Annotated in this window: 41 protein-coding genes; 4 read left to right on the top strand and 37 right to left on the bottom strand. The window is 73.0% G+C overall.

The genetic code is table 11. The features are described from left to right. Window positions 1–128: 128 nt before the first annotated feature. Genes whiA through uvrC form a run of 4 tightly spaced genes read right to left on the bottom strand, consistent with a single transcriptional unit; the run spans window position 129 to window position 4938 of the window. Window positions 129–1118: a DNA-binding protein WhiA gene (gene whiA, locus ABZ193_RS27090; RefSeq protein ID WP_354711948.1), complete on the bottom strand. Its 990-nt coding sequence runs from the start codon at window positions 1116–1118 to the stop codon at window positions 129–131. 9 nt (window positions 1119–1127) lie between these two features. Further along, window positions 1128–2093, bottom strand: a complete 966-nt coding sequence (gene yvcK / locus ABZ193_RS27085; RefSeq protein ID WP_027936501.1) for a uridine diphosphate-N-acetylglucosamine-binding protein YvcK — start codon at window positions 2091–2093, stop codon at window positions 1128–1130. Window positions 2094–2101: 8 nt separating this feature from the next. Next, on the bottom strand, window positions 2102–2983 hold the full coding sequence (rapZ, locus tag ABZ193_RS27080) for an RNase adapter RapZ (RefSeq protein WP_017983053.1): 882 nt from the start codon (window positions 2981–2983) through the stop codon (window positions 2102–2104). Window positions 2984–2994: 11 nt separating this feature from the next. After that, window positions 2995–4938 carry an excinuclease ABC subunit UvrC gene (gene uvrC / locus ABZ193_RS27075; RefSeq protein ID WP_354711947.1) on the bottom strand — a complete coding sequence of 648 codons (1944 nt, stop codon included), beginning with the start codon at window positions 4936–4938 and terminating at the stop codon, window positions 2995–2997. Window positions 4939–5028: 90 nt separating this feature from the next. Between uvrC and ABZ193_RS27070 the strand changes: the two genes are divergently transcribed. Further along, window positions 5029–5805 (top strand): exodeoxyribonuclease III, encoded by a 777-nt coding sequence (locus ABZ193_RS27070; protein WP_237339445.1) that lies wholly within the window; start codon window positions 5029–5031, stop codon window positions 5803–5805. Window positions 5806–5955: 150 nt separating this feature from the next. On the opposite strand, the gene ABZ193_RS27065 is transcribed toward ABZ193_RS27070, so the two are convergent. The 9 genes from ABZ193_RS27065 to ggt all read right to left on the bottom strand — a co-directional run bounded on the left by ABZ193_RS27065 (window position 5956) and on the right by ggt (window position 14358). Next, the gene (locus ABZ193_RS27065) at window positions 5956–6420 is read right to left on the bottom strand and encodes a PH domain-containing protein (RefSeq protein ID WP_354711946.1); all 465 of its coding nucleotides are present in this window, start codon (window positions 6418–6420) and stop codon (window positions 5956–5958) included. Then, window positions 6417–6923, bottom strand: a complete 507-nt coding sequence (gene ribH / locus ABZ193_RS27060; protein ID WP_020422338.1) for a 6,7-dimethyl-8-ribityllumazine synthase — start codon at window positions 6921–6923, stop codon at window positions 6417–6419. The genes ABZ193_RS27065 and ribH overlap by 4 nt, the downstream gene beginning before the upstream one ends. Continuing rightward, the gene (locus ABZ193_RS27055; protein WP_039791936.1) at window positions 6920–8230 is read right to left on the bottom strand and encodes a bifunctional 3,4-dihydroxy-2-butanone-4-phosphate synthase/GTP cyclohydrolase II; all 1311 of its coding nucleotides are present in this window, start codon (window positions 8228–8230) and stop codon (window positions 6920–6922) included. Before ABZ193_RS27055 ends, ribH begins: the two co-directional genes overlap by 4 nt. Next, window positions 8227–8862: a riboflavin synthase gene (locus tag ABZ193_RS27050; RefSeq protein WP_020422340.1), complete on the bottom strand. Its 636-nt coding sequence runs from the start codon at window positions 8860–8862 to the stop codon at window positions 8227–8229. The genes ABZ193_RS27055 and ABZ193_RS27050 overlap by 4 nt, the downstream gene beginning before the upstream one ends. A gap of 23 nt (window positions 8863–8885) precedes the next feature. Next, window positions 8886–9575, bottom strand: coding sequence for a ribulose-phosphate 3-epimerase (gene rpe, locus ABZ193_RS27045; RefSeq protein WP_020422341.1), 690 nt, complete (start codon window positions 9573–9575; stop codon window positions 8886–8888). A 44-nt stretch (window positions 9576–9619) separates the two neighbouring features. Continuing rightward, window positions 9620–10129 carry a flavoprotein gene (locus ABZ193_RS27040; protein ID WP_020422342.1) on the bottom strand — a complete coding sequence of 170 codons (510 nt, stop codon included), beginning with the start codon at window positions 10127–10129 and terminating at the stop codon, window positions 9620–9622. Then, entirely contained in the window at window positions 10126–11541 is a 1416-nt protein-coding gene (locus ABZ193_RS27035; protein WP_354711944.1) for a transcription antitermination factor NusB, read from the bottom strand. Before ABZ193_RS27035 ends, ABZ193_RS27040 begins: the two co-directional genes overlap by 4 nt. Next, the gene (gene fmt / locus ABZ193_RS27030) at window positions 11538–12464 is read right to left on the bottom strand and encodes a methionyl-tRNA formyltransferase (protein WP_354711942.1); all 927 of its coding nucleotides are present in this window, start codon (window positions 12462–12464) and stop codon (window positions 11538–11540) included. The genes ABZ193_RS27035 and fmt overlap by 4 nt, the downstream gene beginning before the upstream one ends. Before the next feature lie 118 nt (window positions 12465–12582). Continuing rightward, the gene (ggt, locus tag ABZ193_RS27025; RefSeq protein WP_354711940.1) at window positions 12583–14358 is read right to left on the bottom strand and encodes a gamma-glutamyltransferase; all 1776 of its coding nucleotides are present in this window, start codon (window positions 14356–14358) and stop codon (window positions 12583–12585) included. 51 nt (window positions 14359–14409) lie between these two features. Here ggt and ABZ193_RS27020 point away from each other — a divergent pair, with 51 nt between their 5' ends. Then, on the top strand, window positions 14410–14946 hold the full coding sequence (locus tag ABZ193_RS27020) for a hypothetical protein (RefSeq protein ID WP_354711939.1): 537 nt from the start codon (window positions 14410–14412) through the stop codon (window positions 14944–14946). On the opposite strand, the gene ABZ193_RS27015 is transcribed toward ABZ193_RS27020, so the two are convergent. From ABZ193_RS27015 to pyrR, 14 genes are all read right to left on the bottom strand, one after another. After that, window positions 14925–15317: a hypothetical protein gene (locus ABZ193_RS27015; RefSeq protein WP_354711938.1), complete on the bottom strand. Its 393-nt coding sequence runs from the start codon at window positions 15315–15317 to the stop codon at window positions 14925–14927. The genes ABZ193_RS27020 and ABZ193_RS27015 overlap by 22 nt on opposite strands. A 172-nt stretch (window positions 15318–15489) precedes the next feature. After that, window positions 15490–17553: a primosomal protein N' gene (locus ABZ193_RS27010; RefSeq protein ID WP_354711936.1), complete on the bottom strand. Its 2064-nt coding sequence runs from the start codon at window positions 17551–17553 to the stop codon at window positions 15490–15492. Window positions 17554–17583: 30 nt separating this feature from the next. Continuing rightward, the gene (metK, locus tag ABZ193_RS27005; RefSeq protein WP_027936504.1) at window positions 17584–18786 is read right to left on the bottom strand and encodes a methionine adenosyltransferase; all 1203 of its coding nucleotides are present in this window, start codon (window positions 18784–18786) and stop codon (window positions 17584–17586) included. Window positions 18787–18843: 57 nt separating this feature from the next. Beyond that, window positions 18844–20064: a bifunctional phosphopantothenoylcysteine decarboxylase/phosphopantothenate--cysteine ligase CoaBC gene (coaBC, locus tag ABZ193_RS27000; protein WP_354711935.1), complete on the bottom strand. Its 1221-nt coding sequence runs from the start codon at window positions 20062–20064 to the stop codon at window positions 18844–18846. Then, window positions 20057–20329 (bottom strand): DNA-directed RNA polymerase subunit omega, encoded by a 273-nt coding sequence (gene rpoZ / locus ABZ193_RS26995; RefSeq protein WP_017983069.1) that lies wholly within the window; start codon window positions 20327–20329, stop codon window positions 20057–20059. Before rpoZ ends, coaBC begins: the two co-directional genes overlap by 8 nt. Before the next feature lie 4 nt (window positions 20330–20333). Next, window positions 20334–21011, bottom strand: a complete 678-nt coding sequence (gene gmk, locus ABZ193_RS26990) for a guanylate kinase (RefSeq protein WP_237339439.1) — start codon at window positions 21009–21011, stop codon at window positions 20334–20336. After that, complete coding sequence (gene mihF, locus ABZ193_RS26985) at window positions 21008–21325, bottom strand: integration host factor, actinobacterial type (protein ID WP_017983071.1); 318 nt, start codon at window positions 21323–21325, stop codon at window positions 21008–21010. The genes gmk and mihF overlap by 4 nt, the downstream gene beginning before the upstream one ends. Before the next feature lie 118 nt (window positions 21326–21443). Continuing rightward, entirely contained in the window at window positions 21444–22253 is an 810-nt protein-coding gene (pyrF, locus tag ABZ193_RS26980) for an orotidine-5'-phosphate decarboxylase (protein WP_027936506.1), read from the bottom strand. A gap of 2 nt (window positions 22254–22255) precedes the next feature. Next, complete coding sequence (gene carB, locus ABZ193_RS26975; protein WP_020422353.1) at window positions 22256–25570, bottom strand: carbamoyl-phosphate synthase large subunit; 3315 nt, start codon at window positions 25568–25570, stop codon at window positions 22256–22258. Further along, window positions 25570–26700: a glutamine-hydrolyzing carbamoyl-phosphate synthase small subunit gene (gene carA / locus ABZ193_RS26970; RefSeq protein WP_354711934.1), complete on the bottom strand. Its 1131-nt coding sequence runs from the start codon at window positions 26698–26700 to the stop codon at window positions 25570–25572. Before carA ends, carB begins: the two co-directional genes overlap by 1 nt. Next, window positions 26697–27203, bottom strand: a complete 507-nt coding sequence (locus ABZ193_RS26965) for a hypothetical protein (RefSeq protein ID WP_020422355.1) — start codon at window positions 27201–27203, stop codon at window positions 26697–26699. Before ABZ193_RS26965 ends, carA begins: the two co-directional genes overlap by 4 nt. Further along, window positions 27203–28492, bottom strand: coding sequence for a dihydroorotase (locus tag ABZ193_RS26960; protein WP_354711933.1), 1290 nt, complete (start codon window positions 28490–28492; stop codon window positions 27203–27205). Before ABZ193_RS26960 ends, ABZ193_RS26965 begins: the two co-directional genes overlap by 1 nt. Beyond that, entirely contained in the window at window positions 28489–29421 is a 933-nt protein-coding gene (locus ABZ193_RS26955; protein ID WP_017983077.1) for an aspartate carbamoyltransferase catalytic subunit, read from the bottom strand. Before ABZ193_RS26955 ends, ABZ193_RS26960 begins: the two co-directional genes overlap by 4 nt. Beyond that, on the bottom strand, window positions 29418–30008 hold the full coding sequence (pyrR, locus tag ABZ193_RS26950) for a bifunctional pyr operon transcriptional regulator/uracil phosphoribosyltransferase PyrR (protein WP_020422357.1): 591 nt from the start codon (window positions 30006–30008) through the stop codon (window positions 29418–29420). Before pyrR ends, ABZ193_RS26955 begins: the two co-directional genes overlap by 4 nt. Window positions 30009–30242: 234 nt before the next feature. Between pyrR and ABZ193_RS26945 the strand changes: the two genes are divergently transcribed. Then, window positions 30243–30731, top strand: a complete 489-nt coding sequence (locus ABZ193_RS26945) for a transcriptional regulator (protein WP_020422358.1) — start codon at window positions 30243–30245, stop codon at window positions 30729–30731. A gap of 213 nt (window positions 30732–30944) precedes the next feature. Here the strand turns inward: ABZ193_RS26945 and nusB are convergent, their stop codons facing one another. The 3 genes from nusB to ABZ193_RS26930 are packed head-to-tail and all read right to left on the bottom strand — an operon-like array spanning window position 30945 to window position 33093. Continuing rightward, the gene (gene nusB / locus ABZ193_RS26940) at window positions 30945–31400 is read right to left on the bottom strand and encodes a transcription antitermination factor NusB (protein WP_020422359.1); all 456 of its coding nucleotides are present in this window, start codon (window positions 31398–31400) and stop codon (window positions 30945–30947) included. 1 nt (window position 31401) lies between these two features. Then, window positions 31402–31959 carry an elongation factor P gene (efp, locus tag ABZ193_RS26935; RefSeq protein ID WP_020422360.1) on the bottom strand — a complete coding sequence of 186 codons (558 nt, stop codon included), beginning with the start codon at window positions 31957–31959 and terminating at the stop codon, window positions 31402–31404. 36 nt (window positions 31960–31995) lie between these two features. Further along, complete coding sequence (locus ABZ193_RS26930; RefSeq protein WP_020422361.1) at window positions 31996–33093, bottom strand: Xaa-Pro peptidase family protein; 1098 nt, start codon at window positions 33091–33093, stop codon at window positions 31996–31998. 39 nt (window positions 33094–33132) lie between these two features. Between ABZ193_RS26930 and ABZ193_RS26925 the strand changes: the two genes are divergently transcribed. After that, complete coding sequence (locus tag ABZ193_RS26925) at window positions 33133–33582, top strand: B-4DMT family transporter (RefSeq protein ID WP_354711952.1); 450 nt, start codon at window positions 33133–33135, stop codon at window positions 33580–33582. A gap of 136 nt (window positions 33583–33718) precedes the next feature. Here ABZ193_RS26925 and ABZ193_RS26920 read toward each other — a convergent pair whose 3' ends face one another. From ABZ193_RS26920 to ABZ193_RS26890, 7 genes are all read right to left on the bottom strand, one after another. Then, window positions 33719–35212, bottom strand: a complete 1494-nt coding sequence (locus tag ABZ193_RS26920; protein WP_354711951.1) for a beta-xylosidase — start codon at window positions 35210–35212, stop codon at window positions 33719–33721. Window positions 35213–35272: 60 nt separating this feature from the next. After that, window positions 35273–36190 (bottom strand): GNAT family N-acetyltransferase, encoded by a 918-nt coding sequence (locus tag ABZ193_RS26915; protein WP_354711931.1) that lies wholly within the window; start codon window positions 36188–36190, stop codon window positions 35273–35275. Next, on the bottom strand, window positions 36187–36618 hold the full coding sequence (gene aroQ / locus ABZ193_RS26910; protein WP_020422365.1) for a type II 3-dehydroquinate dehydratase: 432 nt from the start codon (window positions 36616–36618) through the stop codon (window positions 36187–36189). Before aroQ ends, ABZ193_RS26915 begins: the two co-directional genes overlap by 4 nt. Continuing rightward, the gene (gene aroB, locus ABZ193_RS26905; protein WP_354711930.1) at window positions 36615–37724 is read right to left on the bottom strand and encodes a 3-dehydroquinate synthase; all 1110 of its coding nucleotides are present in this window, start codon (window positions 37722–37724) and stop codon (window positions 36615–36617) included. Before aroB ends, aroQ begins: the two co-directional genes overlap by 4 nt. Next, on the bottom strand, window positions 37721–38224 hold the full coding sequence (locus ABZ193_RS26900; RefSeq protein WP_354711950.1) for a shikimate kinase: 504 nt from the start codon (window positions 38222–38224) through the stop codon (window positions 37721–37723). The genes aroB and ABZ193_RS26900 overlap by 4 nt, the downstream gene beginning before the upstream one ends. Further along, complete coding sequence (gene aroC / locus ABZ193_RS26895) at window positions 38221–39432, bottom strand: chorismate synthase (RefSeq protein WP_269462685.1); 1212 nt, start codon at window positions 39430–39432, stop codon at window positions 38221–38223. The genes ABZ193_RS26900 and aroC overlap by 4 nt, the downstream gene beginning before the upstream one ends. 778 nt (window positions 39433–40210) lie before the next feature. After that, window positions 40211–40771 carry an A24 family peptidase gene (locus ABZ193_RS26890; protein WP_235716333.1) on the bottom strand — a complete coding sequence of 187 codons (561 nt, stop codon included), beginning with the start codon at window positions 40769–40771 and terminating at the stop codon, window positions 40211–40213. Between the last annotated feature and the right edge of the window lie 487 nt (window positions 40772–41258).

The raw sequence follows: 41258 nt of genomic DNA, 5'->3' as shown, positions 1-41258 counted from the left end.
AAGGTTGGCATGTTCGGCCGCCGGTTGGCGGCCTGGGTTGCGGCCCTGGCTCAAGGTGATCGTTGCGTGTCAGGCGACGGGATGACCACCCAGCTCGGGTTGTGTTCAAAGATTGGCGCTGTGCGCCGTTAAACGCTTTCCTCTTCGAGCATTTCCGGGGTCACGGCGCTTTCGGTGTCGGGGATGTTCAGTTCCTTCGCCCGCTTGTCGGCCATGGCGAGCAGGCGCCTGATGCGGCCGGCCACCGCGTCCTTCGTCATCGGGGGGTCGGCCAGCTGGCCCAGCTCCTCCAGCGACGCCTGCCGGTTCTCCAGCCGCAACCGTCCGGCGGCGAGCAGGTGTTCGGGTGCGGTGTCGGCCAGGATGTCCAGCGCTCGCTCCACCCTGGCGGCCGCCGCGACCGCTGCTCGTGCGCTGCGCCGCAGGTTGGCGTCGTCGAAGTTGGCCAGGCGGTTGGCCGTCGCCCGGACCTCGCGGCGCATCCGGCGCTCTTCCCACTGCAGGACGCTCGTGTGGGCGCCCAAGCGGGTCAGCAGGGCGCCGATGGCGTCGCCGTCGCGGACCACCACCCGGTCGGCTCCCCGCACCTCCCTCGACTTCGCCTGGATGCCCATCCGCCGGGCCGCGCCCACGAGCGCCAGCGCCGCCTCCGGGCCGGGGCAGGTGACCTCCAGCGAAGACGACCGGCCGGGCTCGGTCAGCGAACCGTGCGCCAGGAACGCGCCCCGCCACGCGGCCTCGGCGTCGGCGATCCCGCCGGACACCACCGCGGCGGGCAGGCCCCGCACCGGGCGGCCCCGCTGGTCGATCAGGCCCGTCTGCCGGGCCAGGCTTTCGCCGTCCTGAACCACCCGGACGATGTACCTCGTCGTCTTCCGCAGCCCGCCCGCGGACAGCACGTGCACGTCCGAGTGGTGGCCGTACAGCTCGTGGATCTCCTTGCGCAGTCGCCGCGCGACCGAACCCGTGTCGAGCTCGGCCTCCACCACCACCCGTCCCCCCACGATGTGCAAGCCCCCGGCGAAGCGCAGCATCGACGCGACTTCGGACCGGCGCGGCCCGATCTTCGTGATCTGCAGCCTGCTGAGCTCGTCCTTCACGGCGGCGGTCATCGCCATGGCCCCTCCCTACCCTTTCCGGCCCTCGGTCCCGCTGAGACCGAGAGCTTCCCGCACACAGCTCGCCAGCGCATCCGGATCGTGCACACCCTCGCGACCAGGGTCCGCCACGTCCGCCAGAAGCGCCTTGGCCCCCAGTCCCGCCGCCGCGTCCCGCAGGCGGGCCGGTGCCGGCACCGAATCCCGGTCGGCGATCACCGCGTCCACCCGCAGCCCGGGCGCGTGCTGGAAGAGTACGTCCAAGTGCCGTTCGGGTGAGAACCCCGCCGTCTCACCCGGCTGAGGGACGAGGTTCAGGACCACGATCTTCGTCGCCTCGGTGCGCAGCAGCGCGTCGTGCAGGCCGGGCACCATCAGGTGCGGGATGACGCTCGAAAACCACGACCCCGGCCCCAGGAACACCGCCTCGGCGTCCAGCACGGCCTGCACCGCTTCGTCGCACGCGGCGGGCACCCCGCCGGGCCGCCGCGGCGTGCGCAGCGTGATCCGCTCGACCCGGCCCGGCGTGCTCGCCACCGCGACCTGGCCGCGGATGCGGCGCAGCGTCCCGTCGTCGTCGAGGCCGGACACCTCCGCCTCGATCTCCAGCGGCTCCGGCGACATCGGCAGCACCCGGCCGGACACCCCCAGCAGCCGCCGCGCCTCGTCCAGCGCGGCCACCGGATCGCCCAGCACCTCGAACAACCCGGCCAGCACCAGGTTGCCGACCGCGTGCCCGGTGAGGGCGCCGCTGCCGCCGAAGCGGTGCTGGAACACCTCCGCCCACAACGACTCGCCCTTCTCGGCGACCGCCAGCGCGGCCAAGGCCTGCCGCAGGTCCCCCGGCGGCAGCAGACCCAGCTCACGCCGCAGCCTGCCCGACGAACCACCGTCGTCGGCGACCGTGACCACCGCGGTCACGTCCGGGGTCAGCCGCCGCAACGCGGTCAGCGTCGCGTGCAGCCCGTGACCACCACCCAGCGCGACGGCGCGCAACGTCGGAGTCACTCGCGTCCCAGGTCCCGGTGGATGACCTTCACCGCCATACCGTCCTCATTGGACAGCAGCCGGGACAGCTCCTCGGAGATCGCGACACTCCGGTGCTTCCCGCCGGTGCAGCCCACCGCCAGCGTCAGGTACCGCTTGCCCTCGCGCCGGTAGCCGGCGCCGATCAGGCGCAGCAGCTGGTGGTAGCGGTCGAGGAACTCCTCGGCGCCCTCCTGCGACAGCACGTAGTTGCGCACCTCCGCGTCCAGCCCGGTGTGGTCGCGCAGCTCCGGAATCCAGAACGGGTTCGGCAGGAACCGCACGTCCATCACCAGGTCGGCGTCCATCGGCAGGCCGTACTTGTAGCCGAAGGACAGCACGGTGACCCGCGTCTGCGTCGCCGACTCGGTGCCGAACGCGTCCTCGATCTTGGCCCGCAGGTCGTGCACCGACAGCGCGGAGGTCTCCAGCACCAGGTCGGCCTCCTCGCGCAGCGGCGCGAGCATCTGCCGTTCGGCGGTGATGCCGTCGATCAGGCGGCCGTCGCCCTGCAGCGGGTGGCCGCGGCGCACCTGCTCGAACCGGCGCACCAGCACCGCGTCCGTGGCCTCCAGGAACAGCACCCGCGGCTTGTAGCCGCGCGCGTCGAGGTCCTTGATGATGGAGGACAGGTCGTCGGTGAACGCGCGCGAGCGCACGTCCATCACGACGGCCACCTTCGTGATCGCGCCGCGGGCCTGCGCCCCCAGCTCGACCATGGTCGCGATCAGCTCGGGCGGCAGGTTGTCCACCACGAACCAGCCCAGATCCTCCAGGCACTTCGCGGCCGTGCTGCGGCCGGCGCCGGACAGGCCGGTCACCACCGCGACCTCCATGCCGGTGCCCCGGTCCTCGGCCATCGTCTCTCCCGTCACTGCTTCTCCGACTCCCCTTGCGAGGCCAACGCCGCGAAGATCGCCTCGGCCGTGCGCTTCCCCACGCCAGGCACCTGCGCGATCTCGTCCACCCCTGCTTCCTTCAGCCGCTTCACCGAGCCGAAGTGCTTGATCAGCGCGGCCCGCCGCGCCTGCCCCAGCCCCGGCACACCGTCCAAAGCGGACACCTGAACGCGCTTGGCGCGCTTCTGCCGGTGGTAGGCGATCGCGAACCGGTGCGCCTCGTCCCGCACCCGCTGCAGCAGGTACAGGGCCTCCGAGGTGCGCGGCAGGATCACCGGATCGGGGTCGCCGGGCAGCCACACCTCCTCCAGCCGCTTCGCCAGGCCGACCACGGCGACGTCGGTGATGCCCATCTCCGCCAGCACGTCCGCCGCCGCCGTCGCCTGCGGGCCCGCGCCGTCGACCACGAGCAGGTTCGGCGGGTACGCGAACTTGCGCGGCCGCCCGGTCTCCGGGTCGATGCCCGGCTTCTCGCCCGCCAGGCCCTCCTGGGTTTCGGTCTGGTAGCGAGCGAACCGCCGCCGCACGACCTCGGCAATGGAGGCGACATCCCCCTCGGTGGCGGCCTCCCGCAGCGCGAACCGCCGGTACTCCGACTTGCGCGCCACGCCGTCCTCGAACACCACCAGCGACGCCACCACGTCGGTGCCCTGCGTGTGGCTGATGTCGACGCACTCGATGCGCAGCGGCGCGCTGTCCAGGCCGAGGTGCTCCTGCAGCTCGGCCAGCGCGGCCGACCGCGCGGTCAGGTCGCCCGCGCGGCGCAGCTTGTGCTGCTGGAACGCCTCCTGCGCGTTGCGCTCCACCGTCTCGGCGAGCGCGCGCTTGTCGCCGCGCTGCGGCACCCGCAGCTGCACCCGCGAGCCGCGCAGCCCGGACAGCCACTCGGTCATCGCCTCGGCGTCCTCGGGCAGCTCCGGCACCAGCACCTCGCGCGGCACCGGCGTGCCCAGGTCGGTGCCCTGCTCGGCCAGCTCGACCTGCTCGCCGTAGAACTGGGTGAGGAACTGCTCCACGAGCTCGGGCACGCCCATCTCGTCGGCCTTGTCGATCACCCAGCCGCGCTGGCCGCGCACCCGGCCGCCGCGCACGTGGAAGACCTGGACCGCGGCCTCCAGCTCGTCGTGGGCGAAGGCGACCAGGTCGGCGTCCGTGCCGTCGCCGAGCACCACGGCCTGCTTCTCCATCGCCCGCCGCAGCGCGCCGATGTCGTCGCGCAGGCGGGCGGCCTTCTCGAACTCCAGGTTCTCGGCCGCCTCGGCCATGTCCCGCTCCAGCTTGCGCACCATCGCGTCGGTGCGGCCGGAGAGGAAGTCGCAGAAGTCTTCCACGATGTCCCGGTGCTCCTCGGCGCTGACGCGGCCCACGCACGGGGCGGAGCACTTGTCGATGTAGCCGAGCAGGCACGGGCGGCCGATCTGGCCGTGGCGGCGGAACACGCCGTTGGAGCAGGTGCGGGCCGGGAACACGCGCAGCAGCAGGTCGAGCGTCTCGCGGATCGCCCACGCGTGGGCGTACGGGCCGAAGTACCGGACGCCCTTCTTGCGCGGGCCGCGGTAGACGTGCAGCCGCGGGAACTCCTCGTGCAGGGTCACCGCCAGCACCGGGTAGGACTTGTCGTCGCGGTAGCGGACGTTGAACCGCGGGTCGAACTCCTTGATCCAGTTGTACTCGAGCTGGAGGGCCTCGACCTCGGTGGAGACCACGGTCCACTCGACGCTGGCCGCGGTGGTCACCATCTGCCGGGTGCGCGGGTGCAGCCCGGACAGGTCGGCGAAGTAGGAGTTCAGCCGGCTGCGCAGGCTCTTGGCCTTGCCGACGTAGATGACCCGCTTGGTCGCGTCGCGGAACTTGTAGACGCCGGGCTCTTCCGGGATGCTCCCCGGCGAGGGACGGTAGGTGGACGGGTCAGCCACGCCCTCCAGCCTATGGCTCGGGTGTGACAGTCCGACGCACCCCTCCCGCCGCGTGCGGCCGGGCCGGGCGGGTATGCGATTCTCGGGATCATGCGCATCGCCACCTGGAACGTCAACTCCGTCACCGCGCGGCTGCCGAAGCTGCTGTCCTGGCTCGAGACCGCCCAGCCGGACGTGGTGTGCCTGCAGGAGCTGAAGTGCGCCACGGAGGCGTTCCCCGCCGAGGTGGCCGCGGCGGGCTACGAGGTGGCGGCGTACGGGACCGGCCGGTGGAACGGCGTGGCGATCCTGTCCCGGGTGGGCCTGGCGGACGTGCGGCGCGGGCTGGACGGCGAGCCGACGTTCGACGACGTCTCCGAGCCGCGCGCGATCGGCGCGACGTGCGGCGGGGTGCGGGTCTGGTCCGTGTACGTGCCCAACGGGCGGGAGGTGGCGCACCCGCACTACGCGTACAAGCTGCAGTGGCTGTCGGCGCTGCGGGCGACGGTCGCGGCTGAGGCGGCGGAGGACCGGCCGTTCGCAGTGCTGGGCGACTTCAACATCGCGCCGACCGATGCCGACGTCTGGGACATCACGTTGTTCGACGGCATGACCCACGTGACCGAGGCGGAGCGAGCGGCGCTGGCGGCGCTGCGCGAGGCGGGCCTGGAGGAGGTCCTGCCGCGCGCCCTGAAGTACGACACGCCCTACACGTACTGGGACTACCGGCAGCTGGCGTTCCCGAAGAACAACGGGATGCGGATCGACCTCGTCTTCGGATCGGCGAAGTTCACGGGCGCGGTGAGCGACGCGTACGTGGACCGGGAGGCGCGCAAGGGCAAGGGCACGTCGGACCACGCGCCGGTGGTGGTGGACCTGACGGTCTGACCCGCCGCGCGGGGCGCGAACGTGGAGTTCACGCTCCTGAACGCAGAACTCGCTGTCCCGAACGTGGGACTCGCCGGCGCCACGCGAGTCCCACGCTCACGCGCGCGAGTTCTGCGCTCGGGCGGTCCGGGCAGGGGTGGACGGGCGAGCTCAGTCCTGCGCGGCCCAGGCTTCCTTGTGCAGCCGGCGCAGCGTGCGCACCGCCTCGACCGCGCGGTCCCGGTCGACCGCCTGGATCGCCAGCATCGCGTAGTACTCGTCCTCCGGCAGCTCCAGCCGGGCGAACGAGGCGCCGTCGGGGAAGCTTACCGACAGCACCTCCAGCCAGCTGAACCGGCGCCCCACCAGCACGTTGCGCACCTGCACGCCCGAGGCGTCCGCCCGCACCCTGGGCGTCGCGAACAGCATCGTCGCCCCGGCGAGCAGCAGTCCGATGAACACCATGGCGACCTGGTCGGACCGCTGGAAGATCACGCCGGTGTCCGAGCCGCGCAGCAGGATCGCCACGACCACGAACACCGCCAGCAGCACGACCGCCAGCACCGCCGACATCCACGTCGCCCGGTGCGGCCGGAACACCACGGCCTCCGACTTCTCCGCCACGGCTGCGCTCACACGAACTTCCGATCGGTCCACGGCTGCCGCAGCGACCGCAGCACGTGCGCCGCGTCCAGCGCCGCCTGCGTGGCCTCGCGGCCCTTGTCCTCCTTCGACCCGGGCAGCCCGGACCGGTCCAGCGCCTGCTGCTCGGTGTCGCAGGTCAGCACCCCGTTGCCGACGGGCGTGCCCTCGTCCAGCGCGACCCGCGTCAGGCCGGCCGTCACCGCGTCGCACACGTACTCGAAGTGCGGCGTGCCGCCGCGGATGACCACGCCGAGCGCGACCACCGCGTCGTGCGTGCGGGCCAGCGCCTGCGCCACCACCGGCAGCTCCACCGCGCCGGCGACGCGCACCACCGTCGGCTCCTCCGACAGCTTCGCCTCGCGCACGGCCTTCAGCGCGTTCTCCAGCAGGGCGTCGGTGATCTTCGCGTGCCACCGCGTGGCCACGATGCCCAGCCGCAGGTTCTCGCACTCGCTCAGGTCGAGCTCGACGTCCGGCCTGCCCTCACCACTCACTGGGATGCACCGTTCCCGTTCCGTGCCTCCAGGTCGGCGCCGACCTGGTCGAACTCCTCCAGGTTGGACAGGTCGTGGCCCATCCGGTCCCGCTTCGTGCGCAGGTAACGCAGGTTCTCCGGGTTCGGCGAGATCGGCAGCGGCACCCGGCCGGTGACCTTCAGGCCGTAGCCCTCCAGGCCGATGCGCTTCGCCGGGTTGTTCGTCAGCAGCCGCATCGACCGCACACCCAGGTCGCACAGGATCTGCGCGCCCGTGCCGTAGTCGCGGGCGTCCGCGGGCACCCCGAGCGCCAGGTTCGCGTCCACCGTGTCCGCGCCGAGGTCCTGCAGCTGGTAGGCCTGCAGCTTGTGCAGCAGCCCGATGCCACGGCCTTCGTGGCCGCGGATGTAGAGCACGACACCCCGGCCCTCGTCGGCGACGATCCGCAGCGCCGCGTCCAGCTGCGGGCCGCAGTCGCAGCGCAGCGAGCCGAACACGTCGCCGGTGAGGCACTCCGAGTGCACCCGCACCAGGATGTCCTCGCCGTCGCCGATCTCGCCGTACACGAACGCGACGTGCTCGATGCCGTCCAGCAGGCTGTCGTAACCGACGGCGCGGAACACGCCGGCCTCGAGCGGGATGCGCGCCTCGGCGACCCGCTCGACCTGCTTCTCGTGGCGGCGCCGGTAGGCGATCAGGTCGGCGATCGTGATGATCTGCAGGTCGTGGTCGGAGGCGAACACCTCCAGCTCGTCCCGGCGCGCCATGTCCCCCTCGTCCTTCTGGGAGACGATCTCGCACAGCACGCCCGACGGGTGCAGCCCGGCCATGCGGGCCAGGTCGACGGAGGCCTCGGTGTGCCCGGGGCGGCGCAGCACGCCGCCCTCCTTGGCGCGCAGCGGGACCACGTGCCCCGGCCTGCGGAAGTCGCTCGCCTGCGACTTCGGGTCCGCGAGCAGCCGGATCGTGTGCGCCCGGTCGGAGGCGGAGATGCCGGTGGTGATGCCCTCGGCCGCGTCCACCGTGACCGTGTACGCGGTGCCGCGCTGGTCCTGGTTCGTGTGGTACATCGGCGGGAGGTCCAGCCGGTTGCAGTCCTCCTCGGTGAGCGCCACGCAGACGTAGCCCGAGGTGTAGCGCACCATGAAGGCGAGCAGCTCCGGCGTCGCCTTCTCGGCGGCGAAGATCAGGTCGCCCTCGTTCTCGCGGTCCTCGTCGTCGACGACGACCACCGGCCGCCCGGCGGCGATGTCCGCGATCGCCTTCTCGATGCCGGCGACGTCGACCGGCACCCCCGCCCCGCACGGTGTTGCTGCGCTGCTCACGCGTCCTCCTTCGAGCCTGCCCCGGCTCCAGTGTGCTCCGTGCGGCCGGGCAGATGGGGCGTCGCGAGCTTCTCCACGTACTTGGCGAGCACGTCGACCTCGAGGTTCACCGGATCACCCGGCTCGGCACGGCCGAGGGTGGTCAGTTCCAGTGTCGTCGGAATCAGCGCCACGGAGAACTCGTCGTTCGTCACACTCGCCACGGTGAGCGAGATGCCGTCGACCGCGATCGAGCCCTTCTCCACGACGTAGCGGGACAGCCCCTCCGGCAGCGCGAACCGGGTCAGCCCGTCCGGATCGCGGGACAGGAACACCCCGGTGCCGTCGACGTGGCCCTGCATGATGTGCCCGCCGAGCCGGTCCCCGACCGCGGTCGCGCGCTCCAGGTTCACCCGGTCACCGACGGCAATCCGGGCCAGCCGGGACCGCTGCAACGTTTCGTGCACCACGTCGACGGTGAACTCGGCGCCGAACACGTCGACGACGGTCAGGCACACCCCGCTGACGGCGATCGAGTCGCCGTGCTTGGCGTCGGAGGTCACCACGGGCCCGCGCACGGTGAGCCGCGCGGCGTTGGGAACCTGCTCGACGGCGGTGATCTCGCCGAGCTCCTCCACAATCCCGGTGAACACTGGCGCGCCCCTCCTTGTCGGTGTCAGTGTGCCGCGCCTGCGCGGGCGGCACGTTCGCGCAGGGCCGCGACGGCCTTGCCGGGGTCTTCCGCGCCGTAGACGGCGGAGCCGGCGACGAAGCAGTCCACGCCGGCCTCGGCGGCCTGCTCGATCGTGTCGGCATTGATGCCGCCGTCGATCTCCACGACCAGCTTGAGGTGGCCGGTGTCGACGAGGCGGCGCGCGGTGCGGACCTTCTCCAGCACGTCCGGGATGAACGACTGGCCGCCGAAGCCCGGCTCGACCGACATCACCAGCAGCGTGTCGTAGTGCTTGAGGGTCTCGACGTGGTCCTCCAGCGGGGTGCCCGGCTTGATGGACAGCCCGGCCTTGGCGCCCGCGGCACGCAGGTTCTTCGCCAGCATCACCGGGTCGGCGGCGGCCTCGACGTGCACGGTGACGTTGTAGGCGCCGGCCTCGGCGTAACCGATGGCCCAGCGGTCCGGGTCCTCGATCATCAGGTGGCAGTCCAGCGGGATGTCTGTGGCCGTCAGCAGCGACTGCACGACCGGCAGGCCCAGCGTCAGGTTGGGCACGAAGTGGTTGTCCATGACGTCCACGTGGACCCAGTCGGCCCTGGTGTCGCCCGCACCGGCGACAGCGTGGATCTCCTCGCCCAGACGGGCGAAGTCGGCGGACAGGATGCTGGGCGCGATGAGAGGTCGGTGGGCCACGGTTACGGAGTGTAGATCGTGCGTCCGCGCGCCCGTGGCCCCACTCATCCTGTGGACGCGGGCAGCAGGTCCAGGATCTCCGACCAGGGCTTGCCGTACTCCAGCCGCCGCACCCGCACGCCCGCCTCGGCGAGGGTGTCCAGGTGCCGCCGCCAGGCCGGGTGCCGGAACCGGGCGTCCTGCACCTGGTATCCGACGATGATCGTCACGGCCGGATCGCCGAGCACGTCACCCAGGACGGTGAGGGCCTGGTTGTCGGCGATGCCCAGCGCGAGCTTGGCGACCGAGTTGGCCGACGCCGGCGCGAACAGGAAGACCGGCGGGTCCGGGTGCGGGCGCGGCTCGCCGGGCAGCCGCGAGGCGGCGCGGACCGGCAGGTCGGTCAGCGCGGCCAGCGGCTCGAGTTCACCGGCCGCGTCCAGCCAGCGGTGCGCGGTCGGCGTGAGCGTGATCGCGAGCCGGTGGCCGCGGGCGGCGGCGGGCGCGGCCAGCTCGGCGCGGAACCGGGTGTCCAGTCCCCCGCACGAGCTGCCGATCAGGCCGAGGACGGTCACGGCTTGCGCAGCACGGCGCAGAACATCGCGTCCGTGCCGTGCCGGTGCGGCCACAGCTGCACGTACGGCCCGTCGCCGAGCTGGGGCACGCCGGGGAAGAACTCGCGCGCGTCCAGCACCTCGGCCTTGCTGCGGCGGGCGATCTCGCCGACGACGCCCTCGGTCTCGGCCAGGTGCGGCGAGCAGACGACGTATGCCACCACGCCACCGGAGCGGGTGAGGTCCAGCGCCGAGGTGAGCAGCTCGCCCTGCAGCCTGGTCAGGTCCGGCACGTCGGAGGGCTTGCGCCGCCACCGCGCCTCGGGGCGGCGGCGCAGCGCGCCCAGGCCGCTGCACGGCGCGTCGACCAGGACGCGGTCGAAGCCGGGTTCCAGGCCGGGGTCGCGGCCGTCGGCGACGTGCACGGTGACCGGCAGGCCCTCGGTCGCCTGCTCGACGAGCTTCGCGCGGTGCGGAGCCTGCTCGACGGCGTCCACGTGCGCTCCCTGGGTCGCGGCGAGCGCGCCGAGCATCCCGGCCTTGCCGCCGGGGCCCGCGCACAGGTCGAGCCAGCGCTCGTCGGCGCCCTCCAGCGGCACCCGGGTGAGCGCGACCGCGCACAGCTGGCTGCCCTCGTCCTGCACCACCGCGAGGCGCTCCCGGATCGGCTCCGAGTCGCCGGGGTCGCCCGCGCCCGCGGGCAGGTGCACGCCGTAGGGCGAGTACGGGGCGACGTCGCCGCCGGTGATGGCGGCCAGCTCGTCGGCGCTGATCTCACCGGGCCGGGCGGCCAGGTGGACGGCGGGGCGGGCGTCGTCGGCCTCCAGCGCCGCCTGCAGGTCGTCGCCCTTGTCGCCGAGCGCCTCGGCGAACGCGCGCGCCACCCACCGCGGGTGGGCGGTGCGCATCGCGAGGTGCCCGATCGGGTCCTTGTCGCGGTCCGGGGTCAGCTCCGCCATCCACGCGTCCTCGTCCTTCTCCGAGACGCTGCGCAGGACGGCGTTGACGAACCCGGCGACGTGCGAGCCGGCGTCGGCGCGGGCCAGGTCGACGGTCGAGGTGACCGCGGCGTGCTCCGGGATGCGGGTGCGCAGCAGCTGGTAGGCGCCGAGGCGGAGGCAGTCCAGGACCGGTCCGTCGACCTTGTCCAGCGGGCGGTCCAGGCACGCGGCGAGGATCGCGTCGAGCGTGCCCTGGGCGCGGGAGGCGCCGTAGGCGAGCTCGGTGGCCAGCGCGGCGTCCCGGCCGGACAGCCGGTTGCGGCGCAGCATGTCGGGCAGCACGAGGTTGGCGTAGGCGTCGCGCTGGCGGACGGCGCGCAGCACCTCCAGCGCGACGCGGCGCGCCGGGTCCTCGGCCGGCGGGCGGCGGGGGCCCTGTTTGCGGGGCGCCGGTCGGCCGCGCTGGGGCCGGGCAGGCCTGCGCTCGTTCATGACAGCCGTTCTCCTTGCTCGATGCGGGTGCCGCGGGCCCAGTCGGTGGCCGCCATGCGTTTCTTGCCCTGCGCCTGGACCTCGCCCAGCCGCACCGGTTTCGTCGCCGTGCCCGCCAGGACGCGCTTGCGCTCGACGCGCAGCTCGCCGGGCGCCAGCGGGGGCTCGTCGACGATCGTGACCGGGCCGAGCTTGAAGCGTTCGCCGCGGAACTCGGTCCACGCGCCCGGATCCGGCGTGACCGAGCGGATCAGGCGGTCGACCGCGGCGGCCGGGTCGGTGAACGTGACACGCGCGTCCTCGACGCTGACCTTCGGTGCGTAGGTGACGCCGTCGGCGGGCTGGGGCACCGCCTGGACCTCGCCGTCCTCGATGCCGTCCAATGTGGATGCCAGGAGGCGGGCGCCGGAGACCGCGAGGCGGTCCAGGAGGGCGCCCGCGGTGTCGTCGCCGGCGATCTTCTCGGTGACCACGCCGAAGACCGGGCCCGCGTCGAGTTCCTTGACGATGCGGAAGGTGGACGCGCCGGTGATTTCGTCGCCGGCGCGGATGGCGGCCTGCACCGGCGCCGCGCCGCGCCACGCGGGCAGCAGCGAGAAGTGCAGGTTGATCCAGCCGTGCCGCGGGATGTCGAGGGTGCGCTGCGGCAGGAGCGCCCCGTAGGCGACGACGGGGCACGCGTCGGGGGCGAGTTCGGTCAGGCGCCGCAGGAAGTCCGGGTCGCCGGCCTTGGGCGGGGTGAGGACCTCGATGCCGTGTTCGTCGGCGAGGGCGCCGACGGGTGAGCGCAGCAGCTTGCGGCCCCGGCCCGCGGGCGCGTCGGGCCGCGTGACGACGGCGACGACCTCGTGCCGCGGCGAGTCGAGGAGCGCGCGCAGCGACGGCACGGCGGGTTCGGGGGTACCGGCGAAGACGAGGCGCATCAACGCACCTCGGCGACGGGTGTGGAGTGGGTGGGCATCGGAGCCAGTCTAGTGACCGGCCCCGGCGCCCCGCCCGGCCGGATCAGGGCGTCCGGCCGGGCGGGGGCGAGATCCGCGATCAGGGCGCGGGGTGCACCACCTGCGCCGCTCCCCCGCCGCGGCGCACCGGCTCGGCCGCGGCCAGCCACCGGCCGTCCGGGAGGCGCTCCACCCCCGTCGCGGCGCCTATCTCGGCCGGCGTCGACGAGAACAGCTGGCCCCGTGCCTGCAGGTCGGACGCCTCCCGCAGCGCGAGGAACGCCGGTTCGACCTGGGCGGGCCCGGAGTTGCGCTGCGAGGCCCGCGGCGCGGCGATCGCCTCCTCCAGCGACAGCCCGCGGTCCAGCCGGCCGAGCAGCACCTGCAGCACCGTCGTGATGATCGACGCGCCACCGGGCGAACCAGTGGCGAGCAGCGGCTTGCCGTGCTCCAGGATGATCGTCGGCGCCATCGACGACCGCGGCCGCTTGCCCGGGCCGGGCAGGTTCGGGTCGGGCACGCCCGGGGTGACCGGGGTGAACGAGAAGTCGGTCAGCTCGTTGTTGAGCAGGAAACCGCGGCCGGGCACCACGATGCCGCTGCCGCCCTCCTGCTCGATCGTCAGCGTGTAGGCGACCACGTTGCCCCACCGGTCGGCGACGGTCAGGTGGGTGGTGTTCTCGCCCTCGTACGGGGTCGGCGCCGCGGTCCCGGCCGCGCACGGCTGCGGGTGGCGCGGGTCCCCGGCGGCGACGGTGCCCTCCGCCGCGCGGGACGGGTCGATCAGGCACGCGCGGCTGTCCGCGAACCGCTGGCTGAGCAGCTCCCGCGCGGGCACGTCGACGAACGCCGGGTCGCCGATCCACCGGTTGCGGTCGGCGAACGCGAGACGGCTCGCTTCCAGGAAGTGGTGCAGGTAGTCGGCCTCGCCGAACCGGGCGACGTCGAAGTTCTCCAGGATGTTCAGCGCCTCGCCCACGGTCAGCCCGCCGGAGGACGGCGCGGGCATGCCGTAGACGTCGAGGCCGCGGTAGCGCGTGCGGGTGGGTTCGCGCTCCACCGTGCGGTAGGCGGCGATGTCGTCGGTGGTCAGCTTGCCGGGCCGGACGTTGAGCCCGGCGGCCGGATCGACCGGCGGCTGCTGCACGGTCGCCGCGATCTCCTCGGCGATCGGGCCGCGGTAGAGCGCGCGCACGCCCTGGCGTGCCAGCGTTTCGTAGGTCGCGGCCAGGTCCGGGTTGGCGAACGTGCTGCCGACCGCGGGCGGCGCGCCCCCGGGCAGGTACAGCTCGCGGGTGCTCGGGAACGCCGAGAAGCGCTGCGCGTTGTTGGCGATCTGCGTGTGGAAGGTCTGGTCCACGGTGAAGCCGTCGCGGGCCAGGCGGGCGGCGGGGCGCAGCACCTGGTTCAGCGACCGGGTGCCCCACTTGCGCAGCGCGTCCTGCCAGGTGGCCGGCGTGCCGGGCACGCCGACGGACAGGCCGCTGGTGACGGCCTCGGCGAACGGGATCGGCTGCCCGTTTTCGACGAAGAGGTTCTCGTCGGCGCTGGCGGGCGCGGTCTCGCGGCCGTCGAGGGTGTGGACCTGGCGGGTGCGGGCGTCGTAGTAGACGAAGAACCCGCCGCCGCCGATGCCGGCGGAGAAGGGGTCGGTGACGCCGAGGGCCGCGGCGGTGGCGACGGCCGCGTCCACCGCGTTGCCGCCTTCGGCCAGCACCCTGGTGCCGATCGCGGTGGCGTCGGCGTCGATGCTGGCGACCGCGCCGCCGAACCCGGTGGCGACCGGCTGTTTCGGTGGGGCCTCTTCGGCGTACGCGACGCCGGGGGCGAGCAGGACCGCACTGACGAGAACCGCGAAAGCACGCAGAGTCCGCATTTTCCGCAGTCTGCCCGGTTCCGCGCCCGCGCTCAACCGGAGCAGGGCAGGATGATCATCGTGTCCAGGATCAGCGCCGGCGAAGCGATCGGCTCCCTCATCGCGATCGTGTTCGGCCTCGTGTTCGTGCTCGTCAACAGCGGCGGGCTCGCCGCGCCGTGGCCGCTGGTGCTCCGGATCGCCGCAGCGGTGGTGGCGGTGGCGTTGTTCGTGCTGCTGGCGCGCCACGGGAAGCCGGTGGGCGGCGCGGGCACGACGTTCTTCGGCCGGCACCGGTTCTGGCTGATCGTCGCGGCCGAGGTGGTGGCGCTGTTCGGCGGGTTGTTCGTGATCAACGGCGTGCTCGGGCACGGCGAGGCGGGTGTCGCGTGGATCGCCGTGGTGGTCGGGGTGCACTTCGTCGCGATGGGGCGGGCGTTCCGGCTCGCCCGGTTCGTGACGCTGGGCGGGGCCATGACGGTGCTCGGGGTGGCCGGGTTCGTGCTCGCCGCCGTGGGCACGAGCGCGGCGGTGATCGGCCTGGTGGCGGGTGTGCTGTCCGGCTTCGCGTTGTTCGCCGCGGCCGGTCACGCGCTCGCCCCTAGATGAGTAATTCCGATCTGGGTCAGTGGTCGTAGGCGATCAGGGATCGGGTGGTGGGGTTGGCTGGTGGCGCGGTTGTGCCGGATGGCGGCGGTGAGCGCGAGGAGGCGTTGTGCGATGCGGGCGGCGACTCCTTCGATGGTGCGACCGCCGTGCAGCTCGAGGTCGAGTTGGCCGTTGAGGGTGGCGGACCGGTTTGAGCAGTTGCTGGGCCGGGTGCGGGGTGCGGTTGCGGTAGACGGTCGCAGCAGTCGCACTCCGCGGTCGGTCAGGTAGGTGTCCAGTTCTTGGGAGACGTAGCCCTTGTCGGCCAGGATGAGCAGTCCTGGCCGGTCGTGCAGCAGGGCGCGGTCGGCGTCCAGCACGGCCATCAGCACCTGGCGCTCGTCGATTTTGGGGGTGGCCTGCCGACGCGGGCGGGCGTACCGAGGTGGTCATCGATCTTGACGTACAGTGCGGTCAGAAGGGTGTTCAGGTCGGTCCTCACAAACTGATCTTGAACACCCTTCACCCATCTCCACGCACCACCCAGGGTTAGGACTTACTCATCTAGATGAGGGCCAGCGGGTCCAGCTGGATCCGCACCGCCGCGGTTTCCTTGCGCGCGGCCCGCGCGGCCTGCGCCGAGGCCAGGCAGGACGCCAGCGCCCGCCCGTCCGCGCGGGGCACGCGGATCAGCGCCCGCTCCCGCTCGGAGCGGCCCTCCTCGTCCGGCTCGGTCAGCGGCACCGGCCCGAGGACCTCCGCGGACGGCGGCAGCTCCGTCTCCGCGAGCAGCGCGGCCACCGCCTCCGGCGTGCCTTCCACGCTCGCCATCCGCACCGCGGGCGGGAAGCCCAGTTCGCGGCGCTCAGCCAGTTCCCGCTCGGCGTGCCAGGCCGGGTCCCAGCGGACCAGTGCCTGCACCGGCGCGAGCGGGGCCTCCGCGCCGACGACGACCCGGCCGCCCGCCGACGACGGCCGCACCAGCGCCGCCGCCGCCATCCAGCGCCGCAGCGTCTCCTCCGCCGCCCGCAGGTCCTGCCGCCCCAGCAGCGCCCAGCCGTCCAGCAGCAGCGCCGCGCCGTAGCCGCCCTCGGCCACCGGCTCGGCCCCGGGCGTGGACACGACCAGCGCCGGCCGCCCGGGCACGGACGCCAGCACCTCCCGCGCGCCCGAGGTGCGCACCGGCACGCCCGGGAACGCCCGGCCCAGCTCCTCCGCCGTCCGCTTCGCGCCGACCACCACCGCCCGCAGCCGCGCGGAACCGCAGGCCGGGCACCGGAAGTGCGCCTCGGGCGTGCCACACCACCGGCAGCTCGGCGGGTGCGCCACGTCGGCCCCCGCCCCGCCCGGCAACCCGAGCGGGCCGGCGCAACGGCGGCAGTGCGCGGGCGTCCGGCACTGCCCGCACGCCAGCGCGGGCACGTAACCGCGCCGGGGCACCTGCACCAGCACGGGCGCGCCGGCCGACAACGACTGCCGCGCGGCCTCGAACGCCACCGAGGGCAGCCGGGCCACGCGCGCGGCCTCGTCGCGCGCCACGTCGAAGTCCTCGCCGACCGGGGTCACGCGCGGCGCGGCCTTCCGCAGCTCGTCGCGGGATCCGCCGATCGGGTGCGCCCACCGCGTCTCGACCAGCAGCTGGGCCTCCGCGGTGCGGGCGAACCCGGCCGCGACGAACGACGCGCCCTGGGCGTGGGCCCGCAGCGCGAGCACGTCCCGCACCTGCGGGTACGGCATGTGCGGGTCGACGTGCAGGTCGTCGCCGTCGTCCCACACCACGAACAGCCCCGGGTCGGTGACCGGGGCGAACATCGCCGCGCGGGTGCCGACCACGATCGGCACCGACCCGCGCGACACCGCCAGCCACCGCCGGTACCGCTCGGCCGGCCCGGTGTCCGCGGACAACGCGACCACGGCGTCTTCACCGGCGACCCGCACGCACGCGTCGTGCAGGCGCGTCAGGTCGCGGTGGTCCGGCACGACCAGCAGCGCGCCGCGCCCGCTCGCGGCGGCGAGGGCCGCGAGTTCGGCCAGCCGCGCGGGCCAGTCCTCCCCCGGCAGCGCCTGCCACACGGCGTGGGCCTGCCGGGCGGCGCGCAGCGCGTCGGTGAACGACCCGCCGAACTGGTACCGCTGCCACGCCTGCGCCGAGGGCGCCTCGGTCACCTCGGCGCGCTCACGGGCGGGTTCGGACTCGGCCTTGGCGTGCCGGGGCGGGATGGCCAGCCGGAGCACGTCCATGAGGGTGCCGCCGTAGTGGTCGGCGACGCGGCGGGCCAGCCCGTAGAGGGTTGGCGACAGGACCGGCTCGGGCGAGGTGACCCGCTCCAGGAACGCCAGCCGCCCCTTGTGCTCGGTGGTGGACGCGCGCTCGACGAGGAAGCCGTCGACCAGCTGACCGGCGAACCGCACCCGCACGCGGCAGCCGGGCACCGCGTCGGCGTCGAGCTTGTCCGGCACCTGGTAGTCGAAGGTGCGGTCCAGGTGCGCGAGCGGCACGTCCACCACGATGCGCGCGACGGGATCCTTCTCCGCCGGCTTCTGCTGCCCCTTCCGGGACGCCGGACGCTTCGCCGCGGCCCGTTTCGGGGACGCGGGCAGGTCCCAGAGCGCGTCGGAAGAGGTCACGCTTGTTCTCTACCAGACACGCCCCGGGGCTCAGGCCCCGGCGAGGGACCGCAGCGCGTCGGCGCGGTCGGTGTTCTCCCAGGGCAGCTTGACGTCGGTGCGGCCGAAGTGGCCGTACGCGGCCGTCGCGGCGTAGATGGGGTGCAGCAGGTCCAGGTCGCGGATGATCGCGGCCGGGCGCAGGTCGAACACCTCGGTGATCGCGGCCTGGATCTTGGCCGGGTCGACCGTCTCGGTGCCGAAGGTCTCCACGAACAGGCCGACCGGCGAGGCCTTGCCGATCGCGTAGGCGACCTGCACCTCGACCCGCCCGGCCAGACCGGCGGACACGACGTTCTTGGCGACCCAGCGCATCGCGTAGGCCGCGGAGCGGTCCACCTTCGACGGGTCCTTGCCGGAGAACGCGCCACCGCCGTGGCGGGCCATGCCGCCGTAGGTGTCGACGATGATCTTGCGGCCGGTCAGCCCGGCGTCACCCATCGGGCCGCCGATGACGAACCGGCCGGTCGGGTTGACCAGCAGCTTCACGTCGCTGTGGTCGAGCTCGATCTCGTTCAGCTCGGGCATCACGACCTGCTCGCGCACGTCGACGCCGAGCATGGTGTCCAGGTCGATGCCGTCGGCGTGCTGGGTGGACACCACGACGGTGTCCAGCCGCACCGGCTGGTCGCCCGCGTACTCGATGGTGACCTGGGTCTTGCCGTCCGGGCGCAGGTAGGGCAGCACACCGTCCTTGCGCACCCGGGCCAGGCGGCGGGACAGGCGGTGGGCCAGCGCGATCGGCAGCGGCATCAGCTCGGGCGTGTCGGAGCACGCGTAGCCGAACATCAGGCCCTGGTCGCCGGCGCCCTGCCGGTCGATCTCGTCGATGGCGTTCTCGACGCGCGACTCGTAGGCGGTGTCCACGCCCTGCGCGATGTCCGGGGACTGCGCGCCGATGGCGACGTTCACGCCGCACGAATTGCCGTCGAAGCCCTTGGCCGAGGAGTCGTAGCCGATGTCGAGGATCCGCTCGCGCACGATCGTCGGGATGTCGGCGTAGGCCTCGGTGGTCACCTCGCCTGCGACGTGCACCTGGCCGGTGGTGATCAGCGTCTCCACCGCGACGCGGGAGCGCGGGTCCTTGGCGAGGAGGGCGTCCAGGATCGAGTCGCTGATGGCGTCACAGATCTTGTCCGGGTGCCCCTCGGTCACCGACTCCGAAGTGAACAACCTGCGGTTAGACGCGGTCACCACGCTCACATCCCATCAACTCTTCTGTCCCTCCGGCGTCCAGACTAGGCGCGCCGGTCAGTGCCTGATGAATTCCCCGACGGCGTCCCACACCGCGGCGGCCAGTTGCGCTTTGGAGCCCAGCGGGATAGGCCGCTCGGTGCCGTCGGCTGCCAGCAGCCAGCCCGCGTTCTCCTCGACCTCGAACGCCCTGCCATCCCCGACGGCGTTCAGAACCAGCAGGTCACAGCCCTTGCGCCGCAGCTTGGCACGGCCGTGGTCGAGTACGCTACCGCGCTCGTCGCCCGTTTCCGCGGCGAAACCGACAATGACCTGTCCTGGCAATCGATTCGTTACCAGTTCCGCGAGAATGTCCGGATTGCGGGAAAGCGTGATGACGGGATCCGGCTGGTCGTCGGTTTTCTTGATTTTGTGGCCGGATCGGTTCGCGGGACGAAAATCAGCGACGGCGGCGGCCATCACGACGACGTCCGCCTCCTTGGCGGCCTCGGTGACGGCGTCGCGCATCTGCTCGGCCGTCGACACGCGGCGCAGCACGGCACCCGCGGGCTCGGGCAGCTCGACGGTGTGGCCGGCCACCAGCGTGACCTCCGCGCCCCGCTGCGCGGCCACGCGGGCCAGCGCGTAGCCCTGCTTGCCCGACGAGCGATTGCCCAGGTAGCGGACCGGGTCCAGCGGCTCCCGGGTGCCGCCCGCGGAGACGACGACGCGCAGGCCCTCCAGGTCGCGCGGCAGCGCCGACGGCTGGGCCAGCAGCAGCCGGGCCAGGTCGACGATCTCGGCCGGGTCGGCCAGCCGTCCCTTGCCGGTGTCGGCGCCAGTGAGGCGTCCCGCGGCGGGTTCGGTCACCACGGCGCCACGGGACCGCAGCAGCGCCACGTTGTCCCGGGTGGCCGGGTGCTCCCACATCTCGGTGTGCATCGCCGGGAAGAAGACGACCGGGCAGCGCGCGGTGAGCAGCGTGCCGGTGAGCAGGTCGTCGGCGCGGCCCTGGGCCGCGCGGGCCATCAGGTCCGCGGTCGCCGGGACGACCACCACCAGGTCCGCTTCCTTGCCGATGCGGACGTGCTGCACCTGGTCCACCTCGGTGAACACGCCGGTGTGCACGGGGTGGCCGGACAGCGCCTCGAAGGTGGCCGCGCCGACGAACTTCAGCGCGGCCTCCGTGGGCACCACGCGGACGTCGTGACCGGACTCGGTCAGCCCGCGCAGCACCTCACACGCCTTGTAGGCGGCGATTCCGCCGCCCACACCGAGCACGACGCGAGGTTTACTCACCCTCGGTGTGCTCGAGCAGGCCGGCGTGGATCTCGCGCAGCGCGATCGACAGCGGCTTCTCGCGCGGGCCCGGCTCCACGAGCGGGCCGACGTACTCGAGCAGCCCCTCGCCGAGCTGGGCGTAGTAGTCGTTGATCTGGCGAGCGCGCTTCGCGGCGTAGATCACCAGCGCGTACTTCGAGCTGACCTTGGCCAGGAGGTCGTCGATCGGCGGGTTGGTGATGCCTTCGAGTTCCTCGCCGTAAATGCCGAGCGATGCGGTCACGCGCCTATGCTCCTGAGTTCTCTTCGTGAAGTCGGTGGTCTCCCCGCAGCAAGTCTAACAACTGCCGCGCGGCTTCCCCGACGTCGGCGTTCACCAGCCGCACGTCGAATTCACCCGCCGCCGCGAGCTCGCGCTCCGCTTCGGCCAGCCGGGCGTTGACGGCGGCCTCCTCCTCGGTGCCGCGGCCCTTGAGCCTGCCGACCAGCTCGTCCCAGGACGGCGGCATGAGCATGACCAGCCTGGCGTCGGGCATGGCGGCGCGCACCTGGCGCGCCCCCTGCAGCTCGATCTCCAGTACAGCCGGCCTGCCCTCGGCCAGTGCCCGCTCGACCGGTTCCCGGGGCGTGCCGTAGCAGTTGCCGGTGAACTCGGCGTGTTCGAGCAGCTCGCCCGCGGCGACCATCTTGTCGAACATCGCCCGGTCGATGAAGTGGTAGTGGACCCCGTCGACCTCGTCCGGGCGGGGTGGCCGCGTGGTGACCGAGACACTGAAGTAGATGTCCGGGTCCAGCCGGCGCAGCGCGCCGACCACGCTGGACTTCCCGACCCCGGACGGGCCGGAGACGACCGTGAGCCGGCTCCGGGACCCCTGGTGCGCCTGGCCCGGAACCGGCTCACGGTGCGACGCCGGGCCGGCATGCCCGCCGGCCCCGGTGACGCGGTCGCTGCCGGTGTCGCTCACTCGCCGCTGAACTCGGCCAGCAGCGCCTTGCGCTGCCGGTCACCAAGGCCGCGCAGCCGCCGGCTCGGTGCGATCTCCAGGCGCTCCATGGTCTGCTGAGCGCGCACCTTGCCGACGCCGGGGAGGGCTTCGAGCAGGGCGGAGACCTTCATCTTGCCGAGAACCTCGTCCTCGTCGGCCTGCTTCAGCACGTCGGTGAGCGTGGTGCCGCCTCGCTTGAGGCGCTCCTTCAGCTCAGCGCGGGCACGACGAGCGGCAGCGGCCTTCTCCAGCGCCGCCTTGCGCTGTTCCTCGGTCAGCTGGGGAAGTGCCACGTTTTCCTCCGTAGTACTCAAAATTCTGGGTGGGTGACGCGACGGTACCCACCCCGCGCCACCGGCCACAATGCGGGGGGTGGTCGCTCGGTTCCTGGACAGGGACCTGATATTGGCGCTATCCGGTCAGACTCGCCTGCGTGCGGCGCACCGCGTCGCGCAGCGCGACGGGGTCCGGACCGTGCCTGAGAACGTCCCTGGACGACGCGGGCAGCACCCCCGGCAGGTCCGCACCGAAGAGGCGGCGAAGATCGTCCACGGTGGCTCCCTGGGCCCCGAAACCGGGCGCCAGGACCGGCCCGTTCAGCCCGGTCAGGTCGAGCTCGCCGGGCTCGATCGTGGCCCCCACGACGACGCCGACGTCGCCGAGGGAGGCGGCGCCGGCGTTGCACCGGGCAGCCTCGTCCACAATCGACTGCGCGACGGTCTTCCCGTTGGCCAGCAAGGCGTTCTGCAGGCCACCCGCCTCCGGGTTGGAGGTGCGGGCGAGCACGAACAGGCCCTCGCCGGCGCCCAGGGCGGGCGCCAGCGAGCCGAACCCGAGGTAGGGCGAGACGGTGATCGCGTCCGCCCGGATCGGGGCCGCGTCGCCGAGGTAGGCCGCCGTGTAGGCGGCCATCGTCGACCCGATGTCGCCCCGCTTGACGTCCAGCAGGACGAGCGCGCCGCGGTCCCGGGCGTGCTCGACCACGCGGGCCAGTACGGCCACCCCGGGCGGCCCGTAGGCCTCGAAGAAGGCCGACTGGGGCTTGACCACGGAGACCTCCTCGGCGAGGACGTCAACCGCCGTCAGGGCGAACTTCTCCAGCCCGCCCGGGTCCCGGTCCAGGCCCCACGCGTCGAGCAGGCCGGGGTGGGGGTCGATCCCCGCGCACAGGTTCCCGCGCGCGGCGACCGCCTCCACCAGCCGGGCGCCGAAGCCCGTCACGCTCACGACTTGGCCCGCAACGCCGCCTGCAGGTCCTGCAGCGACCGGACGCCGATGTCGCCCCGGATCAGGGCCTCGATGCCGTGCACGGCCGCCGCGGCGCCCTGCACCGTGGTGATGCACGGGATGTCCCGCGACACCGCCGCGGTGCGGATCTCGTAGCCGTCGATGCGCGGGCCGCTGTTGCCGTACGGGGTGTTGATCACCATGTCCACGCCGCCGGAGGCGATCACCTCGACCACGTTCGGCTCGTCCGGCGCGCTGCCCTCGGAGTACTTGCGCACGACCGTGCTGGGGACGCCGTTGCGCCGCAGCACCTCGGCGGTGCCCGAGGTCGCGAGGATCTCGAACCCGAGGTCGGCCAGCCGCTTGACCGGGAACACCAGCGCCCGCTTGTCGCGGTTGGCGACCGAGACGAACACCTTGCCCGAGGTGGGCAGCGACCCGTAGGCCCCGGCCTGGGACTTCGCGAACGCCTCGCCGAAGGAGGTGTCCACGCCCATGACCTCGCCGGTGGACTTCATCTCCGGCCCGAGCAGCGAGTCCACGCCCTTGCCCTCCGGCGTGCGGAAGCGGTGGAAGGGCAGGACCGCCTCCTTGACCGCGACCGGCGCGTCGATGGGCAGGTGCCCGCCGTCGCCCTCGGCGGGCAGGATGCCGCGGGCACGCAGGTCCTTGATCGAGGAGCCGGTCATGATCAGCGATGCCGCCTTGGCCAGCTGCACCCCGGTCGCCTTGGACACGAACGGCACGGTGCGGCTGGCGCGCGGGTTGGCCTCCAGGACGTAGAGCACGTCGTCCTTGAGCGCGTACTGCACGTTGAGCAGGCCGCGCACGCCGACGCCGCGGGCGATCGCCTCGGTGGAGGCGCGCACCGCCTCGACGTCCTGGCGGCCCAGCGTGATCGGCGGCAGCGCGCACGAGGAGTCGCCGGAGTGGATGCCGGCCTCCTCGATGTGCTCCATGACGCCGCCGAGGTACAGCTCCTCGCCGTCGAACAGGGCGTCCACGTCGATCTCGATGGCGTCGTCGAGGAACCGGTCGACCAGCACCGGGTGCTCGGGCGTGACCTCGGTGGCGCGCTGGATGTAGCCGGCCAGGGAGGCCTCGTCGTAGACGATCTCCATGCCGCGGCCGCCGAGCACGTAGGAGGGCCGCACCAGGACCGGGTAGCCGATCTCGTCGGCGATCCGCTTGGCGCCCTCGAACGAGGTCGCGGTGCCGTACTTCGGGGCGGGCAGGCCCGCGCCCATCAGCACGTCGCCGAACGCGCCGCGGTCCTCGGCCAGGTTGATCGCCTCGGGCGAGGTGCCCACGATCGGCACGCCCGCGTCGGCGAGGCGCTGCGCCAGCTTCAGCGGCGTCTGGCCGCCGAGCTGGACGATCACGCCGGCCACGGTGCCCGAGCGCTGCTCGGCGTAGACGACCTCGAGCACGTCCTCGAAGGTCAGCGGCTCGAAGTAGAGGCGGTCGGAGGTGTCGTAGTCGGTGGACACCGTCTCCGGGTTGCAGTTGACCATGACGGCCTCGAACCCGGCCTCGCGCAGCGCCAGCGCGGCGTGCACGCACGAGTAGTCGAACTCGATGCCCTGGCCGATGCGGTTCGGCCCGGAGCCCAGGATGAGCACCTTCGGCTTGTCCGGCTGCGCGGTGACCTCGGATTCGGCCGCGGGGTCGGACTCGTAGGCCGAGTAGTGGTACGGCGTCTTGGCGGCGAACTCGGCCGCGCAGGTGTCCACCGTCTTGTACACCGGCCGCACACCGAGGCGGTGGCGCAGCGCGCGCACGCCGTCCTCGCCGGCCAGCTCCGGCCGCAGGGCGGCGATCTGCTGGTCGGACAGGCCGACGCGCTTGGCCTCGCGCAGCAGCGGCGCGTCCAGCACCGGGGCGTCGCGCACCTCGGCGCCGACCTCGCCGATCAGCGCGATCTGGTCGATGAACCACGGGTCGATGCCGCTGGCCTCGTGCACCTGCTGGACGGTCGCGCCCAGGCGCAGGGCCCGCTCGACCGCGTAGAGGCGGCCGTCGTGCGGGGTGCGCAGCGCTTCCAGGGTGTTCTCCAGCGTGGCGCCCTCGGGGTCCGGGGTGGTCCAGAACCCGGACGCCTTGGTGTCGATCGAGCGCAGCGCCTTGCCCAGCGCCTCCGGGAAGCTGCGGCCCAGGGCCATCGCCTCGCCGACGCTCTTCATCGTGGTGGTCAGCATCGGGTCGGCGCCGGGGAACTTCTCGAACGCGAACCGCGGCACCTTGACCACGACGTAGTCCAGGGTCGGCTCGAACGAGGCCGGGGTCTCGCCGGTGATGTCGTTGCGGATCTCGTCCAGCGAGTAGCCGATGGCCAGCTTCGCGGCGATCTTGGCGATCGGGAAGCCGGTGGCCTTCGAGGCCAGCGCGCTGGAGCGGGACACGCGCGGGTTCATCTCGATGACGACCATGCGGCCGTCGCGCGGGTTGATCGCGAACTGGATGTTGCAGCCGCCGGTGTCGACGCCGACCTCGCGCAGCACGGCGATGCCCACGTCGCGCATGTGCTGGTACTCGCGGTCGGTCAGGGTCATCGCGGGCGCGACGGTGACCGAGTCGCCGGTGTGCACGCCCATCGCGTCGATGTTCTCGATCGAGCAGATCACCACGACGTTGTCGTGGCGGTCGCGCATCAGCTCGAGCTCGTACTCCTTCCAGCCGAGCACGCTCTCCTCGATGAGCACCTCGGTGACCGGAGACTCGGCGAGGCCGATCGAGGCCAGCCGCTCCAGCTCCTCGTCGGTGTGCGCCATGCCGGAGCCGAGGCCGCCCATGGTGAACGAGGGCCGGATGACGACCGGCAGGCCCAGCTCGGCGACGGTCTCGCGGACCTCGTCCATCGAGTGGCACACGCGGCTGCGCGGGACGTCGCCGCCGATGGCGCGGACGATGTCCTTGAACTTCTGCCGGTCCTCGCCGCGCTGGATCGCGTCGATGTCGGCGCCGATCAGCTCGACGCCGTACTTCTCCAGCACGCCGCGCTCGTGCAGGGCGACGGCGGTGTTCAGCGCGGTCTGCCCGCCCAGGGTGGCCAGCAGGGCGTCCGGGCGCTCGGCCGCGATGACCTTCTCCACGAAGTCCGGGGTGACCGGCTCGATGTAGGTCGAGTCGGCGAACTCCGGGTCGGTCATGATCGTGGCCGGGTTGGAGTTGACCAGCGAGACCCGCAGGCCCTCCTCGCGCAGCACCCGGCAGGCCTGCGTGCCCGAGTAGTCGAACTCGGCGGCCTGGCCGATGACGATCGGGCCGGATCCGATGACGAGCACGTGCTCGATGTCTGTACGTTTCGGCATCAGCGGCTCTTCTTCTCCATCAGGGTCACGAACTCGTCGAACAGCGGCGCGGCGTCGTGCGGGCCCGCGGCCGCCTCCGGGTGGTACTGCACCGAGAAGGCGGGCACGTCGGCGCAGCGCACGCCCTCGACCGTGTCGTCGTTGGGGCAGTAGTGGCTGACCTGCGCGGCGCCGAACGGCGACTCGAACCGCTGACCCGGCTCGCCCTCCAGGGCGAAGCCGTGGTTCTGCGCGGTGATCGCCACCCGGCCGGTCTCCACGTCGATCACCGGGATGTTGATGCCCCGGTGGCCGTAGCGCATCTTGTAGGTGCCCAGCCCCAGCGCGCGGCCGAGGATCTGGTTGCCGAAGCAGATGCCGAACAGCGGGATCTCGCGGCGCAGGACCTCCTCGGTCAGCGCGACCGCGTGGTCCTGGGTGGCCGGGTCGCCCGGGCCGTTGGACAGGAACACCCCGTCCGGCTCGACGGCCAGCAGGTCGTCCAGCGAGCTGGTCGAGGGCAGCACGTGCAGCTCGATGCCGCGGCGGCTCATCTGGCGCGGGGTGTTGGACTTGATGCCCAGGTCCAGCACGGCGACGCGGAAGCGGCGCTCGCCCTCGGGGGCGACCACGTACGGCTGCTTGGTGGTGACCTCGCCGGCCAGGTCGGCGCCCTTCATCGGCGGGCTGGCCAGCACCTGAGCGGTCATGGCCTCCTCGGTGTCCAGCGCGTCGCCGGAGAACACGCCGGCCCGCATCGCGCCCCGCTCGCGCAGGTGGCGGGTCAGGGTGCGGGTGTCGACGCCGCTGATGCCGACCACGCCCTGGCGCGCCAGCTCCTCGTCGAGGGTGCGGCGGGACCGCCAGTTCGACGGGGTCCGGGCCGGGTCGCGCACGACGTAGCCGGACACCCAGATGCGGGCGGACTCGTCGTCCTCGTCGTTCCAGCCGGTGTTGCCGATCTGCGGCGCGGTCTGCACCACGATCTGGCGGTGGTAGGACGGATCGGTCAGCGTCTCCTGGTAGCCGGTCATCCCGGTGCAGAACACGGCCTCGCCCAGCGTGCGGCCCTGGGCGCCGTAGGCCGATCCGCGGAACACCCGCCCGTCCTCCAGCACCAATGCGGCCGGTGTCCTGGTGCCCACGGTCACTGGGCCCCTCCCTTGATCTCTCGTTCGGACAAGCTTTCGATCCACTGTGGATAGACGTCGAGGTCGTCGCCGCGGAAGCCGGTGTCCAGCTCCTTGTCGCCGAGCCGCCAGGTGATGACGATGAGGCTGTTGGTGCCCATCACCTTCCCGGCGATCCCGCTCGCGCGCTTGACCTCCACAATGGACTCGCGCGGGATGAAGAACCCGGGCGCGCCGGCCCGGTCGACCTCCACGCCCTCGCGGTAGAGCCGCAGCACCGCGCGCCCGCGCAGGCCGACGCCGCGCGTGACGATCCGGTCCTGCCAGTCGCCGGCCGTGGTGGTGCTCACGTAGAGCCCCTTGTTCGCCGGCAGCAGCTCCTCCCCCGGCTCGGCGGGGGTCTGCGGGAACGGCGGCAGCTGCGCGCTCTGCGAGCGCGCGCGGCGCCGCCAGCTTCGTCGCATGGCCCAGAGCCCAAGCAGGAAGCAGGCGAACACCAGCAGGGTGAGCAGCAACCGTTCCATCAGCAGATCTTCCCTTCGCGGGCCGTCACGCGCCCGCGCAGCAGCGTCGCGGTCACCACGGCGGGCAACCGCATTCCCTCGTACGGGGTGTTGGCGGCGAGGCTGGCCAGCTCCGCCCCCCGCACGGTCCATTGTGCGCCCGGGTCGACCAGCGCGAGGTTGGCCGGTTCCCCGACGGCGAGCGGTCGTCCCTGGTCGGGCAGGCCGGCGATCTCCGCGGGGCGCTCGCTCATGACCTTCGCCACGCCGCGCCAGTCCAGCAGGCCGGTCTCGACCATGGTGGCGGCGACCACGGACAGCGCGGTCTGCAGGCCTAGCATGCCGGGCCGGGCGGCCGACCACTCGCAGTCCTTGTCCTGCGGCGCGTGCGGGGCGTGGTCGGTGGCGACGCAGTCGATGACGCCCTCGGCCAGGGCGGCGCGCAGCTTCTCCACGTCGGCGCCTGCGCGCAGCGGCGGGTTGACCTTGTTCACCGGGTCGTAGGTGGCCAGGCGCTCGTCGGTCAGCAGGAGGTGGTGCGGCGTGACCTCGGCGGACACCCTGGTCCCGCGCTCCTTCGCCCAGCGCAGCACGTCGGCGGTGCCGCTCGTGGAGACGTGGCAGACGTGCAGGCGGGCGCCGGCGTGCTCGGCGAGCAGGCAGTCCCGCGCGACGATCGACTCCTCGGCGGAGGCGGGCCAGCCGGCGTAGCCCAGGCGCGAGGCCTGCTCGCCCTCGTGGGCCTGCGCGCCGACGGTCAGCCGCGGCTCCTCGGCGTGCTGCGCGATCACCACGTCCAGCGCGGTGGAGTACTCCAGCGCGCGCCGCATGATCAGCGGGTCGTGCACGCAGTGGCCGTCGTCGGAGAACACCCGCACCCCGGCGGCCGACTTCGCCATCGTGCCCAGCTCGGCCAGCCGCTCCCCCTTCAGGCCGACGGTCACGGCGCCGACCGGGTGCACGTCGACCAGGCCGACCTCGCGGCCGCGGCGCCACACGTGCTCGACGATCACCGAGTTGTCGGCGACCGGGTCGGTGTTGGCCATCGCGAAGACCGCGGTGTAGCCGCCGAGCGCGGCGGCGGCCGAGCCGGTCTCGATGGTCTCGGTGTCCTCGCGGCCGGGTTCACGCAGGTGGGTGTGCAGGTCGACGAAGCCGGGCAGCAGGACCTGGTCGTTCGCCTCGATCACCTCGGCGTCGTCGGGCGCGCTCACGGATCCGATCTCGCTGATCGTGCCGCCGGTGACCAGGACGTCAACCGGGTCGCCCTCGCCGTAGAGCCGGGCGCGCTTGATCAGAACCTGGTTCACTTCGCGTCTTCCTCTCCGGCGAGCAGGTGGTACAGCACGGCCATCCGCACGTGCACCCCGTTGCGGACCTGTTCGGTGATGGCCGCGGACGGCGCGTCGGCGACCGCGGAGGCGATCTCCATGCCGCGCAGCATCGGGCCGGGGTGCAGCACGACCGCGTGTTCGGGCAGCAGCCGCAGCCGCGCCTCGTTGAGGCCGTAGGCGATCGAGTACTCGCGCGCCGACGGGAAGAACCCGCCGTGCATTCGCTCGGCCTGCACGCGCAGCATCATCACCGCGTCCAGGGCGGGCAGCTCGGCGTCCAGGTCGTGCGACACGGTGACCGGCAGCGCCCCGACCCCGGCGGGCAGCAGCGTCGGCGGGGCGACCAGGACGACCTCGGCGCCCAGCGCGGACAGCAGGTGGATGTTGGAGCGCGCGACCCGGCTGTGCAGCACGTCGCCGACGATGCCGATCCGCCGGTCCTTGATGCCGCCGAGGCGTTCCCGCAGCGTGGCGGCGTCGAGCAGCGCCTGGGTGGGGTGCTCGTGCATGCCGTCCCCGGCGTTGACGACCGACGTGCCGGTGCCCTCCAGCCAGCCGGCCAGGCGCTGCGCGGCGCCGGAGGCCGGGTGGCGGACGATGACGCAGTCGGCGCCGGCCGCGGACAGGGTCAGCGCGGTGTCCCGCAGCGACTCGCCCTTGCCGACCGAGCTGCCGCCCGCCGAGACGTTCACCACGTCGGCGCTCATCCACTTGCCCGCGATCTCGAACGAGACCCGGGTGCGGGTGGAGTTCTCGTAGAACATGGTGATGACCGTGCGGCCGCGCAGGGTCGGCAGCTTGCGGACCTCGCGGCCGAGCAGGGTGCGCTTGAGGCCGTCGGCGGTGTCCAGCACCGCGGTCGCCAGGTCGGGGTCCAGGCCTTCGGTGGCCAGCAGGTGCTTCATGCCTTCGCTTCCCCCTCGCGCAGCAGCACCGCGTCACGCCCATCCACTTCGGACAGCAGGACGGCGACGTCTTCGGCGCGTGCGGTCGGGATGTTCTTGCCCACGTAGTCGGCCCGGATCGGGAACTCGCGGTGCCCGCGGTCGACCAGGACGGCCAGCTGCACGGCCCGGGGGCGGCCGTGGTCGCGCAGGGCGTCCAGCGCCGCGCGCACGGTCCGGCCGGAGAACAGCACGTCGTCGACCAGGATCACCACGCGGTCGTCGATGCCGGTGTCGGGCAGGGTGGTGTCCGCGAGCGGCCGCGTCGGGCGGCGGCGCAGGTCGTCGCGGTAGAGGGTGATGTCCAGGGCGCCCGTGGGGACCTCGACGCCGGAGAACTCGGCGATCCGCTCGGCCAGCCGGGCCGCGAGCGAGGTGCCCCGGGTCGGGATGCCCAGGAGAACGGGAGGTGCGCCCGTGCCGCCGTCGAGGGCGGTCTTCTCGATGACCTGGTGGGCCATCCGGGCGATGGTGCGCGCGACATCACCGGCGGAGAGCAGCTCGCGCTCGCCGCCTGGTGCTGCCGCGTCACGAGGGCGTGACGCCACAGCGGACTCCTTCCCCGCCTCACCGGACGGTCCTTAAAGGACGTCGATCTCCTGCTTGCCGAGGAAATCCCCCCGATGTTAACAGGCGGCACCGTTCAGCCGTCCGGGTGGTGCCAGGGGCATCATGTTCTTGACCTGGTGACGACAATGCGTAACCATTACTCTGAGTGTTCAACTCGGCAGTCCCCCGGCGGCCCATGAGACCGACTGGGCGAGGAAACGGAGAACCACCAGATGGGCGATTACGCCAAGGCGCTCGGGGCGAAGCTCCGCGGGATCCGCCAGCAGCAGGGGCTGTCCCTGCACGGGGTCGAGCAGAAGTCCGGCGGACGCTGGAAGGCTGTCGTGGTCGGTTCCTACGAGCGCGGCGACCGGGCGGTGACCGTGCAGAAGCTGGCCGAGCTGGCCGACTTCTACGGCGTGCCGGTGGTCGAGCTGCTGCCCGAGGGCCGGGTGCCGTCCGGGGCCGAACCCGCCACCAAGATCGTCATCAACCTGGAGCGGCTGCAGCAGCTGCCTGCCGAGAAGGTCGGCCCGCTCGCCCGCTACGCCGCCACGATCCAGAGCCAGCGCGGCGACTACAACGGCAAGGTGCTCTCCATCCGCACCGAGGACCTGCGGTCGCTGGCCATCATCTACGACATGACCCCCGGCGAGCTGACCGAGCAGCTCATCGACTGGGGCGTCCTCCCGCCCGAGGCGCGACCCGCCAAGGAGGACTAGGCAACAGGCCCTCCCGCCGCCCGCGTGGCGGTGCGGGTGGCTGAACCTCGAACCAGCGCCGGCCCGGCCACCCCTGGTGGACGCGCCTCGCGCGACCCAGAACCCGCGGCGGTGCGAGCTGACTGCCCTCCCGTCGCGGGACGAAACCGCCTGACCAGCGAAAAGCCCGGCGCGATCTCCGCGCGCCGGGCCTTTCTCGTGTCTTCTGCCAGGTCAGAGCACCGCGCGGATGCGGTCGGCGATCGTGCCGATCCGGCCCAGCACGCCGTTGACGAACCGCGGCGAGTCGTCCGTGGACAGCTCCCTGGCCAGGCCCACCGCCTCGTCGATCGCCACCGGGTCGGGCACGTCGGCCGCCCACAGCAGCTCGTAGACGCCCACCCGCAGCACGGCCAGGTCGACCGGCGGCATCCGCTCCAGGCTCCAGCCGTGCGCGTGCTCGGCGAGCAGCTCGTCGATGCGCTCCCGGTTCGCGGTGACGCCCTCGACGAGCGAGATCGTGTAGTCGCCGATCGGGTCGGCGTCAGTGGAGCCCACCCGGTCCGCCAGCAGCGTCACCGGATCGAGTGAACGCTGGGCGGCTTCGTACAGGATCTCGACGGCGCGCCTGCGGAGTGCGCGGCGGCCGGTCTGGCCACCGCGCCGGGGCGCCGATGCGGAGTCGGACAACCTAGGCCCTGCCCAGGTAACGGCCGTCGCGGGTGTCGACCTTCACCTTCTCGCCGGTGCTGAGGAACAGCGGCACCTGGATCTCGGCGCCGGTCTCCAGCGTGGCCGGCTTGGTGCCGCCGGTGGAGCGGTCGCCCTGCAGGCCGGGGTCGGTGTGCTGGATGACCAGCTCGACCGAGGTGGGCAGCTCGACGTAGAGCGCGACGCCCTCGTGCATCGCGACCTGGACCTCGGTGTTCTCCAGCAGGTAGTTCGCGCCGTCGCCGACGGTCTCCCGCGGCACGGTGATCTGGTCGAACGTCTCGCCGTCCATGAAGACGAAGTCCGACCCGTCGTTGTACAGGTAGGTCATGTTGCGCCGGTCGACGGTCGCGGTGTCGACCTTGGTGCCCGCGTTGAAGGTCTTGTCCACCACCTTGCCGGACAGGACGTGCTTGAGCGTGGTGCGCACGAAGGCGCCGCCCTTGCCCGGTTTGACGTGCTGGAAGTTCACGACGGACCACAGCTGTCCGTCGAGGTTCAGCACCAGGCCGTTCTTCAGGTCGTTGGTGGTGGCCACGGGTTGTCCAGTTCTCCTGTTTCCGATCGGGCCGCGCTACACGACCACGAGTTCCTTGCTGCTCAGGGTGAGGAGTTCGGGATCGGCGTCCCGCACGACCAGCGTGTCCTCGATGCGCACGCCACCGCGGCCGGCGAGGTAGACGCCTGGCTCCACGGTGACCGTCATGCCGACGGACAGTGTACCGGCGACGTTCATCGCGAGCCTCGGTGCCTCGTGCACCTCCAGGCCGACGCCGTGGCCGAGCCCGTGCGAGAACTCCTCGCCGTGCCCGCCCTGCTCGATGATGCGGCGGGCGGCCAGGTCGACGTCGGCGACCTCCTGCCCGGCCAGCGACGCCTCCAGCCCGGCCTGCTGGGCCCGGCGGACCAGCTCGTAGAGGTCGGCCTGCCAGTCCGCGGGGCGGCCGAGCACGACGGTGCGCGTCATGTCCGAGTGGTACCCGTCCACGGTCGCGCCGAAATCCAGTTTGACGAAGTCGCCCGCGTGCAGGGGGCGGCTGGTGGGCCGGTGGTGCGGGATCGCCGAGTTCGGCCCGGCGGCGACGATCGACTCGAACGACGGCCCGGACGAGCCGTGGTCGAGCATGCGGTTCTCCAGGTCGCGGGCGACCTCCAGCTCGGTGCGGCCGGGCCGGATGCCGCCGTGCTCCAGCAGGCTCGCCAGCGCCCGGTCGGCGGCCGCGCACGCCATGCGCAGCGCCTCGATCTCGGTTTCGTCCTTGATCAGCCGCAGCTGCTCGACCAGGCCGGGGGCGCGGGTCAGCTCGATGCCGTCCGCGACGCGGGTGAACTCGTCGTGGGCCTCGACGCTGACGTGCTGGCTTTCGAAGCCGGTGCGCCGGTGGGCGGCCGCGTCCCCGGCGGCGCGGGCGAGCAGGGCGGCGGCGCTCTCCCGCTCGATGACCCGCTCCAGGTCGGGCACCTCGGCCGCGGCCTGGGTGGTGTAGCGGCCGTCGGTGCAGAACAGCGTGCGGCTCTCGCCGTCGCCGTGGACCAGCAGCGCGGCGTTGGAGCCGGTGAAGCCGGTCAGGTAGCGGACGTTGAGCAGGTCGGTGACGAGCAACGCGTCGACGCCGGACTCGTTGAGCACCGTGCGCAGGGCGTCGCGCCGCGAGGCGTGGAGGTCGGGCACAGTGGCAGCTTAGTGCGGTGCGACGATGGGTGGATGGGTATGCGGTCCTGGCTGGTACGGGGTCTCGGCATGGCGGTGCTGCACGCGATCGCCGAAGTCGCGCTCGCCAAGGCGACGGTGTACGACCCGACGGGCCTGACCACGGCCCGGATCGCCGTGATCGCGCTGCTGGTGGGCGCCGCGGTGCTGTGGAGCGCGCTGGACGCGTGGCTGCGCCGGGAGGACGCCGGGCGCACGTGGTTAATCGCGTCGCTGGTGGCCGGCCCGGTGTCCGGGGTGCTGTACGTGATCGGCCGCGCGATCTTCGTCGACCGGACCGGCGCGGAGGAACTGTGGCCCGCGATCTCCGGCGGGGCCGCGTTCACGGCGCTGCTGGTCCTGGTACCGGCCGGGCTGGGCCTGTTCGTCGGCGGACGGCTCAAGCGACCCGCGGACGAGCCGCCCAAGCGCCCGCGTCCCAGCCCGCGCCCGCGGACCGCCGGGGACTGAGTCAGCCGAGCGCCGGGCCGGCCGGGTAGCCGCGCCACTGCGCTGGGGTCACGTCCCTCGGTCCACGAGCCGTCGGCCCCCGGCAGGGCCGCGTTCACGCGCTGCTGGTCCTGGCGCGCGGCAGGCCGCCGGGGAGCTAGCCCAGCGCGGGTCCGGCCGGGTAGCCACGCCACTGCGCCGGGGTCACGTCTTCCGTCGACGAGCCGTTGGCGATCACCGCTTCCGCCCGGCGCACCGGGTAGAGGCGGCCGTCGTCGAGCAGGAAGCCCACCCCCAGCCCGGTGGCCTGCAGCGCGCGCGTGCCGGACTCCAGCCGCGCCGCGACCGGGAACTGGTTCAGCACGTCCAGCCGTGTGTCGAGCACGTGCCCGGCCAGTTCCTGCGCCACCGAGCGGCGGTCGATCCGCACGACCTGGCCCGACACGACCAGGTCCATGGTCCGCACCGGCGACGGCATGGCGAAGCCGTCCAGCACCGTCAGCGCGCGCTGCGGGTCGGCGCAGGCGTTGACGCCGACGATGTCCAGCCCGAAGCGCCGCAGGTCGGTGGGCGCGCCCGCCTCGCCGGTCACGGTCGCGCGCACGACGTCCAGCGGCACCCGCCCGCACGGGTCCTTCGCCGACACCGGCGCGTGCCCGTCCGGCCGCCGCACCAGGCCGGGCCCCTCCCGCCACACGCCGGGGATCAGCAGCGGCTGGAACGGGGCGCGCAGGAAGTCGCGGTCCCAGAACGTGATGGTGGTGCCGTCGGCGGTTTCGTGCGCGATCGCCCACGCGTTCAGCGCGTCGATCCACATCAGGTCCGCGCTGAACGCGTCGACCAGCGACTTGGTGCGCGGCGCGTTGGTGCCGGCGACCGCGGCGAACCCGGCCTCCCCCAGCGCCTCCACGCCGCTGCCGAACGCCGGGTCCTTCGACCGCAGCACGAACTGGCCCGCGCCGTTCCAGCCGGCGGCGAGGCCGGTGGTGTCGGTGAACATCAGGTAGAACCAGCCGTCGAGGTACACCGCAGCAGGCTGGCCCGCGCCGTAGAGGTTCTCGCGGTGGGTGTCGTGGGCGGGGTCCACGATGGGTCTGCCGCCGTTCGCGCGCTGCCAGGTGATCCCGTCGGTGCTGGTCGCGAGGCCGATGGAGTTGCCGAGCGCGTGGTCGCCCGCGGCGCCGGTGTAGTACTGGTAGTAGGTCCCGTCGACGCGGATCACCGACGGGTCGCAGGCGTGCACGCCATCGAACTGGCCGGGGTTGCCGGACAGCACGGCGGGTGGCACGGATCCGCCGGGGCCGGTGAACGGGCCGTCCAGCGAGGCGGATTCGGCGTAGAGGATGTCGTCGCCGGGCGGCGGCGAGCCCGGATACTGGCTGCACCACCACATCCGGTTGGTGGCGCCGTCGGCCATCAGCGTGGGGCCGTAGTTGTAGGGCGCGCCGGGGCCGCCGGCCGCGACGACGCCGGGGCTTTCGCGCGGCGAGTCGGTCTTGAGCTGGACCGCGGCGGGTGTGGCGGTGGTGGTCTCCGGTTGGGCGCCGCCGATGACGCCCTTCCCGGCGCCCTCGGCCTGCGGCGGCACGCTGCCGGTGCACCCGGCCAGCGCGGGGACGGCCAGCACCGCGGCCAGCACCGCGCCGAGCACCCTGCGTCTGCCCACCCGTCGTCCTTCCCTTTCCGCCAGCAAGCTCAGTGTAGAGACTGATTAACCCGGTCGAGTGACACGCGGGGAGTCGGCGACGAGCTCGATTTCGAAGCCGTCGGCGTTCTCCAGATACGCGGCGTGATGATCAGGGCCGCCGGCATGCGGGTAGCGGTCGGCGAACAGCGGGCGCCAGCCGTGCGCGAGAGCGGCTTCCGCGAGCTGGTCGACGCGCTCGGGCGGGCCGGCGTGCAGCGCCAGGTGGTTGAGGCCCGGCGCGCGGCGGTCGTGCGTGGCGGCGGTCAGCGCCGGGGACTGCTCGACCACGAGGTATCCCGCGCCGAGTTTCCAGCTGACGCCGTCGCGCCAGCGCTGGTGTTCCTGCCAGCCGAGTTCGGTGAGCAGCCAGCCGAGGCTCTCCTCGGCGCGCGCGAGGTCGGGCACCCACAGCTCGACGTGGTGCCACTGCCCTGCGGTGGCGGGCAGCGCGACGAACACGCGGTGCGGCCCGCCGTAGTGTTCGCCGCCGCCGACGTCGGCGAAACCCAGGCGCCGCACCAGGTTTTGACTGGCCACATTGGACTCGTGCACGAGCGCCCACACGGCGGGCAGCCCGAGCGCGGCGAAGGCGTGGCGAAGCAGCGCGGCTGCCGCCTCGGTCGCCAGGCCGTGGCCGCCGTGGGCGGGGTCGAGGAAGTACCCGATCTCCACGAGGTCGCCGGACAGCTCGGCCGATGGCCGCAGGTGCGCCAGCCCGATGACGTCGCCGTCGCGCTCGATGACCCAGTGACCGGTGCCGTCCGGCCCGGTGTAGGCGAGGCGTCGCTCGACCGAGGCCCGGCACTGGTCCGGGTCGCTGAGGTCGGCGGCGAGGAACCGGCTCGTGTCCGGGTCGGCGAAGACCCGGACGATCGATTCGGTGTCGGCGGGTTCGAGGCCTCGCAGGCGCAGCCGGGCGGTTCTGAGGTCGGGGACGGTCATCCGGCGTTGGCGGCGAGCCAGCGCAGGGCGAGCGGGTAGCCGTCGACACCGAGCCCGGCGATGACAGCCGTGGCGATGTCGGAGAGCACGCTGTGGTGGCGGAACGCCTCACGCTTGTGCACGTTGGAGATGTGCAGCTCGATCAGCGGCGCGGCGAGCTGCGCGGCGGCGTCCCGCACAGCGATCGAGTAGTGCGTCCAGGCGCCCGCGTTGAGCACCACCGGGTTCCCGCCGTCGGCGGCTTCGTGCAGCCAGCCGACCATCTCGCCCTCGTGGTCGGTCTGCCGGACCTCGACGTCGATGCCCAGCTCGCTGCCGGTCTTGACGCACAGCTCCGCAAGGTCGGCGTGGGTGGTGGAGCCGTAGACGGCGGGCTCCCGCTTCCCGAGGCGGCCGAGGTTGGGACCGTTGAGCACGAAGACCTTCACAGCAGCACGCTCCCACTGTCGGACTGCCGCGGTCCGGCGACCGCCGAGTACGCCGCGGCCAGCAGGGCCGGGTCGGGACCTTCGAGGCGACCCGGTTTGGCCAGGCCGTCGAGGACGACGAAGCGGAGCACGCCGGAGCGGGTCTTCTTGTCCTTGCGCATGGAGTCGATCAACTGCGGCAAGGCGTCCGGGTCGTACTTGGTCGGCAGGCCGAGGCGCTCCAGGATGGCGGCGTGCCGCTCCGCGGTGGCGTCGTCGAGGCGGCCCGCCAGGCGGGCCAGCTCCGCGGCGAACACCAGGCCGACGCTGACCGCCGCGCCGTGGCGCCAGCGGTAGCGTTCGCGGCGCTCGATGGCGTGGCCGAGGGTGTGGCCGTAGTTGAGGATCTCGCGCAGGTCGGACTCGCGCAGGTCGGCGGCCACGACGTCGGCCTTGACCTGGATCGAGCGGCGCACCAGCTCGCCGAGGACGTCACCGGCAGGGTCGGTCGCCGCCGCGGGGTCGGCTTCGATGAGCTCGAGGATGCGCGGGTCGGCGATGAAACCGGCCTTCACGACCTCGGCCATGCCGGCGATCAGTTCGTTGCGCGGCAGGGTTTCCAGGGTGGCGAGGTCGACAAGGACGGCGCTGGGCTCGTGGAAGACGCCGACCAGGTTCTTGCCCGCGTCGGTGTTGATGCCGGTCTTGCCGCCGACGGCGGCGTCGACCATGCCGAGGAGCGTGCTGGGCACGTTGACCAGCCGGACGCCACGCATCCAGGTGCCCGCGACGAAGCCGGCGAGGTCGGTGACCGCTCCCCCGCCGAGGCCGATGACGACGCCCTGGCGGTCGAGGCCGATGCGGCCGAGGACCTCCCAGCAGAACCCGGCGACGGACAGCGCCTTGCCGTCCTCGGCGTCGGGGATCTCGACGCGGTGGGCGTCCAGCCCGGCGGCGTTGAGTTCGTCGCGCACGGCTTCGGCGGTGGTGGTGAGCGTGGGCTGGTGGATGATCGCCACGCTGGAGGCGCCCTTGACGGCCTCGGTGAGCTCGCCGAGCAGGCCGCGGCCGACGACGACCGGGTACGGCCGGGCGGTGCGGACCTCGATCCGGACCGGGTCGGTCACTGCGTTTCCTCCAGGGCTAGTTCGCGGGCGATGGCGTCGACGATCTCGGCCGGGGTGCGGTCGTCGGTGGACACCTCGATGGTGGCGACCGCGCGGTACACCGGCAGCCGCGCTTCGAGCAGCGACCGGTAGGTGGCGCGCGGGTTGACCCCGGCGAGCAGCGGGCGGGCGGTGGACAGGCCGACCCGCTGCACGCCCGCGGCGAAGCCGACGTTGAGGAAGACCACCGGGTGGCCGACCAGGCGTTTCTGGGTGCCCTCGGCGAGGACCGCGCCGCCGCCGACGGAGAGCACGCCGTCGTGCTCGGCGAGGGCCTCGGCGATCACTTCCTCTTCGAGCGCGCGGAAGGCCGGCTCGCCGTCGTCGGCGAAGATCTCCGCGATGGGACGGCCGTCGCGGGCGACGATGTCGTCGTCGCTGTCGCGGAACGGCACGCCGAGGCGCTGCGCGAGCAGCGGCCCGACGGTGCTCTTGCCGGACCCGGGCGGGCCCGCGATCACGATGCAGGGAGGTTGGCCCACCGTTCCTCCAGTGCCGCGAGGTAGGACTCGGCGTTGCGCTTGGTCTCGGCCAGCGAGTCGCCGCCGAACTTCTCCAGTGCCGCGTCGGCGAGCACGAGCGCCACGACGGACTCCAGGACGACCCCGGCGCGCGGTACCGCGCACACGTCGGAGCGCTGGTGGATCGCGACGGCGGGCTCCCCGGTGACGACGTCCACAGTGGACAGCGCGCGCGGGACGGTGGAGATCGGCTTCATCGCGACGCGCACGCGGACCGGCTCGCCGTTGGTGATGCCGCCCTCGAGGCCGCCGGCGCGATTGGACCGGCGGGTGACGCCGACCGGGCCGGTGCCGCGGTCGATCTCGTCGTGGGCCTTGCTGCCCCAGCGGCGGGCGGTGGTGAAGCCGTCGCCGACCTCGACGCCCTTCATGGCCTGGACGCCCATGAGCGCGCCGGCGAGACGCGCGTCGAGGCGGCGGTCCCAGTGGACGTGGGAGCCGAGCCCCGGCGGCAGCCCGTAGGCGATGACCTCGATGACGCCGCCGACCGTGTCACCGGCCTGGCGGACCGCGTCGACCTCGGCGATCATCGCGTCGGTGGCTTCCTGGCCGAACGCGCGGACCGGGGACTCGTCGACCGCCGCGAGGTCCTCGGGCCCGGGCAGCGGGCCTTCGGGGGCGACGGCCCCGCCGATGGAGACGACGTGGCTCACGATCTCCGCGCCGAGGAGCTGGCGGAGGAAGTTCCGGGCGACGGTGCCCAGTGCCGTGCGGGAGGCCGTCTCGCGGGCGCTGGCGCGTTCCAGCACGGGGCGGGCCTCGTCGAAGCCGTACTTCTGCATGCCCGGCAGGTCGGCGTGGCCCGGGCGGGGGCGGGTGAGCGGCTCGTTGCGGGCGAGGCCCTCGAGCTCGGCCGGGTCCACGGGGTCGGCCGACATGACCTTCTCCCACTTGGGCCACTCGGCGTTCTCGATGTGCACCGCGACCGGTCCGCCCTGGGTGACGCCGTGCCGGACGCCGCCGAGGAACTCGATGTGGTCGGTCTCGAAGCCCATGCGGGGGCTGCGGCCGAACCCGAGCCGCCGGCGGGCGAGCTGCTCGCTCACGTCGGCGGTGGTGACCTCGACCCCGGCCACCATCCCTTCGAGCACGGCCGCGAGAGCCGGACCGTGCGATTCACCAGCGGTTATCCAGCGCAGTACCACCAGACGATCCTGTCATGCGGGTTGTCGCCCGGTTCAGGCGGCTCCGACGGGCGGGGGCTGACCCGCGCGGGGTGGTCGCGAGGGCGGGGTTGACGTGGTCCGTGCCCTGGTCGCGCCGGTGCGTCCGGGTGGCGGGCCGGTGTGCCCGAGGTGCGCGCGTGGTGGGCCGGTGGCGCGCCGGTGTGCCCGGGCTGGGCCCGGGTTTGGCGGGCCGGTGTGCCCGGGTTGGCGGGCCGGTGTGCCCGGGCTGGCGGGCCGGTGTGCCCGGGCTGGCGGGCCGGTGTGCCCGGGGTCGGGGGCCGACGCGCCCGGGGTAGCGGGCCGGCGCGCCCGGGGTAGCGGGCCGGTGTGGCCGACGTGGCGGGGGTCGGTGGCTGCAGGCCATTGCGCTCGCCCGGCTCCGGCGGGCGGGGGCTGGCCCGCGCGCGGTGGTCGCGACGGCGGGGTTGACGTGGTCCGCCCGCTAGTTGCGGCGAATCCGGAGTGGGCGCGGCGTGTGTCCGGCATGGCGCGCCGGCCGGCGGCTGTCTGCCGCTGCGTTCGCCCGGCTCCGGCGGGCGGGGGTGCCTGCGCGCGGCGCACGCAGCGGTGAGGCTGCTGTGGCTCCACCCGCTCGTGGCGCCGCCGTGCCCGAGCTGGCGCGCTGGTGGCGGCTGCCTGCCGTTGCGTTCGCCCGGCTCCGCCCCGGCGGTTGCCCGCGAGCGGCAGGCACGCCTGACTCCCGCACCCTGTCCGGGGAGCACGACATGCCCGCAGCAGGCGGCACCGGCCTCGCCCGTGCTCATCCAGGGCGGATCAGGACCAGCGCGGTGGCCGCAGCGAGTAGGCCGGGTCCGTGCGGCACCCCGTTCCGCCAGCGGCGGGTGGCGGCCAGGACGGCTGTGACAAACGCGGCCAGCACGGTTGCCACCGGCAATGCGGACCAGCCGATGGAGCCGAGCGCCGCGCCGAGGGCGCCTGCCAGCTTGACGTCACCGGCGCCCATGGCATGGGGCGCCACGAGGTGGATCACCAGGTGCGCGCCGCCGAAGACGGCGGCCGCTCCGAGCGCCTTCGCCGGATCCGGCGCCACCGCGACGAGGAGCGGGTACGCGGGCAGCGTGAGCACGTCCGGCAGCCGCCGGTGGCGCAGGTCCGCCGCGATCAACGGCACGGCGAGCGCGGCCAGCACGAAGGCCGTCCAGGCAGGCGCCAGGACGGCGAGTCCCGCCCAGGCCGCGCCGGTGCCGAGCGCCACCACGGCGGCCGGCACCGGAGCTTCGGCTCTCCGGAGCAGGCTCACCGTCCCGGCACCCACTGTCGTTCCGGCGGCGCCGACCGCCGCCACGATTCCCCAGTTCACGAACCCAGACTGCGCCGCGGGCGGCGGAATGCCAAATCATGCGGCGCACGAAATTCCCACTCGCACGGCACCCGTCGCGCGAGTGGTCATTTCGTGACGCGCGAACAGTCCAGTCGCGGGCGCACGAGAATCCCACTCGCCTAGCCGGAGCGCGCGGGTTCGCACGAGTGGTCCTCTCGTGCGGCAATCAGGCCGCGCGAGAGGTCAAGTCGTCGTCGCGCGAGGTTCCCACTCGCGCAGGGCGACGTGTAGCGGCGGAAGTGGTTTTGGGGCGATGGCGGGAACTTGGAACGCGAAGGCAGGAGTTGGGGGGCGACAGAAGGTTCAACGCATGGCAGGCACCTGTGGCTGGGCGGGAAGCCGAAGCGCGGCAGACACCTGAGGCAGGGCAGGAAGCCGAAGCGCGGCAGACACCTGAGGCAGGGCAGGAAGCCGAAGCGCGGCAGACACCTGAGGCAGGGCAGGAAGCCGAAGCGCGGCAGACACC

The organism is Amycolatopsis sp. NPDC006125 (assembly GCF_040614195.1).
Taxonomy (GTDB): Bacteria; Actinomycetota; Actinomycetes; order Mycobacteriales; family Pseudonocardiaceae; genus Amycolatopsis_E; species Amycolatopsis_E tucumanensis.
This window is presented reverse-complemented; position numbering and strand designations above follow the sequence as displayed.

Bases quoted from the DNA above. Each gene is read 5' to 3' on its own strand.
- whiA (WP_354711948.1), bottom strand. From the start codon at position 1,118: ATGGCGATGACCGCCGCCGTGAAGGACGAGCTCAGCAGGCTGCAGATC.
- rapZ (WP_017983053.1), bottom strand. From the start codon at position 2,983: ATGGCCGAGGACCGGGGCACCGGCATGGAGGTCGCGGTGGTGACCGGC.
- ABZ193_RS27070 (WP_237339445.1), top strand. From the start codon at position 5,029: ATGCGCATCGCCACCTGGAACGTCAACTCCGTCACCGCGCGGCTGCCG.
- ABZ193_RS27035 (WP_354711944.1), bottom strand. From the start codon at position 11,541: ATGAACGAGCGCAGGCCTGCCCGGCCCCAGCGCGGCCGACCGGCGCCC.
- fmt (WP_354711942.1), bottom strand. From the start codon at position 12,464: ATGCGCCTCGTCTTCGCCGGTACCCCCGAACCCGCCGTGCCGTCGCTG.
- ggt (WP_354711940.1), bottom strand. From the start codon at position 14,358: ATGCGGACTCTGCGTGCTTTCGCGGTTCTCGTCAGTGCGGTCCTGCTC.
- ABZ193_RS27020 (WP_354711939.1), top strand. From the start codon at position 14,410: ATGATCATCGTGTCCAGGATCAGCGCCGGCGAAGCGATCGGCTCCCTC.
- carB (WP_020422353.1), bottom strand. From the start codon at position 25,570: ATGCCGAAACGTACAGACATCGAGCACGTGCTCGTCATCGGATCCGGC.
- ABZ193_RS26965 (WP_020422355.1), bottom strand. From the start codon at position 27,203: ATGGAACGGTTGCTGCTCACCCTGCTGGTGTTCGCCTGCTTCCTGCTT.
- ABZ193_RS26955 (WP_017983077.1), bottom strand. From the start codon at position 29,421: ATGAAGCACCTGCTGGCCACCGAAGGCCTGGACCCCGACCTGGCGACC.
- ABZ193_RS26945 (WP_020422358.1), top strand. From the start codon at position 30,243: ATGGGCGATTACGCCAAGGCGCTCGGGGCGAAGCTCCGCGGGATCCGC.
- ABZ193_RS26925 (WP_354711952.1), top strand. From the start codon at position 33,133: ATGCGGTCCTGGCTGGTACGGGGTCTCGGCATGGCGGTGCTGCACGCG.
- ABZ193_RS26915 (WP_354711931.1), bottom strand. From the start codon at position 36,190: ATGACCGTCCCCGACCTCAGAACCGCCCGGCTGCGCCTGCGAGGCCTC.